Source organism: Methylocaldum sp. RMAD-M (genome assembly GCF_017832375.1).
GTDB lineage: Bacteria > Pseudomonadota > Gammaproteobacteria > Methylococcales > Methylococcaceae > Methylocaldum.
In genome coordinates this window covers 1-57127 of the sequence record NZ_JAFIBZ010000005.1, presented here as the reverse complement: position 1 = coordinate 57127, position 57127 = coordinate 1, and the positions used below count along the sequence as shown (strand labels likewise).

At 58.3% G+C, this 57127-nt stretch carries 56 protein-coding genes, 1 tRNA gene and 3 pseudogenes (1 of these 60 cut by a window edge); 33 read left to right on the top strand and 27 right to left on the bottom strand.

Annotated elements, in window-relative coordinates:
- The 8 genes from sufB to lysS all read left to right on the top strand — a co-directional run.
- Positions 1 to 317 carry the end of a Fe-S cluster assembly protein SufB gene (gene sufB / locus JOD69_RS06870; RefSeq protein WP_086134254.1) on the top strand. Its footprint begins 1129 nt before the window's first position, so 317 of the gene's 1446 nt are visible here — the last part of the coding sequence; its start codon lies off the left edge, out of view; it ends in the stop codon at positions 315 to 317.
- Between the two features lie 47 nt (positions 318 to 364).
- On the top strand, positions 365 to 1123 hold the full coding sequence (sufC, locus tag JOD69_RS06865) for a Fe-S cluster assembly ATPase SufC (RefSeq protein ID WP_077730334.1): 759 nt from the start codon (positions 365 to 367) through the stop codon (positions 1121 to 1123).
- Between the two features lies 1 nt (position 1124).
- Positions 1125 to 2444, top strand: coding sequence for a Fe-S cluster assembly protein SufD (gene sufD, locus JOD69_RS06860; protein ID WP_086134253.1), 1320 nt, complete (start codon positions 1125 to 1127; stop codon positions 2442 to 2444).
- A 68-nt stretch (positions 2445 to 2512) separates the two neighbouring features.
- Positions 2513 to 3754: a cysteine desulfurase gene (locus JOD69_RS06855; RefSeq protein WP_086134270.1), complete on the top strand. Its 1242-nt coding sequence runs from the start codon at positions 2513 to 2515 to the stop codon at positions 3752 to 3754.
- Positions 3754 to 4209 carry a Fe-S cluster assembly sulfur transfer protein SufU gene (gene sufU, locus JOD69_RS06850; protein ID WP_077730332.1) on the top strand — a complete coding sequence of 152 codons (456 nt, stop codon included), beginning with the start codon at positions 3754 to 3756 and terminating at the stop codon, positions 4207 to 4209. The genes JOD69_RS06855 and sufU overlap by 1 nt, the downstream gene beginning before the upstream one ends.
- Before the next feature lie 15 nt (positions 4210 to 4224).
- Positions 4225 to 4545 (top strand): non-heme iron oxygenase ferredoxin subunit, encoded by a 321-nt coding sequence (locus JOD69_RS06845; protein WP_077730331.1) that lies wholly within the window; start codon positions 4225 to 4227, stop codon positions 4543 to 4545.
- Between the two features lie 94 nt (positions 4546 to 4639).
- A protein-coding gene (gene prfB / locus JOD69_RS06840; protein WP_133719003.1) for a peptide chain release factor 2 occupies positions 4640 to 5738 on the top strand; the annotation gives its coding sequence in 2 pieces (ribosomal slippage) (positions 4640 to 4714 and positions 4716 to 5738; 1098 coding nt in all).
- 101 nt (positions 5739 to 5839) lie between these two features.
- Positions 5840 to 7330: a lysine--tRNA ligase gene (gene lysS / locus JOD69_RS06835; RefSeq protein ID WP_077730329.1), complete on the top strand. Its 1491-nt coding sequence runs from the start codon at positions 5840 to 5842 to the stop codon at positions 7328 to 7330.
- A gap of 74 nt (positions 7331 to 7404) precedes the next feature.
- On the opposite strand, the gene JOD69_RS06830 is transcribed toward lysS, so the two are convergent.
- The 4 genes from JOD69_RS06830 to JOD69_RS06815 all read right to left on the bottom strand — a co-directional run bounded on the left by JOD69_RS06830 (position 7405) and on the right by JOD69_RS06815 (position 15079).
- The gene (locus JOD69_RS06830; protein WP_077730328.1) at positions 7405 to 8277 is read right to left on the bottom strand and encodes a substrate-binding domain-containing protein; all 873 of its coding nucleotides are present in this window, start codon (positions 8275 to 8277) and stop codon (positions 7405 to 7407) included.
- A 138-nt stretch (positions 8278 to 8415) separates the two neighbouring features.
- On the bottom strand, positions 8416 to 10281 hold the full coding sequence (locus JOD69_RS06825; protein WP_086134251.1) for a methanol/ethanol family PQQ-dependent dehydrogenase: 1866 nt from the start codon (positions 10279 to 10281) through the stop codon (positions 8416 to 8418).
- A 295-nt stretch (positions 10282 to 10576) separates the two neighbouring features.
- Positions 10577 to 13354 carry a formate dehydrogenase subunit alpha gene (gene fdhF, locus JOD69_RS06820; RefSeq protein ID WP_086134250.1) on the bottom strand — a complete coding sequence of 926 codons (2778 nt, stop codon included), beginning with the start codon at positions 13352 to 13354 and terminating at the stop codon, positions 10577 to 10579.
- Positions 13355 to 13381: 27 nt separating this feature from the next.
- On the bottom strand, positions 13382 to 15079 hold the full coding sequence (locus JOD69_RS06815) for an NAD(P)H-dependent oxidoreductase subunit E (protein ID WP_086134269.1): 1698 nt from the start codon (positions 15077 to 15079) through the stop codon (positions 13382 to 13384).
- Positions 15080 to 15281: 202 nt separating this feature from the next.
- On the opposite strand from JOD69_RS06815, the gene JOD69_RS06810 reads away from it, so the two are divergent.
- From JOD69_RS06810 to JOD69_RS06800, 3 genes are read left to right on the top strand one after another with little or no spacing between them, the layout of a single operon-like run.
- A complete protein-coding gene (locus JOD69_RS06810) occupies positions 15282 to 16187 on the top strand; it encodes a LysR substrate-binding domain-containing protein (RefSeq protein ID WP_077730325.1) in 906 nt (301 codons plus the stop codon).
- Positions 16187 to 17116: a quinoprotein relay system zinc metallohydrolase 2 gene (locus JOD69_RS06805; protein WP_086134248.1), complete on the top strand. Its 930-nt coding sequence runs from the start codon at positions 16187 to 16189 to the stop codon at positions 17114 to 17116. The genes JOD69_RS06810 and JOD69_RS06805 overlap by 1 nt, the downstream gene beginning before the upstream one ends.
- Positions 17117 to 17147: 31 nt before the next feature.
- A complete protein-coding gene (locus JOD69_RS06800; RefSeq protein ID WP_086134247.1) occupies positions 17148 to 17966 on the top strand; it encodes a quinoprotein dehydrogenase-associated SoxYZ-like carrier in 819 nt (272 codons plus the stop codon).
- Positions 17967 to 18029: 63 nt separating this feature from the next.
- Here the strand turns inward: JOD69_RS06800 and glgX are convergent, their stop codons facing one another.
- Entirely contained in the window at positions 18030 to 20126 is a 2097-nt protein-coding gene (glgX, locus tag JOD69_RS06795; protein WP_280858750.1) for a glycogen debranching protein GlgX, read from the bottom strand.
- A 356-nt stretch (positions 20127 to 20482) separates the two neighbouring features.
- On the opposite strand from glgX, the gene JOD69_RS06790 reads away from it, so the two are divergent.
- The 7 genes from JOD69_RS06790 (at position 20483) to tadA (ending at position 29309) form a co-directional block, all read left to right on the top strand.
- A complete protein-coding gene (locus tag JOD69_RS06790) occupies positions 20483 to 20713 on the top strand; it encodes a hypothetical protein (RefSeq protein WP_139841078.1) in 231 nt (76 codons plus the stop codon).
- 294 nt (positions 20714 to 21007) lie between these two features.
- Positions 21008 to 21787, top strand: a complete 780-nt coding sequence (gene amoC, locus JOD69_RS06785) for a bacterial ammonia monooxygenase, subunit AmoC (protein ID WP_210023817.1) — start codon at positions 21008 to 21010, stop codon at positions 21785 to 21787.
- Positions 21788 to 22496: 709 nt separating this feature from the next.
- A complete protein-coding gene (locus JOD69_RS06780) occupies positions 22497 to 24644 on the top strand; it encodes a YgiQ family radical SAM protein (protein WP_086134246.1) in 2148 nt (715 codons plus the stop codon).
- A 121-nt stretch (positions 24645 to 24765) separates the two neighbouring features.
- Positions 24766 to 25677: a hypothetical protein gene (locus tag JOD69_RS06775; protein ID WP_139841077.1), complete on the top strand. Its 912-nt coding sequence runs from the start codon at positions 24766 to 24768 to the stop codon at positions 25675 to 25677.
- 107 nt (positions 25678 to 25784) lie between these two features.
- Positions 25785 to 27248 carry an IMP dehydrogenase gene (guaB, locus tag JOD69_RS06770; RefSeq protein ID WP_086134245.1) on the top strand — a complete coding sequence of 488 codons (1464 nt, stop codon included), beginning with the start codon at positions 25785 to 25787 and terminating at the stop codon, positions 27246 to 27248.
- A 20-nt stretch (positions 27249 to 27268) separates the two neighbouring features.
- Positions 27269 to 28846, top strand: coding sequence for a glutamine-hydrolyzing GMP synthase (gene guaA, locus JOD69_RS06765; protein WP_086134244.1), 1578 nt, complete (start codon positions 27269 to 27271; stop codon positions 28844 to 28846).
- Positions 28847 to 28856: 10 nt separating this feature from the next.
- Positions 28857 to 29309, top strand: coding sequence for a tRNA adenosine(34) deaminase TadA (gene tadA / locus JOD69_RS06760; RefSeq protein WP_086134243.1), 453 nt, complete (start codon positions 28857 to 28859; stop codon positions 29307 to 29309).
- Here the strand turns inward: tadA and mltF are convergent.
- Positions 29306 to 30835: a membrane-bound lytic murein transglycosylase MltF gene (gene mltF / locus JOD69_RS06755; protein ID WP_240502514.1), complete on the bottom strand. Its 1530-nt coding sequence runs from the start codon at positions 30833 to 30835 to the stop codon at positions 29306 to 29308. The genes tadA and mltF overlap by 4 nt on opposite strands.
- A 73-nt stretch (positions 30836 to 30908) precedes the next feature.
- On the opposite strand from mltF, the gene JOD69_RS06750 reads away from it, so the two are divergent.
- Positions 30909 to 31001 (top strand) — tRNA-Ser (locus JOD69_RS06750).
- A gap of 67 nt (positions 31002 to 31068) precedes the next feature.
- Here the strand turns inward: JOD69_RS06750 and JOD69_RS06745 are convergent.
- Both JOD69_RS06745 and JOD69_RS24995 read right to left on the bottom strand, forming a co-directional pair.
- The gene (locus JOD69_RS06745) at positions 31069 to 31335 is read right to left on the bottom strand and encodes an AlpA family phage regulatory protein (RefSeq protein ID WP_139841076.1); all 267 of its coding nucleotides are present in this window, start codon (positions 31333 to 31335) and stop codon (positions 31069 to 31071) included.
- Positions 31336 to 31747: 412 nt separating this feature from the next.
- Entirely contained in the window at positions 31748 to 31876 is a 129-nt protein-coding gene (locus tag JOD69_RS24995) for a hypothetical protein (protein ID WP_276205391.1), read from the bottom strand.
- A 153-nt stretch (positions 31877 to 32029) separates the two neighbouring features.
- On the opposite strand from JOD69_RS24995, the gene JOD69_RS06740 reads away from it, so the two are divergent.
- A complete protein-coding gene (locus JOD69_RS06740; protein WP_077730313.1) occupies positions 32030 to 32320 on the top strand; it encodes a nucleotidyltransferase family protein in 291 nt (96 codons plus the stop codon).
- Positions 32317 to 32697 (top strand): DUF86 domain-containing protein, encoded by a 381-nt coding sequence (locus JOD69_RS06735; protein WP_086134241.1) that lies wholly within the window; start codon positions 32317 to 32319, stop codon positions 32695 to 32697. The genes JOD69_RS06740 and JOD69_RS06735 overlap by 4 nt, the downstream gene beginning before the upstream one ends.
- 160 nt (positions 32698 to 32857) lie before the next feature.
- On the opposite strand, the gene JOD69_RS06730 is transcribed toward JOD69_RS06735, so the two are convergent.
- The 3 genes from JOD69_RS06730 to JOD69_RS24560 all read right to left on the bottom strand — a co-directional run bounded on the left by JOD69_RS06730 (position 32858) and on the right by JOD69_RS24560 (position 34149).
- The gene (locus tag JOD69_RS06730) at positions 32858 to 33367 is read right to left on the bottom strand and encodes a GNAT family N-acetyltransferase (RefSeq protein WP_168183824.1); all 510 of its coding nucleotides are present in this window, start codon (positions 33365 to 33367) and stop codon (positions 32858 to 32860) included.
- The gene (locus tag JOD69_RS06725) at positions 33354 to 33647 is read right to left on the bottom strand and encodes a DUF1778 domain-containing protein (RefSeq protein ID WP_168183823.1); all 294 of its coding nucleotides are present in this window, start codon (positions 33645 to 33647) and stop codon (positions 33354 to 33356) included. Before JOD69_RS06725 ends, JOD69_RS06730 begins: the two co-directional genes overlap by 14 nt.
- A gap of 103 nt (positions 33648 to 33750) precedes the next feature.
- Positions 33751 to 34149, bottom strand: coding sequence for a hypothetical protein (locus JOD69_RS24560; protein WP_240506962.1), 399 nt, complete (start codon positions 34147 to 34149; stop codon positions 33751 to 33753).
- 466 nt (positions 34150 to 34615) lie between these two features.
- Here JOD69_RS24560 and JOD69_RS06715 point away from each other — a divergent pair, with 466 nt between their 5' ends.
- From JOD69_RS06715 to JOD69_RS06695, 5 genes and pseudogenes are all read left to right on the top strand, one after another.
- Positions 34616 to 35398: a PH domain-containing protein gene (locus tag JOD69_RS06715; protein ID WP_168183821.1), complete on the top strand. Its 783-nt coding sequence runs from the start codon at positions 34616 to 34618 to the stop codon at positions 35396 to 35398.
- Entirely contained in the window at positions 35398 to 35619 is a 222-nt protein-coding gene (locus tag JOD69_RS06710; RefSeq protein WP_086134237.1) for a hypothetical protein, read from the top strand. The genes JOD69_RS06715 and JOD69_RS06710 overlap by 1 nt, the downstream gene beginning before the upstream one ends.
- 296 nt (positions 35620 to 35915) lie before the next feature.
- Positions 35916 to 36803: a DUF3262 family protein gene (locus JOD69_RS25200; protein ID WP_086134236.1), complete on the top strand. Its 888-nt coding sequence runs from the start codon at positions 35916 to 35918 to the stop codon at positions 36801 to 36803.
- Between the two features lie 65 nt (positions 36804 to 36868).
- A pseudogene (locus JOD69_RS24550) lies at positions 36869 to 37266 on the top strand (DUF3577 domain-containing protein); the annotation flags it as partial.
- Between the two features lie 172 nt (positions 37267 to 37438).
- Positions 37439 to 38152, top strand: coding sequence for a DUF3275 family protein (locus JOD69_RS06695; RefSeq protein ID WP_168183820.1), 714 nt, complete (start codon positions 37439 to 37441; stop codon positions 38150 to 38152).
- An 8-nt stretch (positions 38153 to 38160) separates the two neighbouring features.
- Here JOD69_RS06695 and JOD69_RS06690 read toward each other — a convergent pair whose 3' ends face one another.
- The 9 genes and pseudogenes from JOD69_RS06690 to JOD69_RS24545 form a co-directional block, all read right to left on the bottom strand.
- A complete protein-coding gene (locus JOD69_RS06690) occupies positions 38161 to 39741 on the bottom strand; it encodes a hypothetical protein (RefSeq protein WP_168175547.1) in 1581 nt (526 codons plus the stop codon).
- 344 nt (positions 39742 to 40085) lie between these two features.
- A pseudogene (locus JOD69_RS06685) lies at positions 40086 to 40354 on the bottom strand (integrase core domain-containing protein); the annotation flags it as partial.
- Between the two features lie 21 nt (positions 40355 to 40375).
- Positions 40376 to 40948, bottom strand: coding sequence for a transposase (locus tag JOD69_RS06680; RefSeq protein WP_240506959.1), 573 nt, complete (start codon positions 40946 to 40948; stop codon positions 40376 to 40378).
- A 66-nt stretch (positions 40949 to 41014) separates the two neighbouring features.
- Entirely contained in the window at positions 41015 to 41608 is a 594-nt protein-coding gene (locus tag JOD69_RS06675) for a GNAT family N-acetyltransferase (RefSeq protein ID WP_086134234.1), read from the bottom strand.
- Positions 41609 to 41645: 37 nt separating this feature from the next.
- Entirely contained in the window at positions 41646 to 42308 is a 663-nt protein-coding gene (locus JOD69_RS06670; RefSeq protein WP_086134233.1) for a DJ-1/PfpI family protein, read from the bottom strand.
- Positions 42309 to 42499: 191 nt separating this feature from the next.
- Positions 42500 to 43387: a DMT family transporter gene (locus JOD69_RS06665; RefSeq protein ID WP_086134232.1), complete on the bottom strand. Its 888-nt coding sequence runs from the start codon at positions 43385 to 43387 to the stop codon at positions 42500 to 42502.
- Positions 43388 to 43471: 84 nt separating this feature from the next.
- On the bottom strand, positions 43472 to 44119 hold the full coding sequence (locus tag JOD69_RS06660; protein ID WP_086134231.1) for an HAD-IA family hydrolase: 648 nt from the start codon (positions 44117 to 44119) through the stop codon (positions 43472 to 43474).
- Positions 44120 to 44130: 11 nt separating this feature from the next.
- On the bottom strand, positions 44131 to 44643 hold the full coding sequence (locus JOD69_RS06655; RefSeq protein ID WP_086134230.1) for a GNAT family N-acetyltransferase: 513 nt from the start codon (positions 44641 to 44643) through the stop codon (positions 44131 to 44133).
- Between the two features lie 178 nt (positions 44644 to 44821).
- Positions 44822 to 44974: pseudogene (locus JOD69_RS24545) on the bottom strand (IS3 family transposase); the annotation flags it as partial.
- Here JOD69_RS24545 and JOD69_RS06650 point away from each other — a divergent pair.
- Positions 44915 to 45136: a hypothetical protein gene (locus JOD69_RS06650; protein ID WP_086134229.1), complete on the top strand. Its 222-nt coding sequence runs from the start codon at positions 44915 to 44917 to the stop codon at positions 45134 to 45136. The pseudogene JOD69_RS24545 and the gene JOD69_RS06650 overlap by 60 nt on opposite strands.
- Before the next feature lie 187 nt (positions 45137 to 45323).
- Here JOD69_RS06650 and JOD69_RS24990 read toward each other — a convergent pair whose 3' ends face one another.
- Positions 45324 to 45449 carry a hypothetical protein gene (locus tag JOD69_RS24990; protein ID WP_280858736.1) on the bottom strand — a complete coding sequence of 42 codons (126 nt, stop codon included), beginning with the start codon at positions 45447 to 45449 and terminating at the stop codon, positions 45324 to 45326.
- A 282-nt stretch (positions 45450 to 45731) separates the two neighbouring features.
- On the opposite strand from JOD69_RS24990, the gene JOD69_RS06645 reads away from it, so the two are divergent.
- The gene (locus JOD69_RS06645; protein WP_077732643.1) at positions 45732 to 45980 is read left to right on the top strand and encodes a DUF1778 domain-containing protein; all 249 of its coding nucleotides are present in this window, start codon (positions 45732 to 45734) and stop codon (positions 45978 to 45980) included.
- 4 nt (positions 45981 to 45984) lie between these two features.
- Complete coding sequence (locus JOD69_RS06640) at positions 45985 to 46293, top strand: type II toxin-antitoxin system RelE/ParE family toxin (protein WP_077732642.1); 309 nt, start codon at positions 45985 to 45987, stop codon at positions 46291 to 46293.
- A gap of 875 nt (positions 46294 to 47168) precedes the next feature.
- Here JOD69_RS06640 and JOD69_RS06635 read toward each other — a convergent pair.
- The 5 genes from JOD69_RS06635 to JOD69_RS06615 form a co-directional block, all read right to left on the bottom strand.
- Positions 47169 to 48572, bottom strand: coding sequence for an efflux transporter outer membrane subunit (locus JOD69_RS06635; protein ID WP_086134228.1), 1404 nt, complete (start codon positions 48570 to 48572; stop codon positions 47169 to 47171).
- A 105-nt stretch (positions 48573 to 48677) separates the two neighbouring features.
- Positions 48678 to 49799, bottom strand: coding sequence for an ABC transporter permease (locus tag JOD69_RS06630; RefSeq protein ID WP_077732640.1), 1122 nt, complete (start codon positions 49797 to 49799; stop codon positions 48678 to 48680).
- 7 nt (positions 49800 to 49806) lie between these two features.
- Positions 49807 to 50949 (bottom strand): ABC transporter permease, encoded by a 1143-nt coding sequence (locus JOD69_RS06625; RefSeq protein WP_245245495.1) that lies wholly within the window; start codon positions 50947 to 50949, stop codon positions 49807 to 49809.
- Positions 50946 to 52571: an ATP-binding cassette domain-containing protein gene (locus tag JOD69_RS06620; RefSeq protein WP_086134227.1), complete on the bottom strand. Its 1626-nt coding sequence runs from the start codon at positions 52569 to 52571 to the stop codon at positions 50946 to 50948. Before JOD69_RS06620 ends, JOD69_RS06625 begins: the two co-directional genes overlap by 4 nt.
- Entirely contained in the window at positions 52568 to 53587 is a 1020-nt protein-coding gene (locus tag JOD69_RS06615; protein WP_086134265.1) for an efflux RND transporter periplasmic adaptor subunit, read from the bottom strand. The genes JOD69_RS06620 and JOD69_RS06615 overlap by 4 nt, the downstream gene beginning before the upstream one ends.
- A 96-nt stretch (positions 53588 to 53683) precedes the next feature.
- Between JOD69_RS06615 and JOD69_RS06610 the strand changes: the two genes are divergently transcribed.
- Positions 53684 to 54424, top strand: a complete 741-nt coding sequence (locus JOD69_RS06610) for a CerR family C-terminal domain-containing protein (protein WP_077732637.1) — start codon at positions 53684 to 53686, stop codon at positions 54422 to 54424.
- 50 nt (positions 54425 to 54474) lie between these two features.
- On the opposite strand, the gene JOD69_RS06605 is transcribed toward JOD69_RS06610, so the two are convergent.
- A complete protein-coding gene (locus JOD69_RS06605; RefSeq protein WP_205780894.1) occupies positions 54475 to 54942 on the bottom strand; it encodes an isochorismatase family protein in 468 nt (155 codons plus the stop codon).
- A 644-nt stretch (positions 54943 to 55586) separates the two neighbouring features.
- Between JOD69_RS06605 and JOD69_RS06600 the strand changes: the two genes are divergently transcribed.
- From JOD69_RS06600 to JOD69_RS06595, 3 genes are all read left to right on the top strand, one after another.
- Positions 55587 to 55961: an RHS repeat domain-containing protein gene (locus tag JOD69_RS06600; RefSeq protein ID WP_168183819.1), complete on the top strand. Its 375-nt coding sequence runs from the start codon at positions 55587 to 55589 to the stop codon at positions 55959 to 55961.
- Position 55962: 1 nt separating this feature from the next.
- Positions 55963 to 56253 (top strand): hypothetical protein, encoded by a 291-nt coding sequence (locus tag JOD69_RS24540; protein ID WP_086134225.1) that lies wholly within the window; start codon positions 55963 to 55965, stop codon positions 56251 to 56253.
- The coding region (locus JOD69_RS06595) for a transglutaminase domain-containing protein (RefSeq protein ID WP_348529948.1) at positions 56177 to 57127 on the top strand (951 nt) is incomplete at its 3' end. The genes JOD69_RS24540 and JOD69_RS06595, both read left to right, overlap by 77 nt.

Genomic DNA, 57127 nt, shown 5'->3' with positions numbered 1-57127 from the left:
AGATTCTGAAAAGCGCCGAGAATGCGCGCAATTACACCCAGTGCGACTCGCTGCTGATCGGCGATCGTTGCGGCGCGCATACCTTCCCCTACATCGAGGTCAAGCAACCCACGGCTCAGGTGGAACACGAAGCCAGCACCTCCAAGATCAGCGAGGACCAGCTGTTCTTCTGCATGCAGCGTGGCCTGTCCGCCGAGGACGCGGTATCGATGATCGTGAACGGCTTCTGCAAGCAAGTGTTCAAGGAGCTGCCCATGGAATTCGCCGTGGAAGCCCAGGCGCTCTTGGGAATCAGTTTGGAAGGCAGCGTAGGCTAGTATCCCGGTCGATCCATCCAACAGAATAAACCTCAGGTAAGTCAGTTATGCTCAAAATCGAGAATCTCCACGTCCGGGTCGACGACAAACCCATCCTCAAAGGCATCAGCCTGGACATCAGGCCCGGCGAGGTCCATGCCATCATGGGACCGAACGGCTCCGGCAAGAGCACGCTGTCCCACGTGCTGGCCGGTCGCGCGGGTTATGAAGTCACCGATGGAACCGTGAGCTATCTCGGTCGGAATCTTCTGGAGATGAAACCCGAGGAGCGCGCCCGTGAAGGCGTTTTTCTCGCCTTTCAATACCCGGTGGAAATCGCCGGCGTCAGCAATATTTATCTCTTGAAGGCCGCCCTGAACGCCATCCGCAAACATCGGGGCCTGAGCGAAGTCGACGCCATGGACTTCCTGAAACTGGTCAAGGAGAAGATCAAGGCAGTAAATCTGGACGAGCAGTTCCTATACCGCGGCGTCAACGAAGGCTTCTCCGGCGGCGAAAAGAAGCGCAACGAAATCCTCCAGATGGCGGTGCTCGAACCGAGCCTGTGCATTCTCGACGAAACCGACTCCGGGCTCGACATCGACGCGCTCAAGCTGGTGGCGGACGGCGTGAATGCCCTGCGTTCGGCGGATCGCTCCTTCATCCTGGTCACCCATTACCAGCGCCTGCTGAACTACATCAAGCCGGATCAGGTTCACGTGCTCGCCCACGGCCGGATCATGAAATCGGGCGATGCCAGCCTGGCGCTGGAACTGGAAAAGAAAGGCTACGGCTGGGTCGATCAACTGACGTCTGCGGGTGCCTGATATGAGCGCGGCTCAGCACTACGTCGAACACTATCGCGAATTGGCATCGAAGCTGCCGGGCGAGCATCTGCCGTGGCTGCGCCGGCTGCGGGAAGAGGCCCAAAGCCGCTTCTCCGCCAGCGGCTTTCCCTCGCCGCGCGAGGAAGAGTGGAAATACACCAATGTCGCCACCCTGGAGAAGAAGCTGTTCGTGCCGACTGTGGGCGCGCCCGCAGGCGCGACGGATACGAACGCTCTGGCGCGGCTCCGTCTGGAAGGTGCGTGGTTGCTGGTCTTCGTCGACGGCGTTTATTCCGCCGAACATTCCGTGACTGCCAACCTTCCCGAGGGCGTAATCGCGACATCTCTGGCCAACGCGCTGGAACAGTATCCCGATCTGATCGAGGGCTTACTCAACCAAGTGGTTCCGGAAGTAGCTCACGGCTTTATCGCCTTCACCACCGCGTATTTCAGAGACGGCGCATTCGTGCACATCCCGGCCGGCAAGGTTCTGGACAGACCCTTGCAGGTGATCCATTTCTCGACACGCCCGGACGGACTGTCTGTGACCCGCAATCTCGTCGCGCTGGAGCAGAATGCCGAAGCCAGCCTCGTTGAAACGTATGCGGGTATCGGAGACTCAAGCTATCTCACGGCCTCGGTCACCGAAATCTCGGTGGGCGAGAATGCGGGATTCGACCATTACAAGCTTCAGAGCGAGACCGCCAAGAGCTATCACTTCGGCGGCATTTACGCGCGAGAGGCGCGCTCGGCCAGACTCCGCCAGCATCATCTTGCTTTCGGGGGCCTTTTGGCTCGTACCGAGATTCACGCTCAATTGGGCCATGCGGCGGGGTGCGAACTGGACGGACTGTTCCTCGCGACCGGACGGCGGCATCTGGACACCCAGACCCTGATCCATCACCGGGCACCCTGCGGCACCAGCCGCGAAACCTACCGCGGCATCGCCGGGGATCGCGCGCGGGGCGTCTTTTCCGGGCGCATCGTCGTTCACCCGGAAGCCCAGAAAACCGACGCCGAAATGAGCAACCGCAACCTGCTCTTGTCGGAAGACGCCGAGATCGACAGCAAGCCGCAGCTGGAAATTCACGCGGACGACGTGAAATGCGCTCACGGCGTGACGGTAGGGCAACTCGATCCGGAGGCCATTTTTTACCTCGAATCGCGCGGCGTGGATGAACCGACGGCGCGCAATATGCTTACCTTCGCCTTTGCCAATGAAATGGTCGAAAAGATACGGTTAAGCAGTCTCAAAAGACTGGTTCAAAGCGAACTGTTGTCTTTTCTGCCGCAATCCGACATCCGAAAGGATTGGCTATGAACAAGGTTTCCGCTTCCCAAGCCGCTATGACGCAGAACGCAGCACATTCCGCTCCAAGCGCGGCCAGCCTGAAAACTCGGCCGAACTCGGTCGGTTATAACGTCGCGAAACTTCGCGAGGACTTTCCGATTCTCCGCCAAACGGTGAACGGTAAACCGCTGGTCTATCTAGATAACGCCGCCACCACGCAAAAGCCCACAGCAGTTATCGATTGCATCCGCCGGGTTTACGAGAACGACTACTCCAATGTTCACCGCGGCGTGCATACCCTGAGCCAGCGCTCGACCGATCTCTTCGAAGGTGCGCGCGAGAAGCTACAGCAGTTTCTCAATGCCAAGCACAGCCACGAAATCGTGTTCGTGCGGGGCACCACCGAAGCCATCAATCTGGTTGCCCAAAGTTTCGGCCGCAGCACCTTGAAAGAAGGCGACGAAATCCTCATCACCGCCATGGAGCATCACTCCAACATCGTCCCCTGGCAGATGCTGTGCGAACAAACCGGCGCAAAGCTGAAGGTCGCTCCGATCGACCGAACCGGCGAACTTCTGCTGGACGAGTTCGAGCAACTCCTGTCGCCGCGCACCCGGCTGGTCTCGGTCTGCCACATGTCCAATGCGCTGGGAACGATCAACCCGGTCAAAGCCATCATCGAATTGGCCCATAGTCGAGAGATTCCGGTGCTTCTCGACGGCGCGCAGGCGGCGCCTCACATGGTGGTGGACGTCCAGGACCTGGACTGCGATTTCTACGCCCTGTCCGGGCACAAGCTGTACGGTCCGACCGGCATCGGCATTCTCTACGGCAAGGAAAAATGGCTCGAGGCCATGCCGCCTTACCAAGGCGGCGGCGACATGATCCGCCGCGTCACTTTCGAGAGAACCGAGTACAACGCCCTGCCCTTCAAATTCGAAGCGGGCACGCCGAACATCGTGGACGCGATTGCCCTGGGCACGGCGGTGGAATATCTCGAGACCATAGGCATGGATGCCATCGCCGAGTACGAGAACCAGTTGTTGCAGTACGCCACGGAACGAGCCCTCGAAATTCCGCAATTGACTATCGTCGGCACCGCAGAACGGAAAGGCGCCATCCTGTCGTTTACGCTGGAGCGCATACACCCCCACGACATCGGCACGATTCTGGATCACCTCGGCATCGCCATCCGGGCAGGACACCATTGCGCCATGCCGGTGATGGACTTCTTCGGCGTGCCCGCGACCGCCCGCGCCTCCTTCGGGCTCTACAATACCTTCGAGGAAATCGATATCCTGGTGGACGGTATTCGCAAAGTCATCGAGGTGTTCGGCTAATGCTGGATCAGATCAGGGATCTCTATCAGGAAGTCGTATTCGACCATAACCGCAACCCGCGCAATTTCCGGGTGATGGAAGACGCCAACCGCAAGATCGAGGGGTTCAACCCCTTGTGCGGCGACAAGATCACGCTTTACGTCAAAGTCAACGCCGGCGTAATCGAGGACGTGAGCTTCCAAGGCTCGGGCTGCGCCATTTCGACGGCCTCGGCCTCGCTCATGACCGAAATCGTCAAAGGCCACACCGAGGACGAGGCCCAGCACTTGTTCGATCTGTTCCATCGCATCACCACCGGCAAGAACGACGACGCCGTGAACCTGGAAGAAATCGGCAAACTGGCGGTCCTGTCGGGCGTACGCGCCTACCCGGCCCGGGTGAAATGCGCCACCCTGGCCTGGCATTCGTTGCAAGCGGCTCTCAAGAACGAAGCCGACACCGTCAGTACCGAATAAAGAGAGAGTCGTTTCATGTCCGACTGGATCGATGTCGCCCGTGAAGGCAGTCTTCAAAACGGCGAGCATGTCGTCGTGGATGTCGACGGAACCGACGTCGCCGTATTCATGATCGACGGCGAGTATTATGCCGTCGAGGATGTCTGTACCCACGATGGCGCCGAGATCGCGAGCGGCCGGCTGGAAGGCTGCGAAATCGTCTGCCCTCGCCATGGCGCCCGCTTCTGCCTAAAGACCGGCAAAGTCCTCAAGCCCCCGGCCTATGAGGACCTCCCGTGCTTTCCGGTCCGCATCGCAAACGGCATGATTCAGGTGCGCGACGAGCGCTGGGACTGATGCCGAGTTGAGCCGCACGCTTCCGCTCGTTTTTCTTCTCGCTCATCTGTAGTACTATCGCGGTTTTTTCGCCGGATACTGAAAACCATTCACCATGCGCGAACTCAATCCCCTCTACAACCAAATCAAAGACTTGAAGAGCCGCCAGGCAGCTCTTAGGGGGTACCTTTGACTTCGATACCAAACGGGAGCGGCTGGACGAAGTTTTAAAGGAACTGGAAGACCCAAAGATCTGGGACGACCCCGAAAGGGCCCAAAATCTGGGACGCGAGCGCACGCAGCTCGAGTCGGTCGTCAACAACCTGGTCAGCATCGAGCAGGGCGTGAACGACGCCGAGGAACTCCTCGAACTGGCGGTGGAAGAAGACGACGAAGCAACCGTGGACACCGTGGCTGCCGATCTCGAACGCTTCGAAAAGCTGGTAGCCGATCTCGAGTTCCGGCGCATGTTCGCCGGCGAAATGGACCCGAACAATGCCTTCCTCGACATTCAGGCGGGGTCCGGCGGCACCGAGGCCCAGGACTGGGCGGAAATGCTGGAACGCATGTATCTTCGCTGGGGCGAACGCCGCGGCTTCAAGACCGAACTGATCGAAGAGTCGCCCGGTGACGTTGCCGGCATCAAGAGCGCTACCATCCGCTTCGAGGGCGAATATGCCTACGGCTGGCTGCGAACCGAAACCGGCGTGCACCGTCTGGTCCGAAAATCACCGTTCGACTCCGGCAATCGTCGGCATACCTCGTTCTCCTCGGTATTCGTTTCGCCCGAAGTGGACGACACGATCGATATCGAAATCAATCCGGCCGATCTCCGCACCGACGTATACCGGGCCAGCGGCGCCGGCGGACAGCACGTCAACCGAACCGAATCCGCCGTGCGCATCACGCACGTTCCCAGCGGCATCGTGGTACAGTGCCAGACCGAACGGTCCCAGCACGCCAACCGCGACCGGTGCATGAAACAGCTTCGGGCGAAGCTCTACGAGATGGAGATGCTGAAGCGCAACGCGGAAAAGCAAAAACTGGAAGATTCCAAGTCCGACATCGGCTGGGGCAGCCAGATTCGCTCGTACGTACTGGACCAATCAAGGATCAAGGATTTGCGCACCGGGGTCGAAACCGGCAACCCGCAAGCCGTGCTGGACGGCGATCTGGACATGTTCATCGAAGCCAGCTTGAAAAGCGGCCTGTGAGGCTTAAAGGCGGTCGGAGTATGCCCGGCCCGCCGCAAACAGCCTGGTTTACTCCGCTCAAGCGGAGCTTTCCCTGAAACATTTTCGTAACAAGAAACGGTATGACCGAACAACTCGACGAAAACAAACTCATCGCTCAGAGGCGGGAAAAACTGACTGAATTGCGTCGGAGCGGCATTGCCTTCCCCAACGATTTCCGGCGCAACACACTGGTACAGGCACTTCATGACCAATACGGGGACGAGGATGGCGCCACCCTCGAAACGCGCAACATCCGGGTGAAAGCCGCCGGGCGACTCATGGGTAAGCGACTGATGGGCAAGGCGAGCTTTGCCCATATTCAGGACATGTCCGGCCGCATTCAGATTTTCCTGCAGAAGGATGCCCTGCCGGAAGGCGAATATGAAGCCTTCAAGCACTGGGACATCGGCGATATCATCGGCGTCGAGGGAACGGCGTTTCGAACCAAGACCGGCGAGCTGTCCATACGAGCCACGGGCATTCGCCTTCTTACCAAATCACTGCGCCCCTTGCCGGAGAAATTTCACGGCCTAACGGACGAAGAAACCCGCCACCGGCAGCGCTATGTCGACCTCGTCATGAATGAGGATTCGCGGCGAGTGTTCAAGATGCGCAGCACCATCGTTCAGTTTATTCGGCAGTTTCTGCTCGAGCGGGACTTCCTCGAAGTGGAAACCCCGATGATGCAAGTGATTCCGGGAGGAGCTCGGGCCAAGCCGTTCATCACCCATCACAACGCGCTCGATATGGATTTGTATCTTCGTATCGCGCCGGAGCTTTACCTGAAGCGCCTCGTCGTCGGCGGGTTCGAAAAGGTTTTCGAGATCAACCGCAGCTTCCGCAACGAAGGATTGTCCACCAAGCACAATCCGGAGTTCACGATGCTGGAGTTCTATCAGGCCTATGCAGACTACCGGGACTTGATGGACTTGTCCGAGGAAATGCTGCGCGGCCTAGCCGTTAAGCTCTTCGGAAGCGCCACCGTCGTACACGAGAGTCAAAGTTACGATTTGGCGCAGCCGTTCGAACGGCTGACCGTACTCGAATCGATTCTTCGCTACAATCCGGACCTGACGGCTGAGGATCTCGCCGATCGCGATCGGGCGGCCCAAGTTGCGGAGCGCCTGGGTTATCTCGTCACCCCGGGCGATGGTCTAGGCAAACTCCAGACCGAGATTTTCGAGAAAACCGTAGAGCATCGACTGATGGGTCCGGTATTCATCACGGAATATCCCACCGAAACATCGCCCCTGGCCCGCCGCAACGATCAGAATGCATTCGTGACCGATCGATTCGAGCTGTTCATCGGAGGACGGGAAATCGCCAATGGCTTCTCGGAGCTGAACGACCCGGAAGATCAAGCGGAGCGGTTCAAAAAACAGGTTGCAGACAAGGATGCCGGGGACGAAGAAGCGATGCACTACGATGCGGACTATATCCGCGCTTTGGAATACGGGCTGCCGCCGACCGCGGGCGAGGGCATCGGCATAGACCGGTTAGTAATGTTCTTCACCGATTCGCCCTCGATCCGCGACGTCATTCTCTTCCCGCACATGCGGCGAGAAAGCTGAAAAACCCCGGTTTACCGGAACCGTCATAACGAGGCAGGGGCAAGGCTTCACCGCCCTGCCCCTCCCGCCATATCTTATTTTTTTCTTTTATTTGCCGCTTCGATCAGGTTTCCATTCTGATCGACCAAGGGCACGCGATACTCGTGTAGTAACGCTTCGATCTTCTTCGCGTTTCGTTCGATCAAAGAGTTCAACTCCTCTTTCCGCTCCTTGTCGGGAAAGCGGACGGCCATCGAGATAGGGAAGTCGAATTTGACCGACTCTTCCGACTTCATGGGTATCATCCCGAAAGCCCCGGGTTTCCCTTGAGTGACGAGGTAACCGGCGATCGGCCCCCAAACGATGACCATATCGATTTTCCCTTCAGAGAAATCCTTCGCAAGAATCTGAGCGGTATTGACCGACGCATCTCCCGACATGCTTTGATAAGGTATCCCTTGATCGGCGAGTTGATGATTGAATAGCCAGGTTGTGCCTGGCGCTCCATCGAACATGGCGATGCGCAGCTTGCTCTTCCGTTCGTCCGGAAGACGTTCAAGATCTTCGGGCGATTTGATGTCGTCCCAGCCGCGATTTTTCCGGTAAACCAAGGCATACGTCGAACGGTAATAAGGCTTGGTGGTCGCGGCGAGCTCATATCCGGTAGGCACGCCCATCACCACGTCGCACTTGTATTCGTCGGAGTCCGGCAATTGCGCTTTTAAAGTATTCCGAATGAAGCCGATCCGCTGCGGGAACCAGGTGTATTCGACTTTTTTTCCCAACTCCTTAGCGAACAGCTCGGCAATTTTGTTCTCGAAACCATGACCGTTCTTATCTGAGAAAGGTGGATTGTTCGGGTCTGCGCAAACCTTGAAAGCATCTTTATCCGCTTGAGCCACGGAAAAAGGCATCAACAATGACGCCAAAAGCACCACTGCCCGACGGGTATCGCACCTAACGGTCATGAAGGACTCCTTTATAGCTTGAACAAACGTCTTTAAGACCAAGAGTAAACGTAAAAATTCGGCATTCAAAACCACTACAAAAAGAACGCCCCGGCTGACGAATCAGCCAGGGCGTACTATACAACTAACGCTTTAGATTTATTTGTTAGGCAGAGCGAATACGGTGAATACACCGCCCAGTTTGGTGTAGTTACTGAGGCTACGGTATGCGCCTACAGCACCCAACCCTTCGCTTTCGCCTTCGAGGCCAGCGGCCATACCGATACCGGCCCAGCCACCGAGACCCGACATAACGCCAACATACTGCTTGCCTTTGTAGCTCCAGGTGTTGACGTTGCCGATGATGCCCGACGGGGTCTTGAACTTGTAAAGTTCTTGGCCGGTCTTGGCGTCAACCGCTTTCAAGTAGCCTTCCAAGGTGCCGTAGAACACGACATCGCCAGCGGTTGCAACCGCGCCACTCCATACGGAGAACGGTTCGTCCTTAGCCCAAACGATCTTGCCGGTCGTCGGATCCCAGGCGGTGAATACGCCGAGGTTATGCGAACCGTTCTTCTCGCCGGTCTTGGCGTCAACACCGGCCGGGAACATGGTGAGAGTCGCGCCGACGTACGGCTGACCTGCCGTGTACTCGACTTCGAAAGGCTCGTAGTTCATGCACACGTGGTTGCCCGGAATATAGACCAAATTGGTCCGGGGCGAGAACGCGATCGGCTGCTGGTCCTTGCTACCCAGAGCGGCCGGGCAGATCCCTGTGGTGTTGTGGTCGGGACCGCCCTTGTGCGTGCTGTATTGGTCGACCACCTGCGGACGGCCGGTCTTCATGTCGACGTGGCTGGCCCAGTTGACGGCCTTGTCGAATTTCTCGGCAACCAGAAGCTCGCCGGTTTCACGGTCGAGCGTATAGCCGAAACCGTTACGATCGAAGTGGACGATCAACTTGTCGTGCTCCTTGCCGTTCTTGTCGGTCATTTTCAGATCGATCAAGGGCGTCTCATTGATGCCGTCATAGTCCCATTCGTCGTGCGGGGTCATCTGATAAACCCACTTGGCCACGCCGGTATCCGCATCGCGAGCCCAGAGGGTCATCGACCATTTGTTGTCGCCGGGACGCTGACTCGGATTCCAGGTACCGGGGTTGCCGGAGCCGTAGTAGACCAGATTGAGTTTCGGATCGTAGCTGTACCAGCCCCAGGTGGTGCCACCGCCGAGCTTCCACTGATCGCCTTCCCAGGTTTTCACGCTGGAGTCCTTGCCGACCGGCGCCATTTTGCCGTCGGTCCAGGTCATGGTCTTTTCCGGATCGACCTTGATGTCGGAATCCGGACCCATGCTGTAGGCTTTCCAAGCCAAGGTGCCGTCTTTGATGTTGTAAGCCGCGAGGAAACCGCGCACACCAAACTCGCCGCCGGCGATACCGGTGATGACCTTATCCTTTACCACCAGCGGAGCGTTGGTGCTGGTCATGCCGAGCTTGGGTTCGCCGTTCTTGGTCTTCCACACCACTTTGCCGGTCTTGGCGTCCAAGGCAACCAGCGTAGCGTCACCCTGAGCCAGGAAGATCTTGCCGTCGCCGTACGCGAGACCACGGTTTACCACGTCGCAGCACATGACCGAGATAACCTGGTTGGGATCGACGTCCTTATCGGGTGAGTAAGAGTACTCCCAGATTACGGACTGAGTGCCTTGATCCAGCGCATAAACCTTGTGCGGGTAAGGCGTCTGAATATAGATCACATCATTGATGACGAGAGGGCCACCTTCGTGACCACGCAGCATGCCGGTCGAGAAAGTCCAGACAGGCTGAAGATCCTTTACGTTCTTATTATTGATCTGGTCCAGCGCGCTGTAGCGCATGCCATAGTAATCCCCGCCCCAACTCGCGAAGTTCTTGGGGTCCTTCGTGAGGGCTTCGACTTCGGTATTGGCTTGGGAAATCCCCGTGGCTGCCAGCAACGATGCGACCGACGTTGCGACCAGCCAACTTTTCACGGGTTTTTTCATCTCTTTTCCTCCTCGTATTCTGTATACACAGAGTACGTTTTGTTAACGATAAGTTACCCTAAAAACAATAGGACGGATTTTATGTTGCGTAAGGAAACATTCCCTAAGGTACTCGTGGAAATTCCCCGACAAGCCCGTCTGCGTGCGTAAGTTGAAGTATTTCGGATTAAAAGTCAATAATGCAAGAACTGCTGCGAAGCCCGGCACAGCACGGTTAGACGGGTTTTTTGGGCAACACGCAAGAAAGCCCTGACGACAAATCCGCCGTCAGGGCTGCCCTAGATCAATCTATCGATTAACTGATCCGTTCGGACAACTTGCCGCCGGGTGTAACTTTGACGGCGCAGAACTTGAATTCAGGTATTTTACCGTAGGGATCCAACGCCTCGTTGGTGATCAGATTGGCCGAGGCTTCGTTGTAACAGAAGGCCATGAATAAGCTTCCCGGCTGCAACCCAGTATCGACCCTCGCATAGGCGGAGATCTTGCCGCGCCTCGATTCGATGGTAATCAATTCGCCCGGCTTGCCGCCCAAGGCTTCCAAGTCGAGCGGATGAATCGAGACAACCGGATCGGGCTCGATCGCATCCAGAACGCTCGCATGCCGGGTCATACTGCCGGTATGCCAGTGCTCGAGCTGCCGGCCGGTAATGAAGACAAACGGATAGTCATTGTCGGGCAGTTCGTTCGCGCGGCTGAATACCGCAGGAACGAACAATCCCTTGCCGCCCTTGCGCGGAAACTCATCCACAAAAATGACCGGTTCACCGGGATCACCCTCTTGCTCGCACGGGTAGATGACGGAGTCGTCCCGCTCCAGCCGGTCCCAGGTAATACCGGCGATGCTGCCCATCGCCTGGCGCATTTCGTTGAACACATCCTTAGGGCCGGAGTAATTCCAGTCCAACCCCATACGCCGCGCGATTTCCTGAATGATCCACCAGTCCTGTCGAGCGTCGCCCGGCGGGTCGATGGCTTGCCGTCCCAACTGAACACGGCGATCCGTATTGGTAAAGGTCCCGGTCTTTTCTGGGAAAGCCGAGGCCGGCAGAATCACGTCGGCGAAGCCGGCCGTTTCGGTCAGGAAGATGTCCTGCACCACGCAGTGCTCCAGCATCGCCAAGGCTTCGCGGGCGTGGTTCTGATTGGGATCGGACATGGCCGGGTTTTCACCCTCGATATAGAGACCGTTCAGCTTGCCATCATGGATGGCATGGATGATTTCGACCACGGTAAGGCCTGGCTTGGGGTCGAGTTGAGTACTCCACAGCTTTTCGAACTTTGCGCGGACTTCGGCATCGCCGACCGGCTGATAATCCGGATAGACCATGGGGATAAGCCCCACATCGGACGCACCCTGCACGTTGTTTTGTCCGCGCAGCGGATGCAAACCGGTGCCCGGACGGCCGATCTGGCCGGTCATCAGAGCGAGAGAGATCAAGCAACGGGCATTGTCGGTACCGTGGACGTGCTGGGACACCCCCATTCCCCAGAGGATCATCGCCGCCTTGGACTTGGCATAAAGACGAGCCACCTCCTTGATGGTTTCCGCTGGGATGCCGCACACGGGAGCCATCAGGTCAGGATTGTAGTCCTTCAGGTGCTCTCTCAGCTGTTCGAAGCCTTCGGTGTGCTTTCGGATGTATTCCTCGTTGTATAGGCCTTCCGCAACGATGGTATGCATGATCGCGTTGAGCAAGGCCACGTCGGTATCCGGACGGAACTGCAGCGAATAGGTCGCGAAGCGACAAATTTCCGTGCGGATCGGATCCATCACGATGAGCTTGGTGCCGTTCCGCACCGCATTCTTGAACCACGTGGCCGCAACCGGGTGATTGACCGTGGGATTGGACCCGATGAGGACGATGACCTCGGCCTTCGCGACATCTTCCACCGGATTCGATACCGCGCCGGAACCGATGCACTCCAGCAAAGCCGCAACCGACGAGGCATGACACAAGCGGGTGCAATGATCGACGTTATTGGTGCCGAAGCCGGTACGCACCAGTTTCTGGAACAAATAAGCCTCTTCGTTGCTGCCTTTGGCCGAGCCAAAGCCGGCCAAAGCTTGGGGGCCCTTCTCGTCACGAATCTTGCGGAGTCCGGAAGCGGCGAAATCCAGTGCTTCCTCCCAGGTCGCCTCACGGAAGACCTGCTCGATGTCCTTAGGATCGAGCAGTTCCGTGGTCTTCGCCACGCCTTCCTTGCGGATCAGAGGCTTGGTCAGGCGCAAGGGATTGTGGACGTAATCGAAACCGAACCGACCCTTGACGCAGAGACGGCTGTGATTGGTATCGCCGTCGCGTCCATCGACGTAAAGGATCTTGTTGTCCTTGACGTTGAAGGTCAGAAGACACCCGACGCCGCAGTAAGGGCAGGTGGAATCGATCTTCTTGTCGGGTTCGACCAGGCCGACATTCTTGGACGGCATCAAGGCACCGGTCGGGCACGCCTGCACGCATTCACCGCAGGCCACGCAGGTACTCTCGCCCATCGGGTCGTCCTGATCGAAAACGATCTTGGAGTGATGCCCGCGGAACGCGTAGCCGATCACGTCATTCATCTGCTCTTCGCGGCAGGCCCGCACGCAACGCGTGCACTGGATGCAGGCGTCCAGATTCACGGCGATGGCGGGGTGCGAAAAATCGGGAGCCGGCTGCCCTCGACCGGGGAATCGAGGGTTCCCGACCTCCAGCTTGTCTGCCCAGAAATCCAGCTCGGAATGAGGGTTATAAGGCGATTTGCCTTGCTCCGGCATATCGGAGAGCAGAAGCTCCAGCACCAGCTTTTGAGAAGTGCGAGCCCTCTCGCTCGTGCTCGATACATCCATCCCTTCCTGCGGATAACGGCAACAGGACGGCGCCAGGACACGTTCGCCCTTGATCTCCACCACGCAGGCGCGACAATTGCCGTCCGGCCGGTAGCCGTCTTTGTAACACAGATGCGGGATCTCCTTACCCTGCCGCTTGGCCGCCTGAAGGATAGTTTCGCCTTCGAAAGCCTGAATGTCTTCGCCGTCGAGCTTGAATCCGACGGTCTTCGCTGTCTTTAAATCTTTGGGATTGGCAACCATATCTCGTTCCTACGGATTTCAGCTCGCTTACTTTTCAAGCTCTTGGGGGAAATACTTGAACACGCACTGCAAGGGATTTGCCGCCGCCTGACCAAGGCCGCAGATGGATGCATCGGTCATCACCTTGGAGATGTCGTCCAGCAAGGGCTTGTCCCATTGGTCCTTTTGCATGAGCCTGACCGCCTTGCCGGTACCGACCCGGCAAGGCGTGCATTGACCGCACGATTCTTCCTCGAAAAACTTCATGGCGTTGATCGCCATCGCCTTGGCGCTGTCCTGGTTGGACAGGATGACGACGGCAGCGGAGCCGATAAAACAGCCGTACTGATTCAAGGTGTCGAAATCCAGCGGAATATCGCCCATGGATGCCGGCAGAATTCCGCCGGAAGCGCCGCCGGGGAAGTAGCCGTAGAACTCGTGTCCCGGCAGCATGCCGCCGCAGTATTCGTCGATCAGCTCGCGCACGGTGATACCGGCGGGGGCCAGATGAACCCCCGGTTTCTGCACGCGCCCGCTGACCGAGAACGAACGCAATCCTTTACGGCCGTGCCGCCCGAACGAAGAGAACCACTCGGGTCCCTTCTCCAGAATGTCGCGCACCCAGAACACCGTCTCCATGTTGTGCTCCAGCGTGGGACGGCCGAACAAACCGACTTCGGCAACGAAGGGAGGGCGGAGCCGCGGCATGCCGCGCTTGCCCTCGATGGATTCGATCATTGCCGACTCCTCGCCACAGATGTAGGCGCCGGCCCCCCGCCGTAGATGAATCGGCGGAATCAGGTGTGTTGCGGAAGGCGGATTGCTCTGCAGCTTGGCCAGTTCTTCGGTAAGAATCTTGCGGCAGGCGGCATACTCGTCGCGAAGATAGATATAGATCTCGCTGATGTCGACCGCCCACGCGGCGATCAGCATACCTTCGAGAAAACGGTGAGGATCGCTTTCCAGGTAATGGCGATCCTTGAAAGTGCCCGGCTCGCCCTCGTCGATGTTCACTGCCATGAGCCTCGGCCCCGGATAGCTACTGACGATCCGCCACTTGCGTCCCGCCGGAAAACCGGCGCCGCCAAGACCGCGCAAACCGGAATGCTCCATGGCATTAATCGCCCACTCGCGGTTGCGCTTGCCTTCGATGCATGCCTTCAGGGTTTGGTATCCGCCCTGAGCGATATACTGGGAATAATCGATGTAAGCCGGGACCTCGGCTTCGACCGCCCTGCTGACAACCGCCTGCTGTACTGTTTCTTCGTTGGCATTATCGATCGGATTTTGCCCCACCACGGCAACCGGCGCATGCTGGCAACGTCCGACGCATGGTGCCGGAATCACGCGGACCCCTTCTCCCAGCCCTTTTTGAAGTGCTTCCAGCAACGGCTTGGCGCCGGCCATTTCACAGGAAACCGACTCGCAAACGCGCACCGTCAAGGGCGGAGGAGGCGTCTCGTTCTCTTTGACCACATCGAAATGATGGTAGAAGGTAGCGACCTCATACACCTCGACTGGAGAAAGCTTCATCTCATGGGCCAAGGCAACGACATGTTTTGCGGAAATATACTTGTAGGCATCCTGAATCTTATGCAGATGCTCGATCAGCAAATCCCGGCGACGCGGCGCTTCGCCGAGCAAGGCACGAATCTCCTCCAAGGCCTTGAGGTCGATCGGGCGCCCCTTGGGCGCCATCCTCTTATTTTTCTTGACTTTCTTAAAAGCAACCGGAGCTGTGGTCATACGGTGCATACCTTTAATATAGTACTTCGGAAACAGCCGTTCTCGGGCCCAGCGCCCTCAACATCGGCAGAAACAACGCGTTCTAGCGGGTAGTCGAATCGGTGTACGCGACTGTAGCGGATGGGTCCATCAAATTCAAATCGATATTCATGAATTTTCCATTACTTTTCATGATGTTACGCATATTTATGCAGAATCATGTATGAACTTGCAGTCTCTCCTGACCTTTGCGATCGTGGCAAAGCTGAAAAGCATCACTCGAGCCGCTGAACAGCTGAACCTAGGCCAACCGGCCGTCTCCGGGCAGCTGAAGTTACTTCAGGATGCCGTCGGAGAACCGCTGTACGAGCGAGTCGGCCATCAAATCGTTTTGACACCGGCAGGCCAAGGTCTACTCGAATACGCCGAACGCATGGAACGCGACTATCGCGAGGCGAAGGACTACATCCGCCGCTTACAGCAGGTCAACGTCGGAACCTTGCGCATCGGCTCGACGATGACCATCGCCAGCTATTACCTACCCGAATACGTCGTGAGACTCCAAACCGACTACCCCGGCGTGCATGTGTATATCAATACCGGCAATACCCAAGAAATCGTGCAAAATCTTCCGGAGTTGGATTTGGCTTTCATCGAAGGCCCGGTCGCGACCGAGCAGTTATCCGCGCCATTCCGCATGCTGCCGTGGAAAGAGGACGAAATCGTGCTGATCGTCCCCCAGAATCATGAAATCGCGGAAATTTATCCGGAGGCCGTTCCTCTCGATGTTTTTACCCGCTACCAAATCATCTGGCGCGAACCGGGATCGGGTGCGAGGCAAGTCGTCGAAACCGCGTTGGCCGAAGCGCATATTACGGCGCCGGTCAATATCGAGGTGATGGGCGTCGCGGGCGTGAAAGAGTCTGTCCGGGCCGGACTCGGTATCGGTTTTGCATCCATTCAGGCCATGCGCCATGAAAATAACAGCTTGGTATCACGGCGGATCAACCCGCCCGATGGCCTCCGCTGGCAGTTGAACATCATCGCGCCCGAAGCGAAAATGCGGTCGCGGGCCAGCCGCGCTTTGCTCGATCTATTGATCGCCAACGAAAAAGACACAAGACCTTAATGAAAGTTCCAGTTATTGCGCTTATCCTATCGCTCACCGCGCTAAACGCCCCTGCCCAGACCGACATCCCCAAACTCTCGCTTCAGCAGGTCGCGCCGGGCATTTACGTTCACCAGGGCGTCCACGAACTGCCGGATAGCCACAACGGCGGCGAGATCGCCAATATCGGCTTCATAGTCGGCCAGCGTTGCGTGGCGGTGATTGATACCGGGGGCAGCCCGGAGCAAGGCCATGCCTTGAGAAGCGCCATCGAATCCATCACCACGATTCCGATCTGCTACGTCATCAACACCCACGTCCATCCGGATCACATCTACGGCAATATCGCATTCAAACAGCCCGGCGTCAGTTTCATCGGCCATCACAAGCTTGCCGAAGCCATGGCCATGCGCGCGCCCTTTTATCAAGAAAAGGCCGAGCGCGATCTCGGCTTCAGTTTAAAGATCGAGAACTTCGTGCCGCCCGATCATTCGGTTCGGGACACGCTCGTGCTAGAGCTCGGCGCCAGAACGCTGCTTTTGAGGGCACACAAGACATCCCACACCGACAACGATCTCAGCATTTACGATGCTCAAACCAAGACCCTTTGGCTTGCCGATCTCCTGTTCATGGGGCATTTACCCGTGGTTGACGGAAGCCTCAATGGCTGGCTCGCGACGATCGAGCAACTCAAAACGATCGATGCCAAGCTGGCGATACCGGGACACGGCCCGGTTTCGGCCGATTGGCCTGAGGCGCTGGAGCCCGAGGAGCGCTACCTCAGGACTTTGCAGTCCGAGATCAGAGCGTTCATCAAAGATGGCAAAACCATGGAGGATGCCATGGAGAACGTCGGTTTATCGGCCCGCGATGACTGGCAACTGTTCGACGAGTTCCATAAGAGGAATATTTCCACTGCATTCGCCGAACTGGAGTGGGAAGACGACTAAATCCCCGAACACTTACCCGGAGAGTAACTCAATGAAACAATTGATAGCGTTAAACAAAGGCCTATGGTTAGCCTTGGCCTACTTACTAGCAGTAACCGGCTCCGCGTTCGCCGCCGGCGAGGAAGAAGCGGCCTGGAACGGCGGACTCAGACAAAAATTTTTCGGCGACCGCGCAATCGAAGAGGGCAACCAAATCATCGAATTGACCGCCCCTTATCGCGCAGAAGATCCGGCCTTGGTACCGATCCAGATCAACAGCAAGATTCCGCAGACCAAGGATCGATACATCAAGACCGTGACCTTGATCATCGACAACAACCCGGTTCCATTCTCCGCCAACTTCCACTTCACACCGGACAGCGGAAAAGCCGACCTGGCCATGCGGGTACGCGTCAACGCCTACACCCATATTCGCGCCATCGCCGAGACCAATGACGGCAAGCTCCATATGAACAAAGTGTTCGTCAAAGCGAGCGGCGGCTGCTCGGCCCCCATAGGCACCGATCTTGAGGCAGCCATGGCACGCATGGGCAAGATGAAGTTCAAGCTGGACAATGAAAAAGCAGCCTTGCAACAGCCGAATTTGGCTCAACTGCTCATCAGTCATCCGAACATCACCGGCCTGCAGATGGATCAATTGACCCGGATGATCAAGCCGGCTCACTTCGTGGAAGAACTAAAAGTCAGCTTCAACGACAAACCGGTTCTCACGGCACAGACCGATATCGCCATCAGCGCCGACCCGAATTTCCGCTTCTATTTCGTGCCGGAAACGGCCGGAGAGTTGAAAGCCGAAATTCGAGACAATAAAGGAAATCAGTTTTCGGCCACTCAAACGGTAACGCCGTGAATGTTTCGTACATGTCTTAGAAACGCAAGACGGCCGGGACAGCCGGCCGTTTTCATTTTCAGACTAGCGATTACGCTCCGCAAGCAACACGATCATACTGCGCTCCTCGATCCGAATGGATGAGTTTCCGCCGAACGGGATGCCGTCGCCCGGCCGGCAAATATCGAAAGGCGGCGCGGCACTGGTATCGATCACCCTAAGCCAAGCCGAATCGTGCGGCAGATCCGGCAGTACGAAGTTTGTCGCATAGGTCAGCGGATTGAAGAGCAGACAAAGGTCTTGCCCTCCTTCTTTTTCCGCATAAATCCGACATCCCACCGCGCTCTCCGAATGCCAGTCGGGAACCTGCCCGGACGGATTGAACCAGCTCACGTCTTCTGGCCTATAGAACCTTTCCGACGACAGAACCGGGTGACGCGCGCGAAAGGCAATCATATTCCGCACGAATTCGAAGAATTCTTGATTCCGCGCCAGCAACCTCCAGTCGTACCAGGAAATCTCGTTGTCCTGGCAATAAGCGTTGTTGTTGCCTAGTTGAGTGCGACAGAACTCATCTCCGCCCAAAATCATCGGCACCCCGCGGGAAACGAAAAGCGTGGCGATGAAGTTCTTCATCTGCCTGAGCCGAATTCGATTGATGATCGGATCGTCGGTCGGACCTTCCACGCCGTAGTTGGCGCTGTGATTATCGTTCGAACCGTCCCGATTCTCTTCGCCATTGGCCAGATTGTGTTTGTACTCGTAGCTCACCAGATCGTTCAGCGTAAACCCGTCGTGACAGGTCACGAAGTTGATGCTGTTAACCGTCGCCTTCCCGCTATGCTCGTAAAGATCGGCGCTGCCGCATAATCGGCTGGCAAAAGCTCCGGCCGTGCCGAGATCGCCGCGCCAGTAGCGCCGCACGTCGTCACGATATTGGCCGTTCCACTCCGACCAGCGCTCTCCGGGAAAACGTCCGACCAAGTAGGCGCCGCCCGCATCCCAAGCCTCGGCGATCAGCTTTACGTCGCGCAGAATCGGGTCCTCGGCAATCTGCTCCAAGAGCGGCGCGTTGGCCACCAGATGGCCGTTGCGGTCTCGCCCCAAAATAGAGGCCAGATCGAAGCGGAAACCGTCCACGTGCATCTCCACGACCCAATACCGCAGACAGTCGAGAATGTAGTTGCGAACCACGGGATGGTTGCAGTTCATGGTATTGCCGCAACCGGAGAAATTCTTGTAGCGACTTTTATCGTCTTCCAGCAAGTAATAAATGCTGTTGTCCAGACCGCGGAAGTTGAGCGTCGGTCCGGTTTCATCGCCTTCCGCCGTGTGGTTGAACACAACATCGAGCAGCACCTCGATTCCGGCTTTGTGCAGGGCTTTGACCATCGTCTTGAATTCGTCGACCTGACAGCCGGGATACAGACGACTGCCATACCCCTCGAAAGGCGCGAAAAAAGCGATAGTGTTGTAGCCCCAGTAATTGCGGAGCCTCTCTCGGGTCAGAGGATTAACCGCGGTAACCTCATTAGGATTGAACTCCTGCAAAGGCATTAGCTCAACGGCCGTGATCCCGATCCGTTTGAAGTACGAAATTTTTTCGATAAGACCAAGATAACTGCCCGGCGACCTGACGCCGGACGATGGGTGCACCGTCAAACCGCGTACATGCGTTTCGTAAATCACCAGGCTAGACCATGGATGATAAAGTGGTCGATCGTCCTCCCAGTCAAAGCCGTTGCCGGTAACAAGATTTTTGGCGGCCACCGGGTTTTCTCGCTCGGAATCAGCGAGCGCAGTTGGTTTGGCATGAGGAGAAAAACCGGCAAAATTCCACTGTAGCGGCGTGGCAAGCGCCGTCGCGTATGGATCCAGCAGCATTTTCGTCGAATCGAAACGATGTCCTTGTTCAGGTGCAAAAGGCCCATCGACGCGAAAGGCGTAAACTAGATTCCTTCCTGCCCCCAGGACACAGATATGCCACATGTCGCCGGTCTTATGATGTTGCGAATCGAGCTCGATGACTTGAAACGGCTTGCTGGCATGCACATCTTCGAACAAAAGCAACCAAACGCGGGTCGCATGCCGACTAAACAGGGAGAAATTCACCCCGCCTTTGTGCAAATGAACTCCATGCGGAATAGGAGATCCCGCCGAATAGGAATAACGGGGCTTCATAGAGGGAATAACTGTGGTCGCATGATTGACGGATTTCATAAAACACGGATCGACGGTCTTGCGGTGGACTTGCATCAGTACCAATAGCTGCGCCGGTACTACCGCCTCGCCGATCAAGCGCCTCCCTTCTCATGGCTGGCTTATGAATGAGCCACAAACAATCCGCTTTACATTAGGCCGATCTTATCATCCTGATCACGGAACGAAAAACCCGCCCACTTCCGCATAATGGACAAACCGAATACGCAAAGTACACGAGTCGAGCCCGTCGCCACGCTGGCAGATCACCTCTTTTAGCTTGTTTTTCAAACGGTACTTGGATTTACGAACTTGCGGAAGATGGCGACGGCACCGTATTGACCATCACTGAACGAGAAAACATCCATAGCCCGCTGGCTCGATTCTTCGAACGCTTCGTGATCAGCTACTACGGTGTCATGGACGTCTATCTGATTGCCGCTGGTGATAAAGCTGGGCGACCCAGCCAGACCCCGCAACATCTCAGCGTAAAAATCGACGATCCGAGCCTGTCAGCCCGATCCGATCGGCACCAAATCCTGCCATCAACTTCGTCGAAAAATAATTGACACATCCTAGTTGACATCACTTATAAGCCGAGCATACAGTATTGACTCGATACCATTGGCTGCGGTTGGGCGTTCCGACAAACCTGCCGTACGCCGAAAAGTATCGGGATAGGCCCTGTATTTAGGGTTTCGAAGGGCTTCTCCGTATTTTCAACGCAGAAGCCGCACAGTTAAAAATTTCTTCCTACGGATCGGAATTTTTTTGTGCAGCTTTACTCTAAATCGGGGTCAGAGATGTCACGTACGTACTCTGGCATTCATTGGCAATTAACAACAAGCAATGGAGGTAAAACTATGGCTGCTACAACAGCAGGTGGCGTGGAAGCAAAAGAGCAACCCTTACTTAACGTAAAGTGGCTGACTTTTGCGTTCATGCTGTACACGGTCTTTTATTTTTGGGTTCGGTGGTATGAAGGGGTCTACGGCTGGTCCGCCGGTCTGGATTCGTTCGCACCGGAATTCGAGACGTACTGGATGAACTTCCTGTACACCGAAATCGTACTGGAAGTGGTCACCGCCTCGGTTCTGTGGGGCTACCTGTGGAAGACCCGTGACCGCAACCTGGCGGCACTGGCGCCGCGGGAAGAACTGCGCCGGAACATGACGCACCTGATTTGGCTGTTTGCGTATGCATGGGCCATTTACTGGGGTGCGAGCTACTTCACCGAGCAGGACGGCACCTGGCACCAGACGATTGTTCGCGACACCGACTTCACGCCGTCGCACATCATCGAGTTCTACCTGAGCTATCCGATCTACATCATCACGGGTGGTGGCGCGTTCCTGTATGCGCATACCCGCCTGCCGCACTTTTCGACGTCGAAAGGCTTGTCGCTGGCGTACCTGATTCTGTGGACCGGTCCGTTCATGATTCTGCCGAACGTTGGCTTGAACGAATGGGGTCACACCTTCTGGTTTATGGAAGAGTTGTTCGTAGCGCCCTTGCACTACGGCTTCGTGATCTTCGGCTGGCTGGCATTGGCCATCATGGGCGTGTTGCTGCAGGTGTTTGCGAGCATCTCGAACCTGATCGGCAAAGACCTCTGCCCGGATATACCACCGGCACAACGCTAACGGCGTCTTAGCTTAGTTTTCTAAGCACTGTTTGCGTCTACAGCCACTGCCTGGAGCCACGCTCTCAGGCAGTGGCTTTTTAATGCGTGAAGGAAATAAGCATTGATTACGTATTCTTAACAATTTATTTGCTTATATTAAATTCGCTTGCTAGGATTTTCTTGAGCACGCATTCAGTAGGCGTTTTGCGGATCTCTACTTTACCGCCACTCTACCGATCGATGCCGCATGGTACACTGCCCCCGCTTGCTGGATGCCATCTATCTATGAGCAAATTGCAAAATACATCTAAGCGTCTTCTTCGAGTCGTCGTCGGTGGACGTTGGGGTGTGTTTGCTTGGAGCCTATCCGGAGCAAGCGCGCTAGCCGTTGTTCTTTGGGGGCTCAAAGCCGTCGCTATTCCTTTATTGATGCTTAAAACGGCATCATGGGGCATCTGGGGACTGGGCGTTATCCGCGAATCCAAGGCACGCGCGCCATTAAGACCTTAGCCTCTCCCTTAGAAACCATTCGATTTTCGTTACAGGCTTCGCCCATCTTTCGTTCTTGGATTTTTGTGAACGAAAAGCCGGCCGATCGGCTTTTTAGCGCCTAAGGCGGGATTTTCGCGTTAGAATCCCCAGTTAAATTCTCAGGTACTGTACGGGGAGTCGTGCTCTCGATTCTCTCCTGTTCGATTCCTTTCATTTGTCTTCTTCGCTAGTTCGCGATGAACATTACTCCCGATCTTTTTTCTTACCGAAAATACTGGGCCAAGCGCTTCGGAACAGCACCGCAACTCCCCATGAGCCGCGGCGACATGGACGCCTTGGGCTGGGACTCGTGCGACATCATTATTGTAACGGGCGATGCTTACGTGGATCACCCAAGCTTCGGCATGGCGATCATCGGCCGGCTGCTGGAGGCTCAGGGCTTTCGAGTCGGCATTATCGCGCAGCCGGATTGGACATCCGCCGACGATTTTCGAGAACTCGGCAAGCCCAACCTGTTTTTCGGCGTCACCGGCGGCAACATGGATTCCATGGTCAATCGCTACACGTCGGACCGCCGCGTCCGTTCGAACGACGCTTACACACCCGACGGAGCCCCCGACAGACGCCCGGACCGTTGTGTCACTGTCTATTCGCAGCGGTGCCGAGAAGCCTTCAAGGATGTGCCGATCGTTCTGGGCGGGATCGAGGCGAGCCTCCGCCGGATCGCCCATTACGATTATTGGTCCGACACAGTGCGCCGCTCGGTTTTGCTCGATGCCAAGGGGGATCTTCTCGTATACGGCAATGGCGAACGCCAGGTGGTGGAGATCGCCCACAGGCTTGCAGCGGGAGAATCCATCGACCAATTGACCGATATTCGCGGAACCGTGTTCATCCGCAAACAGACACCCGCAGGATGGACCGAACTCGACTCCACATCCGTGGATGCGCCTGGAAATCAGGCTCCCAAACTGAATCCTTATCACGGGGAATCACCCGGATGTACGAAGGAAACTTCCGGCAGTAAGTCCGAAGCGCTGATCCGCCTGACCAAACGCCGAACTTCCGGCGATCGATTGGTCATCCGCCTGCCGGCATATGAAGCGGTCAAAGCCGATCCCGTCCTCTATGCTCATGCCTCGCGCGTTTTGCACCAGGAGACCAATCCCGGTAACGCTCGGGCGCTCGTGCAGCGACACGGGGACCGCGACGTCTGGATCAACCCGCCGCCCATTCCGCTCGGCACCAAGGAGATGGACGGCGTCTACGGCCTGCCCTATTCGCGCCTTCCCCACAAGTCTTACGGAACCGGCAAGATTCCCGCGTTCGAGATGATCCAGCATTCGGTGACCATCATGCGCGGCTGTTTCGGCGGCTGCACCTTCTGCTCGATCACGGAACACGAAGGGCGCATTATTCAAAGCCGTTCGGAAGACTCGATCATCCGGGAAATAGAGACCATTCGCGATACCTCGCCGGCCTTTACCGGAGTCATCTCCGATATTGGCGGACCGACCGCGAACATGTACCGGCTCGCCTGCAAGGACAAAGCGATCGAAGCTGCCTGCCGCCGGCCGTCCTGCGTATACCCCGGCATCTGTAAAAACCTGAATACCGACCACACGGCGCTAATCCGGCTTTACCGCCGCGCCCGCACACTGCCGGGCATCAAGAAGATCTTGATTGCCTCGGGATTGCGATATGACCTCGCCGTGACTTCGCCTGAATATGTCAAAGAACTCGCAGCCCATCATGTCGGCGGTTATTTGAAGATCGCGCCGGAGCACACCGAACCGGGCCCCTTGTCCAAGATGCTGAAACCGGGCATCGGCACTTACGACCGGTTCAAGGCTTTGTTCGACAAATACTCGAAGGAGGCCGGAAAGGAGCAATACTTGATCCCCTACTTCATCGCCGCCCATCCGGGTACCACCGACGAAGACATGCTGAATCTCGCACTTTGGCTCAAGCGCAATGGATTTCGGGCCGATCAGGTTCAGGCCTTCCTCCCCTCCCCCATGGCCACCGCAACCGCCATGTATCATTCCGGAAAGAACCCGCTGCACCGCGTCACACGCACCAGCGAAACGGTGTTTGTTCCCAAGAATCTTAAGCAAAGGCGCCTGCACAAGGCTTTCCTCCGATACCACGACCCCAACAACTGGCCGATGCTCCGGGAAGCCCTGAAACGCATGGGACGCGCAGACCTGATCGGAAACGGCAAGCATCATCTGGTACCGACATGGCAGCCCGAAGGCATCGGAAATCAACATGAAGGCACTCGAATCGCCCGCAAGGCGCTGCCGTTCCGAACCCAGCACACCGGCCTGCCGACGACCAAGACAAAGACACCGCGCAAATCGAGACGGATGAGCAAATCTTAACGAATCACCGATACAACTGGACTTTTACTTTATGGAAAAACAACCCCGTTTTTCCTTAAGATTCGAACTACTTGACCTGCCCGAGAAAACTCAAAAATCAAAAACCACCTTGGAGGAAGAGATGCCGGACCTCAATTTGCTGGCCGCGACGCGGACCATTGAAAAATCAATGCCGTTCGTCCTTTATCGACTGCTGGCATGCTTAGCGATAGCGTTTGCCTATGTCTTTATGACGGCGGCCGGTGCCGGTACCGCTATCGGTCTGGGTTCCTTGAGCCAGAATCCAACCGCATTCGCTTCGGCCGGGGCCGTCGCCGGATTCATCGGATGCGCGTTTTTAATGTATAAGCTTCGCGCAACCTTTCTTTATCACATCAAGGCGGGAAATCTGGCTTTGTTGGCCGAGCAGTCCAAGGGACAATCCATTCCGGAAGGCAAAGCCCAGATCGATTATGCGAAACAGCTCGTAGCACGGCGCTTTCCCAGCGCTTCCGGATTGATGGAACTGGATCTCTCCGTTAAGGAAACCCTGCAAAAACTTCCGGAAACCTATTTAGGTCCCGCTCTAGACAAGATGAACAATCCGAGACTCTCCCAAGCGTTAACCTGGATCGCGGGTCGGATTTTTTCCGCCAACGATCTAGCGATTTTGGCTTGGCTTTTCTTCACGAATACGGCCGATCCTTGGCGCTCGGCTCGAAATGCGCTGGCGGCTCACATTCAGCACTTTTCGGCACTGTTCAAGAACCGTCTTTACTTGAGCCTTTTTGAGCTCTTGGGCTTTGCAGTCGCTTTTGCGGTACTTTTGATCCCGATCAAGAACATCGCCGGCGCGCTGCCCGTATCCGTCGGCCTGTGGCAATACGTGTTTACCGCCGCGTTCGCCTGGACTCTGAAAGCCGCATTTTTTGAGCCCATAGCACAGGCTGCCATGGCACAGACCGTTTTCGCGTTGATTGGACAGGGAATCGATCCCGATTCGGAAATGGAGCTCAACCGAAGAGCCCCTGTGTTTTCGCAACACTCACATTAGAACCACACCGCGAGGTATTCGAGCTCCATCTTCAAACCTAGACCTGATATTGCAACATATAGATATCTACAATAGAATCTGTAAATTTTAGTTGGCGGGAGCAAACCATGCATGTCGTTCAAGAAGCGCTCACATTCGACGATGTCCTCCTTATTCCTGCTCACTCGGCCGTACTGCCGCGCGACGTCAGCTTAAAAACCCAACTTACCCGCAATATCAGCCTCAATATTCCTCTGCTATCCGCGGCCATGGACACGGTAACCGAATCCCGCCTGGCCATTACCATGGCCCAAGAGGGCGGAATCGGCATCATCCATAAGAACATGACGGTCGACCGTCAAGCCTATGAGGTTCAAAGCGTCAAGAAGTACGAAAGCGGGGTAATCAAAGAGCCGATCACGGTTTCTCCGAATACCACTATTCGCGAAGTCATGGAATTGACCCGCTCGAGAAGAATTTCCGGCGTGCCCGTTGTGGACGGTGAAAATCTCGTGGGCATCGTCACCAGCCGCGACCTGCGGTTCGAAACCCGCTACGACGAGCCGGTCACCAAGGCCATGACGCCAAAGGAAAAGCTGGTCACGGTGCAGGAAGGCGCCAGCAAGGAGGAAGCCATCCACCTCCTCCATAAACACCGGATCGAAAAAGTGCTGGTCGTTAACAACGACTTTCAGCTTCGGGGACTGATTACTGTCAAAGATATCCAAAAGGCCAAAGACTATCCGCAGGCGTGTAAAGACGAGCAGGAGCGCCTTCGTGTTGGCGCCGCCGTCGGCACCGGTCCCGGCACCGAAGAGCGAGTAGCCGCGCTGGTCGAAGCCGGCGTCGACGTCATAGTAGTCGACACGGCTCACGGACACTCCCAAGGCGTTTTGGACCGCGTGCGCTGGGTCAAGCAGAACTTCAAGCAAGTGCAGGTGATCGGCGGAAACATCGCCACCGGCGAAGCGGCAAGAGATTTGGTCAAGGCGGGAGCGGATGCGGTGAAAGTAGGCATCGGCCCCGGTTCCATCTGCACCACCCGCATCGTGGCCGGCGTAGGCATCCCGCAGGTAACGGCCGTGGCCAATGTCGCGGAAGCGCTCAAGGGATCCGGGATTCCTCTCATTGCTGACGGCGGTATCCGTTATTCCGGCGACGTCGCCAAGGCATTGGCCGCGGGCGCCTACTCGATCATGATCGGTGGACTGTTCGCCGGCACCGAAGAAGCCCCCGGCGAAGTGGAGCTGTACCAGGGGCGGTCATATAAATCCTATCGAGGAATGGGCTCGTTAGGCGCCATGGCCCAGCAGCAGGGTTCGAGCGATCGCTACTTCCAGGAAAGCACCGATGCCGAAAAGCTCGTCCCCGAGGGCATCGAAGGCCGTGTCCCCTATAAAGGCAGCCTGATCGCCATCATTCACCAACTGATCGGGGGCGTACGTTCGGCCATGGGCTACACGGGTTGCGACACCATCGAAGCCATGCGCAACAATGCCCGCTTCGTTCGAGTCACTACCGCCGGGGTTCGGGAAAGCCACGTACACGACGTGACGATTACCAAGGAAGCACCCAATTACTGGCTCGATTAGAAAGGCAAACGTACCTGTCCATGGCATTAAATATCCATTCCCAAAAAGTTTTAATTCTCGATTTCGGATCGCAATACACACAATTGATCGCACGCCGCATCCGGGAGATCGGCGTGTATTGCGAGATTCATCCGTACGATTGCAGCGAGCAATTCATTCGCGAGTATCAGCCTCAGGGCATCGTTCTCTCGGGAGGGCCGGAAACCGTCACACTGGCGGACACTCCCCGCGCCCCCGCCATCGTGTTCGATCTGGGCGTGCCGGTACTCGGCATCTGCTACGGCATGCAAACAATGGCCGAGCAGCTGGGCGGCCGAGTGGAAGCCTGCACCCACCGCGAGTTCGGTTATGCGCAGATTCGCGCCCACGGCCACTCCCGCCTGTTATACGACATCGAAGACCACACGACGCCGGAAGGTTACGGTCTGCTCGATGTTTGGATGAGCCATGGCGATCAGGTAACGGCATTACCGTCCGGCTTCAAACTTATCGCCTCTACCGAAAGCGCCCCCATTGCGGGCATGGCCGACGACGCGCGCGGCTACTACGGCCTCCAGTTTCATCCGGAAGTGACCCATACCCGACAGGGGAAGCGCATCCTTGAACGTTTTCTGCTGGATATTTGCGGCTGCGAAGCCCTATGGACGCCGCGCAATATCATCGAGGACAGTTTGCAGACCATTCGCGCCAAAGTAGGGAGCGACCGGGTGGTTCTCGGGCTTTCCGGCGGCGTGGACTCCTCGGTTGTCGCGGCGCTCCTGCACAAAGCCATCGGCGATCACCTCACCTGCGTATTCGTCGATACCGGGCTCCTGCGCCTCGACGAAGGCGATCAAGTCATGACGACCTTCGCGCAGCATATGGGCGTCCACGTCATTCGAGTCAATGCCGAGGACAGATTCCTGCACGCGCTCGAAGGCGTCGACGACCCGGAACAAAAGCGAAAAATCATCGGAAGACTGTTTGTCGAAATCTTCGACGAAGAGGCAGGCAAAATCACCGATGCCCGCTGGCTGGCGCAAGGCACGATTTATCCGGACGTGATCGAATCCGCCGGCTCCAAGACCGGCAAAGCCCACGTCATCAAGTCCCATCACAACGTGGGCGGCTTGCCGGAAAACATGAACCTCAAGTTGATCGAACCGCTGCGGGAATTGTTCAAGGACGAGGTCCGACAGATCGGACTGGAGCTCGGCCTACCTTATGAAATGGTATATCGCCACCCGTTTCCCGGCCCCGGCCTGGGTGTGCGCATTCTGGGCGAAGTCAAAAAGGACTATGCCGATTTGCTGCGCCGCGCCGACGCCATCTTTATCGAAGAGCTTCGCCGGCACGAACTTTACGACAAGGTCAGCCAGGCCTTCGCGGTATTTCTGCCGGTTAAGTCGGTAGGCGTCATGGGCGACGGACGCCGCTACGATTTCGTCGTCGCGCTGCGCGCCGTTGAAACGATAGACTTTATGACCGCCCGCTGGGCGCATCTGCCTTACGACTTTCTCGATCTCGTCTCTCGCCGGATCATCAACGAAGTACCCGGTATATCAAGGGTAACCTACGACATCTCGGGCAAACCGCCGGCCACCATTGAGTGGGAATGATCCCCTGTCCATGGCTCCCAGCGACGAAGACTGGATGCGCCATGCCCTGGCGCTTGCCGAACAGGCCGGCGACATGGGCGAAGTGCCGGTGGGCGCAGTGCTGGTCAAGGACAATGCATTGGTCGCCGAAGGCCGGAACTGCCCGATCGGCACGAACGATCCTACCGCTCACGCCGAGATCATGGCGCTTCGGGCGGCCGGCGCGAATCTCCGCAACTATCGGCTGGTCGATACCGTTCTTTATGTGACGCTGGAGCCTTGCGTGATGTGCATGGGCGCCATCATTCACGCCCGGGTGAAACGGATTGTGTTCGGCGCCCCGGATCCCACGCGAGGCGCCGTTTGCAGCGCGTTGCAGCTAGCCGATACCGAGTTCCTCAATCATAAGGTCGCATATCAGGGCGGCGTCTTGAAGGAGGAGTGCGGCACCCTCCTCAAGCGCTTTTTTCAGGAACGACGCTAAACGCCCTCGGCCCGGGACTTTTCCGGTCCCATCGCCATCTTGCCGGTTGCATTTTCCTCGGTGAGCCAAACCAGCAGATCGTAGTACCGGCGTATGCTGTTCACATAATGAACGGCCACGGCGCCACGCGCTTTACCGTACTTGGTTTTGCGATACCAATTCGGTTTCCCGAGCAGAGGCAACACTTTCTTGATTTCGATCCATTTGTCGGGATCGCCACCGCGCCGCGCAACCAGATTCCGGGCATCCTCGATGTGGCCATAACCCAGGTTATAGGCCGCCAAGGCAAACCAGGTACGATCCGGGTCTTCGATCTGCGACGGAATGTTAGCCAAAGTCTGCCGAAGATAAGACGCGCCGCCCAAAATGCTTTGGACCGGATTAAATCGATCAGTTACTTTCAGCTCCTTGGCGGTGACGCCGGTCAACATCATCATGCCGCGCACACCTTCGGCGGAGACGGCCGTGCTGCGCCATTTCGATTCCTGATAAGCAATGGCCGCCAAAAGGCGCCAATCGATGTCATAACGTCTGCCCGCCTGCACGAACCATCGCTTGAATTTGGGCAGACGGGTCAAATAATCGCGACGTAGAGAACTGTCCAAAGCCACGTCGAATGCTTCCGCGTGGCCGTAATAACGATCGATCAACTGATCCAGTGTCTTGTTTTCCTTGATCTCCCGAAAAAACCGAACGGTCTCGTCATATAGGCTGGAATCTTCGGACATGGGCAAAGCCCAGGCTAGCTCCCGGGTTTTGCCGATATCGAAGGCGACTTGCAGCTTCGGATAATAGCGCCGCATGATCAGTGCTTGATCCGAATTGGCGACGGTGTAATCGACCAACCCTTCACTGACGAGAAACAGAAGTTCGTGAACGTCCTGATCGAAATTGATTTGCCAATTAAGGTCTCGATAGTTGCGCTTCAGCGCTTTGAGAGTGTTGACATGGCTGGTACCCGCCGAAACCTCCAACACGCCTCCGGCCAAATCGGCGATGCTGTTCGGGCGCGGACGACCGTCACTGTACAAGACTTGTTCGGTAAGAACGCGGTAAGGCGGTGCAAAGCGTAGTTTCTTTTTCCTTACCACATCGATAAGCAGCCCTGCTGCCGCTATATCCGCGCCTCCGTCATCAAGAGTCTGGATTGCCTGCTTAGCCGAATCCGACACTATAAATTTCACTTTGACATCGAGGCGCCTGGCGAATAGCTCGGCCAAGTCATGCTCCAGACCAACCGCTCCATTGACACTTTCATAGTAAGTGGAAGGCCCGTACCGGGTTACGACCCGCAGTTCACCGGATTGCTTGATCCGTTCCAACTGGGTTAAAGGCCGGGATGTTTCTTGAGTACACCCCGAGAAAGAAGCCGTGAAGAAGAGATAAGCGAGGAAACGGAAAACGTTGGATTGCTTTAATGCTGATTTTTTTTGTCGCCCCCTTATGAATTTGTTTTTATCGTCTACATTTTTCGCATGATCTAAACTTCGGCCCAAGGTGTCTTTCAGGTTTAGGCCGAAGGGCATGACTTCAGACAAATTCATGTCCCCCACCATTTAGTTCTCAACAAGAGTGTCGTATCATATCAGCCTTTTCCGGGGAGAGGTACCGAAGCGGTCATAACGGCGCCGACTCGAAATCGGATGGTCGGGGAAACCCGGCACGAGGGTTCGAATCCCTCCCTCTCCGCCAAATCAATAAGTTACGACTAGTTTCGTAGCCCACCGCAGTTCTCATCCCATCGCCGTAGTGCATGACGTTACACGCCTTGGGAGGCTCTCGAAGCTATCCATGCCTCCACTTCCGCCCGGTTCAGGCGCACGCAACGAGGCCCCAAACGGATCATTCTGGGGAATCGACACCCTAAATAGCCTCGAATCGCTTGCGGTACGTCTTCCTTGGACTTCTTTCCTTGTGCAATTTGCTGATCATAATCGCCGGCCTGAATCATTCTGTAGACCGTTGCGCGACTCACGGAGATGATCTTTGCGGCATCTGTAATGGTTACCAATGCTTTTTCGCTCATTACGGTCCTCTCAAATTCGTCCAAACGATAATGGAAGTCAGACTTGATTGAACGCAGTTTCCTGATTTATGAAATTCAGCCTGCCTACATTGCACAACGCTTCAAAAACAGTGGCGACGGGAAAGGTTGTCAAATTTGCGATCAACTTGCGCTTTCTTTAATGCAGCATACCGGGACTCCTAAGGGGATGGGCATACATTCGAATCGTATCCGGGGCGCCAATTGAATTATTAATCAGGCCCGTAAATACCCTCCTGGTATTTCGGGCCGCCGCCCAGGTCGGTTACACGCCCGGCCTGGGCTCACGCGGCTTGTCGCCGCGCCGGGGCATCCCTGCCCCGGATTAACCCGGCCTATAAATATAGGCCGGGTTAATAACCCCTCGCGTCCACACTTAATTCGATGTGCCGGTTCACAGTTTGGCGATGGCTGCCGTGGGTAACCACAAGGTGAGCGGGGCATCGGGGAATCGTTCGAATTCGAAACGCTCATAATAGCGCCTGGCGTGCTCGTGCTTGGCATCGACCACAACGCCGACCATGCCGATTTCCTCCGAGAGACGGAGACACCGGGACAGCGCGTCGGCCAATAGCAGTTCGCCCGAGTCCCGCTTTGCTGTTCTCGAAAATCGTTCTTGAAATGCTATTATCGGTTTCTTACCGTCTCAACGAGTTGAGATAAGGAAAGGTGTCACATGCGACCATCCGTTGCGCTCAACCTCAAACGAAGCGCCATCCGCGAAGCGGCGAGCCGCTTCCGCGCGGCGAACCCGCGCGTCTTCGGCTCGGTACTGCACGGCACCGACCGGGACGGCAGCGACCTCGATCTGTTGGTGGATGCATTACCCGGCGCGACGTTGTTCGATCTGGGCGGTTTGCAGGACGAGCTGGAAGCGCTGCTCGGCGTCCATGTTGATCTCTTGACCCCGGCCGACCTGCCGCCGAAGGTCCGGGCCAAGGTGCTCGCGGAAGCCCAGCCGGTATGAGCGAGAGCCGCCTGCCCGACTACCTCGACCACATGCGGCAGGCCGCGACGGATGCGTGCAGCTTCGTCGAAGGCTTGAGTAAAGATGACTTTCTGGCGGACAAGCGCACCCAGCAGGCCGTCATCATGAGCCTCATCATCATCGGTGAAGCCGCTACGAAGGTAATGGACGGCTACGCCGAGTTTGCGAACACGCACGCCGAGGTGCCTTGGCGCAGCATGCGCGGCATGCGTAACCGCATCGCCCACGGCTACTTCGACATCAACCTCGACATGGTGTGGGACACGGTGCAAACGGCGCTGCCGGGGCTGCTGAAGCAACTATCCGCCGTGCGCCAGGATGCCGACGACGAAAACCGCTATGGGATCGAACCATGACGGACACCATGAACACATCCAGTATCGAGGCGTTGGCCAGCGCCTGGGCGCGGATCGCCAATGAGCACGGATGAGATCATGGCCCTAACCCGCGGCGAAGATTGACAGGGTATAGGTCGATACTAACCCCTCGCGTCCACACTTAATTCGATGTGCCGGTTCACAGTTTGGCGATGGCTGCCGTGGGTAACCACAAGGTGAGCGGGGCATCGGGGAATCGTTCGAATTCGAAACGCTCATAATAGCGCCTGGCGTGCTCATGCTTGGCATCGACCACAACGCCGACCATGCCGATTTCCTCCGAGAGACGGAGACACCGGGACAGCGCGTCGGCCAATAGCAGTTCGCCCAAGCCCCGATTTTGATAGCGATGGTCGACCGCCAACCGGGCCAAACGAGCTACTGGCAATGGGTAATTCGGAAAGCGGGATTGATACCGGGACGGCAACTGATCCCTGCGAATGGCCGACATGGCCAGACTGTAATAACCGAGAATCGCAGCACCGTTGACGGCGACGTAGGTTCGGCTGACCTTGGTTTCGGCATGTTGACGCGCAAAGCGTTTGAGATAGCCGTCCAGTTCCGGGTCGCCGCAGGTAAAGCTTCGCCGATCATGATGGACGTGAAGCGCCTCGATCGCTTCCGGTAGAAAACCGTCACGAGGATTCACGTTCGGATTGCCATTCACGATGCCGTTGCATGGCGGCCGACAATTTCGGGCGGGGCTTGTCGGTATGGTCCAGAGCCGTAAAGAAAGCCTCCCAGTCACGCGGCGACAGCGTCATCAATTCCGCCTCGCTGAGAACTTGTTTGGCGCGCTCCTGCGCGGCGCCCAGTAGAAAGGCACTCACGGAAACGCCGGCCGTGGCTGCGGCGCGAACGATCAGTTCCTTGATTTCGGGCGAGGTCCTGAGGTCAATGCGCTCGTAGGGTGTGGTCGCAGTAGGCATGGCGGTCTCAATCATTGATACGGAAATTATACGGATCGAGTTTATATGACCTCGGAACTTCCAACAAGGTTCCGTACAGATGCCGTATTGGCACATTTCGCTTTCAACCTCCTTCACGACCGCCTTGATACATTGAAACCGGCTCAAGAAGCGGAAACCGGTCACCGGCGAATGATCGGTTTTGGGTGGTCATCGGGCGAAAAATCGGGCATCTATGGCTCATTGCAAACAGCGGCATTCCCCAGGAGTCCAGGGCATGAGCAATCAGTTTTCGGGCGTCGGCAACCTCGGTCAGGCGCCCGTGCTTCGCACCGTCCAAGTCGATGGCGAGGATCGGTCGGTGGCGGATCTGCGCGTCTACTTCGATCGCAGCGTGCCGCAAGACGATGGTTCCTTCGAGGATGAGGGCGGATTCTGGCTCAGCGTCAGCGTGTGGGGAGCCCGTGCGGAATCGGCGGTCAAAGTGCTCCGCAAAGGCGCCCGGATTCAGGTCGATGGCCACGATTGTGTCGCCATTTTTTGCAAAACCTTTTGGGACTTCCGAGTCACCAAAAGGAGCAAAAACTTGGCGACAAGTTATTGCCTGCGGCGCCCCGGACGCCCTGCGTTCGACCGGTCCCGACCCGACAAGGGGTCGGAACCTGGCTCCACAATGGCTCGACGCCCGGTCGCGATGCCTTGTGGATGGCCTACGACCGTTGCTAACGCAACGACCTTCGGCCATCCACCCGGCGCTCGGGCTTCCGGGGACTACTCGACTCGCTCGCATTCGCATCGCTCCATGTCTCGCAGCGGCTGCGGGAGGAATCCTGGGAGGACGCGGAGGGCACCGAGCATCGCGCATTACGGCTGACGGCCAGTCGCATCGCCATCGATCCGGTGTGCATCGAATCCGTCACGTATCGGCCGCGTGCCGGTGCGCCCGTAGAGACGCCCGGCGATTTCGGCGAAGAGTAACGGGAACCCCGATGCGGATCGGCGACGTCATCTACAACCTCGACGGCCTGCCGTTCCGTTCGTTCGGCCTCGCGACCCGCATGCGCGAATTGCTGTCGGACGAATCGGGGAGGCGCTATGCGGTGGAAAGTTGTCCCGACGGCGGTTTCATCCTTCGGTGCGAACCGGAGTTTCAGCGTGCCGAAGCCGTTTCGGCACGCCGATCAAACGAACCGACGGCGCAAGCCGCGCGTCCTGGCGGGTTGTTGCAGCGAACCGAGAGGCACTCGATGAAGATGGATTCGGAAAAAAGAGCCGCACGAGTATTCCGACCCGCCGTGTTGCGAGCGAATGCCGCTTGGCTGCCGGTATTGGGCATCGGCGTGCTGCTGGCATTTATTCCGCACCGCCTGCTGAGTTCCCTCCTGGGCTTATTGCCGGTCGATCCTTCGGCGCTGAACACCGGGCTGACCTGGACGCTCAACGGCTTGACACTCATGGGTGGTTTGCTGTCCGGTGCCCTGCTCTTCTGGCTGTGGACCGAATGGCTGTCGGCCGCCTATGTGGTTTCCGAGACCGGGGTCGAAGCCCGCGAAGGTCTGGTTGCCCGCGATACCGTGGGCTTGCGGTTTCAGGACATCCGCTCGATCACCCTCAGCCAATCCTGGTTCGAGCGTCTGGTGAACATCGGCACATTGGAATTGGCTTCGGCGGGCACCGACGGCAGACCCGTGCGGTTCGTCGATATCGCGTGGCCGGGACGCGTGAAGGCCTTGATCCAAAATCGCATGAACCGCGTTGAAGGAGATGATTGATGAGGCTCTGGCGAATCGAATGGCTGTTTGCATTGATTTCCCTGTCCAACGCGGCGGCGGCCAATGAGTCTGTGGATGAGCGCGTGAACCTGCTGCCGACCGAGCAGGAATTGGCCCAGCGCGACGCCTGTCCAGGGGGCGGCGTTTTGCGCTACGCCGGGAATCCGCCGTATGCCGGTTTGCCCTGGCACCTGATCGAGTCGGTCCCCGCGATCGGCTGACAACACGCCGCGCTCAGCCGGAACGAGGCCCCGTGGATCCGAAAGCTCAGCGGTCCCGCGCGTCCGGTACGCATTTTCGAACACGACGGGGTAAACGTTGTCCTGTTCGATCTGTGCAGGCCGCACCGCTGCGACGCCGAATCCCTGTACGGCGTCATTGTCTTGCCGTCCCTGGATTACGGGCTGGTTTTGAATGAACAGGGCCGCTCGCGTCGGTTGGGATCGCATACGCCGGTCACCGATGCGGCTCTGGCCTGCGCGAAATCGATCGATGAGCGTCGCCGGGAGCCCGTGACGTGGGCGTAAAACGCCATCCTTATCCGAAAGCCTGGCGCACGGCGTTGGTCACATTAGCGGTTATGTCAGGCATCGTTTTGGCGGCAGGGAACTATGCCGATTATCTGGGCCACCTGGCGAGGGTGGAGTCCGGAGACAACCCCGGTGCCCGCAATGATTACGGGTATTTGGGTCTCTACCAGATGGGCGAGCAGGCCTTGGCAGAAGCCGGCTATTACCGGCCCGACGGCACCGCGAAGAACGACTGGCGGGGAAGCTGGACCGGGAAGGACGGCGTCCGGAATACGGCCGATTTCCTGAGCCGCCCTTCGGTGCAGACTCAGGCGGTGACCGCCTACAGTGCCGCCCAGTGGTCGCAGATCAAGAACCTGGATCTCGACGGCTATCTGGGACAAACGGTCGGCGGCGTCCTGATCACACCGTCGGGCCTGCTCGCCGGCGCTCACCTGGTCGGCGTCGGCGGGCTGCGCCGCTTCCTGAGTTCGGGCGGAACCGGCTCGGTCCGGGATGGCAACGGAACATCGATCGCCACGTATCTTTCGGCTTTGGGCGGGTTCGATGTCTCGGCAGTCATGGGTGTGTCCGGTGCCCCCTCCGCCGGCTCGGCCACACCCGCACCGGGGGCCACGATCGGGATAACCTCGTCACCCCACCCACCGCTTTCGCCCTCGGCGGCATTCGCCACCGGCGCCGGCATCGGCCTCGGAGCGGTAAAGGCCTTGGTGCTACAGACGCTGGCCGTGGGGCTGTTGCTGTGGACCGCCTGGGTGAGTCTGATGCAATACATCGGCTGGCGCCGCGAGCGGCTGTCGCTGATGCAGGTCCAGACTCATATCGTCAAGGCGACGGTATTGACGATGCTCGTATTGTTCGTGACCTTGGCTTAGACGAGTTCCAACCGTGGCGACTGCGGCTTAGTCGCACCCTTCACCATCGCGGGCCTGCTCGAACGATGGTCGTTCCTTCGGGAGCGCCGCAGGCATCTTCAACCTTCTCCGGGGGAACCCATACCCCGGTCGGGTCGGGATTTCTCCGGTTCATTCATGCCTATAGGAGGAACACCATGAATCCACCTGACGAGAAATACTTCGACCTTCATATCACCGGCGTCGGCTATCTGAACCGCGTGCGTGAGGCCCCGATCAGACGCGGCCAGCCGTTTCTGGCGGTCGAGGTATCCGCTCTGCACGGCGCGGCGGATGCCGTCGAATATACCCGCTTCGATTGCCGGGTGAACGGCCAGGATGCACAAGCGGTTGTCCGCCAATTGATGCCGGCCATCCAGGCGCGCCAGGCTGTGCTGGTCGGTTTCAGGCTGGGCAGACCGGCGTCAGCCTGAAGGCCCGGCTGCTCTATATCGCCTGGGCCAAGGTCGACGGTCAGCCGGTCTATCAGGCGCCCGCCAGGAGCCAAGCGTCCGCTCACTCCGAGCCGACGGCAGCGTAAGCCGTTTTCATCCACCCGACGGGGGCAACCCGTCGCGGGGCTGCCTCCGTTTTTCATTCAACCGGAGGCTATCCCCGTGATCAAACTCAGCGGAACCCTGTACATTCGCGCCATCCATGGCCGTAACGGCACCTTTTCCGTCGGACGGCTGGTGACCGAGATCGGCGAATTCGCCGTCAAGGATACCTTGCTGGACCAGTACGACGAGGGCCGCTACGAAGGTGAGTTCGGCGTCTCCCGGATCTATCCGACCAATTATCTGGCCGGCGGACGGCTGGTCGTCGAGGTCCGCGCCACGCTGGCAACCATGGCCCTGGCGGCCATCGACGAATTGCCGGCCGAGCAGCAATCGCCCCTGCCGGAGCCCGATCCCATCGATCTGGAACCGCGGGCCGAAGCCACCGCGACGAGCTTTCGCGTGCCGGTGGAAGAAACATGTGCATCGGGCGCGAGCGGTGATGAAACCTTGGACAGCCCGGATTCGCCGCCTGATCAGGAGGCGGACGAACGGCTGTTCGGCGTTCTTTGGCCGCTGGGCGCGACGGTGAAACTCGATACCACGGTCGACGTGCCCGGTTTCGGCAACAGAAGGACGGGGCAGGACCACAGACTACTTCCCAAAAAGCCAGCGTCGGGGCGTCGGGTTGATGCCGTTGTTAGGCGCAGTCGTGGCTGTGGCTATGTACTCCGCCCAAGAACTCTGGAAAAGTCGCCCCTGGAGCCGCATGGACACTTGCGTTGCAGGAACAAGCTGTTGAGTGAGGGCAAATCCCTAGCTCGCTCTGGGTAGCATGGCTTTCATGGCCCTGTCGCTTTCTGGCTGGCCGCCCCTGTTCCGGCCGTGGGCGGCTTAGCGCCGGGGCACAAAATCGTCTGTGGTCCGCGCAGCGTGGTGGGATCGAGCAGCAGGTCGACGGAGGCGTCGAGCCCCGCGACGACCTCCGGCGTGGGTTGAATCCGCTTCAGCTCCGCATCGACCGCCTTCGTGCTCGACGGCACCTTGAGTCCCGCGACGGCCTTCGGGTCCCCGACCGCGGCGAGCAGGGCCGACAGCTTCTTCGCCAGTGGCGGGATCTTCGGATCCGCCTTGCCGTAGTGCCGCACAATCTGGTCGAACAGCGATTTCTGTTGATACATGCCGAACGCGCTGGCGAAGAACTCGTCCGCGTTGTCCCAAGGATGTCCGCCGCCGCCAGCCCACAGGGTGTCGGCGACCATCACCAGCCCCGCCGGATGGGTCGTGGTCTTGCCGTCGTCCTTCAGCGGAGGCAGGTGCTTCGCATCGAACGGTGCGCTGGGGAGCGAAACCGGCGCGGTGTTCTGCAGCTCGAGGAAGAGCTCGGCCACTCCCTTGGCCAGCAGGTCGGGCGCGCCCTTGGGGACGCGGTCGCCAAGGTGGAAGGCGAAGATCCCGTGCGAGCCCTCGTGGGCAATGGTTCCCTCCCAGGAATCCTCCTGCTTGATCACCAGCACGCCCTGGCCTCCGAACACGCGGAATGCGCTGTTCGCGCCCTTCGAGATGGCGATCACGCTGGTCCTCAGCGAGTAGGTGCTGTCCGTGATCTTGCCGTTGAGCACGGCGGCCTGCTTTGCGGCGGCTCGCATCCGCTTGACCAGCGTCGGGATCGGCGCCGGATCGTGCTTGCCGCAGTGGTAGGTCTGCGATTCCGGCGCCTTCGTGATCCCGAGGTCCTTGTAGCTCAGGAAGATGCGCGCGGCGACCCCTCCCTCCGTCACTTCGCCGATGATGGCGTCGTTGCCGATCCAGACCCTGTCCCACGGCGTATACTTCTGCGGCGGGAAGGCCAGCAGCGCGGGCGCGGGTGGCAACGCAACGGGAAGCAGCGCCGCGCCCGTCTCCGCTTGGGTCGCGAGCCGCTCGGCCCGCAGGCGCGCCTCCGGTGCATCGCTGACGGGCGCGATGCGCTGATGCAGCCGGTGGAAGGCTTCGTGACGCAGCATCCGGAGTTGCTCCCGCGGCGGCATGAACAGACCGGCGGGACCGAGGTTTATTTCGCCGTTCCTTGTCCATGCGGGTGTCGCGGCGGGCAAGGTGGTGGGTATGCGCGCGCTGATGCGGAGGGGTGGGTGGTCCAGTTCCCCGGGAGCAGTGCCGATGCCGGAATGCACCCGCAGCCTTGAAAAGCCGTAGCCGAAGCGCTGGATACCTGGTGGCGCGCCGATAACGACGGAGTGCGCTGCCGTTGCCATCACCCGATCGGCAATCCGGTCCGCTTCCTGGTCGTATACGTCTTCTGGAGTCTTAACCGTCAGTTTTGTCTGTGTCTTCATGGGCACTTTAGCGTATACGGGTATCCGGCTGAAATCGTGACCGAAGCGGGCAATTTTGGTAGTAGTCGAGTCTCCTTCGACATTCACCGTATTTGCTTCTAACCGCCGCTGTACGGCTTGATTCCCGATCGCGCGCTGCAGAAGGAGGATATGATGCTCATGATGATGCGGCCCAAGTATTGTCTTCCGAGGCCGGGCAAGGCTTGAGGATGCCGGCTTTTGAGCTTGATTCTGTTTTTGTGCAAAGGCTCGCATACTTCACCTTCTCTTCAGTTGCAGCCTGCAGTCTAACGAAGCTGTGGAAAAACCTGCTTTTTGTTGCCTTATGAGCCCGGCTTCGATTTTTTGAAATGATGGGCTCGAACTGGAAATCAGCGGTGGCCCCGGTTTTCTGGACAGAATTTTCCCGATCCTAAGTGGGCTTCTGCGGTTTAGGCTGCCTGTTGAATGGGCAGCGGATCGAAGTACACGCTATCGGGGGTCTTGCCGTCAAGCGATGAATGGGTCGACGTTCGTTGTAGAACTTGAAATACCGCTGCAAGCCTTCTCGTGCCTGGGAAACCGTGTCGTAAGCATGCAAGTGGACCTCCTCATATTTCACGCTTTTCCACAGCCGTTCGACGAACACGTTGTCGACCCAGCGGCCTTTGCCACCCATGCTGATCCGAATGCCGTGGTCTTGGATGAGATCGACGAACTCCGCATTCCCGAGCGATGGCTTTCATCGCATAATCGCCGGTAAGATAGGCCAGCGCCATGCCGGTGCGCGGATCGTCGGCCTATTCCGTTCGATAATGCGCCAAGGGCTTCGCCATCGGCCGCCGTTGCATGCGGGGGATTTCATCCAGCGGCTGATCCGGCGCAAGGCTGGATTGCATGCGCTCGATGAATTCAGGGCTACCCAGATAAATCTGGCCTTGCAGATGATCCCAAATGCTCGGCAAGCCAACGCCAGCAGATAACTGTCCTTCTCCACCAGAATCGCCTGGTATCGCCCCTGAAAAACATGCCCGACGCGCCCGTGCGTTCGGTTTACCATTTGCGTATAAACCCCGTTGAGCTGGCGCATGCCTCGGGCGAGATTGCCCTCCGGCGTTTCAATCACCAGATGATAGTGATTGGACATCAGGCAATAAGCCTGACAAACCCCGTTGAACCGCGCGCAAACCTGCCCCAGCAACGCCAGCCAAGCCTCGCGGTCGATATCGGAAAAATAAATGTCCTCGCGCCTATCGCCACGGGACGTGATGTGATGGAGGCCGCCGGATAACTCGATGCGGAGAGGTCTTGCCATGGGGGGAGATGACAGGGTGTGGGCGTGTGTGGAAGACCTGACCCCGGTGGTGCCCGAAAGCGGTAGTTAGGCTCTTTTGCCTTTCTCTTCAATTTCTTGCCTGCTGGCGGCCTTCCTGAAGCACGCAGCGTGAAGCCTGTACAGTACATGGGGCCTGAGCATGCTGTCATCATGCATGTCCGGATGCTCGAATTCGCGGCTATACTGCATGCCAAGACGCTCCATGACCCGGCGAGACCGCCGATTGCCCACGGTGGTGAAGGCAACAACCTCGGGCAGGCCGAGCCTCAGGAATGCTATCTGCAGCGCACCATGGGCGGCCTCGGATGCGTACCCTCGGCCCCAGTGGGTTACTGAAAGCCGCCAACCAACTTCTACACACGGCGAGAATGGCAATGCCGGGGCTGGCACATGCAGTCCGACGAAGCCGATAAAAGGTTCACCGCCTTTAACCTCGACAGCCCAGAATCCCCAGCCACGCAGTTCAATGAGCGAGCGGATCTTATCCGCCATCTCGTCACTCTCCCGACGCTCCAAAGGTTTGGGAAAGAACTTCATCACTTGCGGATCGGCATTGATGGCGGCAAAAGGTTCAAGATCACTTTCCCGCCACTGCCGCAAACGAAGCCGCTTAGTCTCGAATTCGATCAGTTCCGCCATGACAGGGGCCAAACCTTCTTGGTGCCTAACGCCAAGCTCAGCCGCGGAAGGCTGCGTCGCGCCCTGACGCCGGCTGGAGCATTGTGTTATGCGATTCGCTTACCTTCGCAGCCTCAATGGATGACTTAATGAGCTCCTCAAAAATGCGGGCCTGCCCTGCCGGAACGAGCTGCCTATGTATCTCGCGCCGCTTGGATTCATCACACAAACGTTCAGCCAACCACCCGGTCAGATATAGCGCCGATAAGCACCCGCCCGCCGTAGCAATATTGCCTTCCACTACCAGCGCTTTGTCTTGAACATCGACACCCATAGCCACAAGACCCGGCTTAGCATCTGGATGCGTTGTCGCTTTGATACCTTTCAATAAACCAAGTCGGGATAAAATGAACGAACCTGCGCAGACCGAGCCGATGAGTTGTTTTTGTGGATTCAATTTGAAGGAAGACATGAATTCTTCATCTTCCAATGCGGCTGGCACACCCTTATAACCACTAACAAACAAAACCACGTCAGAGGCATTTGCCTCTGATACATGGCCATCGGTTTTTACCGTCATACCCAGCGTAGACGTGTGGGTGCTTTTTGTTCCAAGAACTCTTACCTTCCAGTCTGTTCTTGTCCGTCCCAGGATGTCTCTCATTAAGAAAAAATCGATATCCGTAAACTCATCAAAGATGACAATCGAAATTTGATACACAATTCATCCCTCCTCCTGATGATGAATTTCCAATTAATTCCTGTAGCACTGTAGATCAATCACTTGCGCTGATCTGTGCTTGCTGAAAATCGCCTTTTAATTACCGAAGCAATAATGCCAACGTAAGCCGCAAGGCCCGAACGGCGTAGCCATAGAGGGCTTGTCGGCTTGACGCACTCGTTAGAGCAAAATCAGGCTCGTGGTTGCGGAATGGGCTCTAGCGGCTTAATTTTCTTCCGCTCCCGATCCAGGTTGATAAAGTTGCCTGCCAGTATCAAGCCCGCGCCCAAAACCAAATACTCATCTACACGCTCACCGTAAAGCGCGTAGCCAACCAGCGCTATGAGTGGTAAGCGCAGGAAATCTAAGGGCACCACTACCGAGGCATCCGCCAGGGAAAGTGCCCGCACCATGCAGTAGTGCGCACTGAGCCCGGTAATGCCGACCACGATGAGCCAAGGCCAATGTGCTGCTGCAGGGGTAACCCAAGTAAACACCGCTGGCACCAAACCTAGAGGCAACTGAATCAACATCATGTAAAAGAGAATGCACAGCGGTGTATCTCGCCCCGCCAGCTTCTTGGTCAGCGTATGAGACAGTCCATACGCAAAGGCGCCGGCCAGCATTACAAGCGCCGCCGGATGAACGACCGACCAGCCGGGACGAAGGATAACCAAAACACCGGCGATGCCTAGAACAACCGCCAGCCCCCGACTCGGGGAGATACGCTCACCCAGCAGTAGTGCCGCGAATACCACCGTCCAGAGCGGCACGGTGAACTCAATGGCAAACACCGCCGCCAGCGGAACAAACGCAATGGCATAGAACCAACCGAACTGCCCACAAAAGTGAACGAAGTTCCGCCCGAGATGTATTCTAACGTTCCGAAACGAGACCTGCGTCCAACCGACTCTAGTGAGTATGGCCGAGATAACAGCCAAGCCGATGAGGCTGCGGATGGCAAGAAGTTGGAACGTGCCAAAGTTCGCGGAAAGTTCGCGTACCGCAACGGCCATCGCGGAAAATGAGAGTAAAGCGCCAACCATCCAGGTGGCAGCAACAACTACTGGGTGGCGCATAGGCGTAACTCCTCCTTTCCGGCTGTAAACCGAAGTTTAGCGGGCACGCCGGCGCCAGCCGCTGTGTTCCGCTCGAACCCCAGGTTAGACGCCCTGGGATGCAGCATCGATGAGCCTAGGAAGGTCAGCCATACGGCCAACGACTGCATGAGACTGTCCGAACATTTCGCTGTATTGTGACCCAGGCAAGTAGTGGATCGCCGTCATTCCAGCGGCTGCCGCAGCTTGTAGGCCGACAGGGCTGTCTTCGACGACGATGCACTGATTGGGAGAGTATCCCATTGACCGTGCTGCGTGGAGAAACAGCCCCGGATCCGGTTTCCACGAACCCACCTCATAGGAACTGAACACATGGTCGCCGAAGTATTTCGAAAGGCCGCTTGAAAGCAGGGCTTCGGCGATTTTGGTCGGAGGGCCGCTGGATGCAACGCACTTGGGATAGCTGAGCGTCTCAAGCATCTCGATAGTGCCGGGTGTAGGGCGCAGGTCGGTCCGGAAAAGCTCGCTGACTCGAGCGCGATAGGTCGCCTCGAAATTCGGAGGTAGCGGTCGACCGATGCGAGCCCCAAGATCAGCGAGTATCAGCGCCAGTTTCGTCCCCCGGTATCGTTCGACCATTGACTCGAGGGTTTCACCGATCTCAGGCAGCAGATCCAAGAACGCTTGATTACACAGGCCCTCGCTATCCACCAGCGTGCCGTCAAGGTCAAAAATGATGCAAAGGCGAGACATCTTTCTGGCGCCTATCGCCCCGCTTCAGCCGCCGACGTCGGCTGCAAGCGGTTGTTGGGCGAGATATCCTTGATCATAGGGATGCAGTCTAGTGATATACCTCGTGGAGAGACATAGGTAGCAATCTCATCTCCTTTAAAACCGCATGCTCGATAAAACGCCGCGGCGTTTAACGTCGACTCCAAATTTAGCGTCTCCAACCCATGGCTTAAGGCGATCTCCTCAAGGAATGTGACAATCCCCCTTCCTATGCCCTTTCTCATGTGGTTTGGATGGACAAATACGGCGTCAATTTTTCCGGTATCGATATTGATCATGCCCGTGCCAACCACTTGGTGGTGATACTTCGCCACGTAGAAATGTTTCTCGATGTGATCTATGAAATCCTCCGTTAACATACCACCAGTCCACACTTTTAGGGCATCGCCGGAATAGTGGCCAGCACATTGATTGAGGACGGCAGTATTCCTTATCTCCCAGGCCGCCCGAGCATCCTCCCGTTTTGCCTTCTCGATGCTTAACATCGGTCTCTCCTTTATGCCCACCAAACAATTAAACGGTTTTTGTTTATCATCCGTTACGGTGTACCACACGTCCCCTGCCTGACAAAGTATCCTTTATTTTCTTGATCTATCCTTCTGTCTATCTTCCTATTCGGCAATATAGGTTGACCTGGTCAAGTAGCAGCGGACACCCCACTCAACAACCACCTTTCCGAATCATGCTGCCGGTCATGCCATACGCCTGTAGCAGGCCCCGAAACACCCGGCTGGCATATTGCACGCCCGGTTGGGAATGATGCAGCAGTTGGCCGCGCGGCGGTTGCCGGCGCCACAGCGCCATCCGAAGCGCGTCAGCGGGCACGGCGAGCAACGCAGTGCCCGCGAGCGATTGGCCATCCTCGTGGGGGTCAGTCTCTTAGCCGACGATGTGGGAGGGGCTGCGGCCACAGTGATGACCACCTGCCTCAAAGATCCGGTCACCCACGCGCGAGCGCAGACTATAGAACAGGGGTAAACCATGGCGAAAAAGCCAGGCCTGAACAGGGCGAACGTTGTCCCGTTTCGGTCGGGAACGGCGCGCCGCGCACCGGCGCCGCTGAAGGGTCCACGCCTGGTCTGGCCCACGCGCACCGATGCGATCGCGGCGGTCGCGCCCATCGCTCGGGCGGGGCGGATGACGTGAACCGGCGCTCGCGCGGTCGCTAGAGTCCTCTCTGCCGTATCACGCCGTCATGCTCGTGTAGGTCGGCATCCTCCGGGTGATCGAGTTCTTCGGCGCGATGATCTTTGTCACGGTAATCTTGATGCTCGGCTGGCTGTTGATTCAAATGGTCCGCGATTACCTGGCCGGCGCTTAAGGCCTGCGGTCTCTCATCGCTCGCGATCGGGAAACTTGTCGCATGCTAAATTCAGTGCTGGCGTGGAGGCGTATTGGGTCTCGATGTGTGCCGGCAAGCGGCTTAAGAGGCCCTCGATAGGCACCTGGCGCGGATCCGCCGGAAAACGGGCGGCGGATTGCTCAGGAATAATCTAAACAACAAATGTTCATTTGTGCTAATGTTGTTTATCACGCTAAGCTAGACAGTGCCTTAATCCAGCAGGAGGACATGATGCGTTTATCGATTGAAGTGACCCCGGAACAACATCAACGACTCAAGGCTGTGGCGGCTTTGCGCGGTCAGAGCATCAAGGATTATGTTCTGGAGCGCGTGTTACCGGATATCGCGGCAGCGGATGAAGACGAAGCGCTTCGCCAGTTGGAAGCCTTCCTGGAACCACGGATCAAGGCTGCGAAAGACGCCGCCGTCCACAAATCGGTCGAACAGATCTTCGAGGAAATCCATCGGGAAGCGCGGTAAGGGAATGCTCCCTTATGAATTAACCGCCCCCGCTGAGGAAGACCTCAGGGAGATTGCCCGTTACACGCTAGAGCAATGGCGTCAAAGACAAGCCCTACGCTATGCCGGGCTGCTGGACAAGCATCTTCGGGAGATCGCCGCCCGGACCGTGCCTTCGCGCAGCTTTTCCGAGCGGTATCCCCAGGTCAGGGTGAGCCGCTGTGAACACCACTATATTTTTTATATCCATCCGGAAGAAAAACCACCGCGCATTATTGCCGTCCTGCATGAGCGGATGGAGACGCTGACCCGGCTTAAAAGCCGGCTGGGATGATCGTCCCTTAACTGAAATCGCGCGGATTGCAGTCCCAGCGCTTTATGGGGCCGGTGCAGAAAACGGAAAAACCTGTACGCCAAGGGTCAATGCCGTTAAGTTAAGCCGTCATTCCAATCGCAAACGGTCGTTCTGGGAGCGCCAGAACGCCCCTTCCGGCAGGGATTGCTCACCCCATCCCTGGGGTTCGTCCTACGGACCGTGCTCCGCACGTCCAAATTTGCTCCTGGCAAATTTGTGCCGGACAAATCGGCAGGGCGAGGCGCAATGCGGCGAGCGGGCAGGCCAGGGAAGGACTGCCCAGGACTCGCGAGCGAAGCGGGACGGCGTAGCGTGGCGAGGCCGATTTGCACGCGAAGCGCCCGTAGGGTGCCGCACAGGGACTGTGCGGCATGAATCCAGTGCACAAGGACGTGAGAGGCCTCTGCCATCCATAGCGTCTGGACCCCGGCATTCCAATCGCAAACGGTGTCTTCGGGAAGGGCGTGGCCGGCGCTCCCGGCCAGGCCGTTTGCGATTGGAAGGGTCGCGACTAAAGCGACCGTTTGCGATTGGAAGGGTCATCCCAGCGCTCCTGGGATGACCGTTTGCGATTGGAGCACCGAAGCCACCCTTCCCTGCCGGGGTGACGTCATTCGTCTTAACTTAACGGCATTGACGCCAAGGGTACGGGGTGTCAGGTTGAAGCTTAGAGCACACGTCGGGCATATCAGAAAAGGCTTAAATCGACTCTACTCTGACGCATCTAAGCCGGCTGGTCTGACGCCAGGTTGAGGTTAAGCTCAGCCGGACATGCCGAGCTGATAAAGAACCACCGGCCAGCAAAATGCGTTACCCTACCCCTCTCGAGCCAGGCGCGCCGATGACTCACAAACTCATGATTTCTTGCCGTCGGCAGCAACCAGCGGCGGCGTGGCGTTAGCCCCGCCTCCCAGAGATTTGTACAGAGAAATCAGATTAACGGCAGTGAGGGCTCGTGAATTAGCGAGTTCACTTTCCACCGCATACAGGGCGCGTTGTGCAACCAGCACGTCCAGCAGGGAAATGACGCCGGCTTCGAAGCGCAGTTGGGATAAACGCACCGCCTCTTGCTGGTCCTCCACCGCGCGTGCCAGCGTTTGACGTCGGATCTCTTCCTTGAGATAGCGGGTCAGCGCGGTTTCGGTTTCCTTGAGCGCCTCCAGCACACCCTTTTCGTAAGCAAAATAGGCTTCCCGTTGTTTGGCCTCGGCCAGCTTGATTCCTGCCTTGATGCGGCCAAAGTTGAGCAAGGGCTGCACAAGGTTGGCGGCGTTGCCATGGGAAAACGCCGCGGACTTGAACAAACTTTCGATATCGGTATTTCGCAATCCCAGAAACGCCGACAGCGAGATTTTCGGAAACAGCTCCGCGATAGCCGCCCCCTGCATCGCCGTAGCGGCCGCCAACTGGCGCTCGGCGGCGCGCAGGTCAGGCCGATGGCGGATGGTATCGGCGGGCGAAGCGAGCATGGCTTGCCCCGGTGCTTCGGGAAAGGGACCGGGCGCATCCAGCTCGGCGGCCAGCGCACCGGGCTGCTGGCCCGCCAGCGCTTCCAATTGACGCAGGGCAGCGGTCTTGCCGGCTTCCAGGGTGGGAATCTGCGCCTCGGTGGTCTCCGCTTGGGCTTTGGCGCGCACCACATCATGGCGGGTTCCGATGCCCTCTTGCAGCAGCCTTTCGGTCTGCGCCAGGGTCTGCCGCATACTGTCCAGGTTCGATCGGGTGATGGCCAGCAGGGCCTGAGCGTTGCGGTAGTCGATGTAACTACGCGCCAGCTCGGAGCTTAACGTCACCAGGGATTGAGCGTATTGGTCACCGGCCGCTTCCAGCTCCGCCGAGGCCGCCTCGAGGCGCCTTTGCTGGCGTCCGAACAGATCGATTTCCCACAAGGCATCGAAGCCGATCTCGAACAGGTTGTAGCGTATGCCCGGCCTCAGGCCGGGCATCGGATTATCTTGGCGCTGCACGCCCCCCGTCACATCGACCGACAGAAACAGTTCTGCGCGGGTGCTGCTCCGTTCGGCTCGGGCCTGTTCGATTCGGGCCAGTGCGATTTTCACGTCGAGATTGCGCGCCAAAGCTCGATCCATGAGGCGATCCAGTTCGTAATCGCCGAAGGCTCGCCACCATGCCTTCAAATTTTCCGGTTTGGCCCATAGCAGATCGGCGCCGATCTTCTCATCTGCGTGCCATCGATCCGGAACGGCCGGAACAGGCGCCCGATAATCTGGACCTACCGTGCATGCCGCCAGGCTCATTGCGAATAGTGACAGTGAAAATTGGAGCTTGGTGTTCAATGTCGTTGTGTATCTGTTGTGCGTTTTTTCATCCAGACCATCGCCTGCCGTTCTACTGTGTCCGCACTAAGCCAGCTTGTTGCGGAACATCCAGGCGGCGATGGGCAGCGTCACGGCCGCAATCATCAGAAGTGCCAGCATTTCGGGCAGCAGCTGGACGATGCCGGCACCCTCCAGATAGATCTGGCGCGTCATGCTGATGGCATAACGGAGCGGGTTCACGGCGGTAAGGTATTGGAGTGCGTCCGGCATGGTCATCACCGGCGTGGTCAAGCCGGACAGCAGCATGAACGGCATCATCACCACGAGCGTACCGATCATGGCCTGCTGCATGTTTCGGGCGATGGAGGAGAGGAACAAGCCGATCCCGACCGATGCCGCCAGGAACTCGGCAAGGCTCAGGTAAAGCACGAAGTAGGAGCCCGCAAAGGGAATTTGGAACCATAGCTGGGCGACCAGCAGGATCGAGGTGGCCTGAATCAGCCCGACGATCATCGACGGCAATGCCTTGCCGACCATGATCTCGTAGGGACGGAAAGGCGTCACCAGCAATTGCTCGAAAGTGCCTGCCTCCCGTTCGCGAGCCACCGACATGGCGGTCAGGCTCATCGTCATCATCATGGTGATCGTCCCGATCAACGAGGGAATCATGATCCACTGTGTCTCAAGGTTGGGGTTATACCACGCCCGGGGCGTCACCTTGATGCCGGGCGGCGGCGTAACGCCGTTCTCCTGGCGCCACCTCTGCACGAAGTTCGCGGCCAGGGTGCTCACATACCCTTGCGCGGTTCCGGCGGTGTTGGTGTTGCGCCCGTCGGCGATCGCCTGGACCTTGGCGGTACCATCCGCCATCAATTGGCGCTCGAAGTCCCGGTCGATGATCACCGCGAGGACAGCGCGGCGATCCGTGATCGGGTCGGCAATGTCGGAAGCGTTTTGCAGCGTGGCGATACGATCGAAAGTGCCCGAACCATCGAGGGTGGCGATGAAGGCCCGCGACGCCGCACTGTGATCGCGATCGAGCAGCACATAGGGGACATGGTTCAGATCGTAACTGGCGGCGTAGCCAAAAATCAGGCACTGCAAAATGGGCGGCACGAACACCGTGACCCGGCTCTTGCGATCTTTCAGGATCGCCAGAAGCTCCTTGCGGATGAGGGCGAGGATGCGAAATAAGGAGTCGGTCATGGCAACCTCAGTCGATGCGCTTGCGGGTCGCCTTGGCGGCCATGGCCATGAGCAGTGCGGCCATGCCGGCGAGGACGAGCGCGTTGGGCAGGATGATGGGCCACACGTCCCCGGCCAGAAACAGGGTCTGCAGCGAGCTGACGAAATAGCGGGCAGGAAAGATGCTGGTCACGATCTGGGCGCCCCAGGGCATGCTGCGGATGTCGAAGATGAAGCCCGACAGCAGGGTCGCTGGCAGGAAGGTCACCAGAAAGGTGATCTGGCTGGCGAGAAATTGGCTCTTGGTCGCCGACGAAATCACCAGTCCCATACCGAGCGCCACCAGCAGGTAGAGCGAGGAGACCAGCACCAGCAGCCAAAGCGACCCACGCAAGGGGACGGCGAACAAAAACTGGCTGCCGGCAACCGCAAGGACGAGCCCGAACATGCCCATGACGAAATAGGGCACGGTTTTGCTCAGCAGGATTTCGACGGGACGAACGGGGGTCGCGAACAGCGCCTCGAAGGTGCCGCGCTCCCATTCCCGGGCGATGACCAGGGAGGTCAGCAAGGCTCCGATCAAGGTCATGATCAGGACGATCAGGCCCGGAACCAGGAACCAGGAACTCTCGTTGGCCTCGTTGAACCACAGCCGGCCCTCGATGGCGATAGCAGAGCCGCCTGCAGCGGCGCGGCCTTCGGCGATCTCGCGAGCCAGCCAGGTCGCTACCGCGCCCCTTGCGTAACTGATCGCGATGCGGGCGGTGTTGGCGTCCGTCGCGTTGACCGCCACCAACAGATCGGCTTCGCCGCGCGCCACATCCCGTGCGAAATGGGGCGGAAAGCGAACGACGGCGCTGACTTGATGCTCGGTCATCAGCCTCGCCGCCTCGGCCATGGTATTGACCGGGTGTACCCGGAAATAGCTCGAAAGGCTCAGCGCCGCGCTGACGGCGGAGGTCTCTTCGGAAGCGTGCTCGACGACGACTGCGACGGGGAGATGCTTGAGATCGAAGGAAAGCCCGTAGCCGAACAGGATCAACATCACGATCGGCAGGACGACGCCGATGGCGATGGCGCTGGGGTCCCGGAGGATCTGCCAGGTTTCCTTGCGGATCAATGCCCATACCCGCCGGGCACGGCTTCGCGCCATCAGCTCCTGGCCGGTCATTGCGCCGCCTTCCCTACGCTGTGCCGGGATTGCTCGACGATGGCAATAAAGGCATCCTCCATAGTGGGCAGCTGCCCACTTCGGGGCTCCCCCTGGGCGCGGATCGCCGCCGGCGAGCCTTCCGCCAGGGCGATGCCGCCATCCATGATGATCACACGGTCGCAATATTCGGCCTCTTCCATGAAGTGGGTCGTGACGACGACGGTCACCCCCTGTTCCGACAGGGCCGTGATCCGGCCCCAAAACTCGCGGCGAGCCAGAGGATCGGCACCGCTGGTCGCCTCATCCAGAAACAGGATTTCCGGTTCATGCAGCAGCGCCGTGGCCATCGCCAGCCGCTGTTTGTACCCCCCCGGCAGCTTTCCGCCCGGCAAGGCCGACATCGGGCCGAGATCGAACTGGTCTTTCGCCCAGGCGATGCGGTCGCGTTTTCTGGAACCGCGCAGACCATAGGCGCTCGCGAAGAAATCCAGGTTCTCATCCACGGAAAGGTCGCCGTAGAGCGAGAATTTCTGAGCGACGTAGCCCAGTTTCGCCCGTGCCTCGGCACGGGCGGTCCTCAAATCGGCCCCCGCTACCCGGAGGCGCCCGCCAGTGGCCGGGATCAGCCCGCATAGCATGCGGAAGGTGGTGCTCTTGCCCGCCCCGTTCGGCCCCAACAGTCCGTAGATTTCCCCGCGCCGTACCTGAAAGGACACATGGTTCACGGCGACGAAGTCGCCGAAGGTCCGAACCAGATCGAGAACTTCCACGGAAGGAACGCCGACCGCCTCGCTGGGAGGGCGGCCCAGCGTGATGGATGGGGAATGGATCTCGCCGACCGCGGCTCGGAACAGCGCCATGAAGCCGTCTTCGAAGCGCGGGGCTGCGGGTTCAAACTCGAGGCCGCCCTCTCCGCCATCATCTTGAGGGACGCGCGACGAGCGGGTAACGACCCGAACCTTCCCTGCCTCGGGTACGGCGTCCGCCACACCTGGATGCTTGAACAGGCGTGCCTGCAGAGAGCGGGCCGTGGAGCCCTCGGAGGAGGTGGCGAAAAACACGCGCCCTTCCGCCCGAGAGGTGATCTCCTCCGGTGTCCCTTCCGCGAGCACTTTGCCTTGATGCAGGACCACGGCATGGTCGCAGAACGCGGCCTCGTCGAGATAGGAAGTGCTGACGATGACCGTCAACGCCTCCTCACGCACCAGACGCCGCACGATTTCCCACAACTCTCGGCGGGACAACGGGTCGACGCCCACGGTCGGTTCGTCCAGCAACAACAGGTCGGGCGGACGGACCAAAGTGCAGGCGAGGCCCAGTTTCTGTTTCATGCCGCCGGAGAGCGCTCCCGCCAAGCGACCGGTGAACGGGCCGAGGGCGGTCATCTGCAGCAGGCGGGGATAGACCGCCATGCGCGCCGCTGGGCTGATGCCGTGCAGTTCGGCATACAGATCCAGATTTTGCTGGACGGTCAGATCTTCGTAGAGGCCGAACCGCTGGGGCATATAACCGATGCGGTCCTGTATGGCCTGCGGGTCGGACGAGGCGTCGATGGCCTTGACGGTCTCGCCCGTTTCACGCTGGAATGTCTTGTGAACCCCGCGAATTTCCACCGGATGCGTCAGGCCTTGCAGGCTCATTGCCGTGCCCGGTCGCGGGCAGGTCCGTCTGCATCCGGCGGAATCTTCACTGTTGCCGGCATGCCCAGGCGCAACACGTTCTGGGGATCTTCGACGAACACCCGGATTTCGTAAACCAGGCTGGCGCGCAGGTCTTCGGTCTGCACCGTTTTCGGCGTGAACTCCGCGACCGGCGAGATGAAGCCGACCCAACCCTCGAGCGGATGATCGGGAAGACTGTCGACCAGGATTTTCGCGCGGGATCCGGAATGCACACGCCCGAGCTCCGGCTCGGGAACGTACGCCCGCACCCATTTTGTCCCGATGGTGGCCAACGAGAACACCGGTTTCGTCGGGGACGCCATCTCTCCCGGCTCCATCAGCCGCGACTGGATCACGGCGTCGAAGGGCGCCCGCAACTCGGCGTCGGCCAATTGCCGGCGAATCAGTGCCAGCTGCGCCTCGTAGCCCTTGAGCTGGGCTTCGGCCTGGGCGATGTCTTCCAGGCGTGGTCCGATGACCGCGAGCCTGAGTGCCTTCTCAGTAACCTCCACCTTCGCGGCCGCCACATCGGCGGCCGACTTTGCCGCATCGAAATCCTGCTTGCTGATGGCCGCACTCGACACCAGATTTTTCCGCCGCCGGTAGAGAGCCTTGGCGTTGTCGGCGTCTGCCTTGGCGGATACCAGGTTCGCCCGAGCCTGTTCGATCTCCTCCGGCCTGCTGCCGTTTCGGAGGCGCTCCACGACCGCTTTCTGAGCATCTACCGCGGACTCGATCTGGATCGATTGGGGCACCAGCCGGCTGGTATCCATGCGGGCCAGCACCTGCCCTTTGCGGACCACATCGCCTTCTTCCGCTAGGATCTCGGTGATTCGCTCGGTTCCATTAAACGGTACGGAGGCTTGGCGAAAGTCGATGTTGCCGTACACGGTCAGCAAGCCCTCTGCGGAAGGGCGATGGATATGCCACCATCCGCCGCCTAGAGTTACCAGGATGAGAGCTGTCGGAATGATGATGCGAGCTTTCGTGTTCATGGCATAAGAATGGGTGCAGCCACCACTTTTGTCAAATTCGAATTTGAAATTTAAATTTACGTTCATAAGACATGCTTTTCCCGGTATGCTCTTTCCATGAAACAAGAGAAGCGAAATCGAAAATTGCCCGGTCACCGGGACGATGGCGTAGCCACAAGGTGGCAGATCCTCGAGGCTGCAGGCGAGGTATTTGCCGAAAAAGGGGTTGCCTACGCCACCGGCAAGGAAATCGCCGAACGAGCAGGAGTCAATTCGGCAGCGGTGAATTACTACTTCCGCGGCATAGATGGCCTTTACGCCGAAGTCCTAGTGGAGGCCCATCACCGGTTGATGGATTTGGAGTTCCTGAAGAAGATCTCCGAAGCCCCGGGGCGTCCGGAAGACAAGCTGAGCGTCTTCATCGACGGCATGCTACGGGCGGTTCTTGGTCCGATGTCTTCCAACTGGGCCCTGCGCGTGCTGGGTCGGGAAATACTCCACCCCTCCACCGCGTTTCCAATCCTCCTGGAGAGGGAACTCCTCCCCAAAATGCAAATCGCCACCGCGTTCATCAGCGAGATTCTAGGGGTACCTCCCGACCACCCTGCGGTCGCGCGCAGCAGACTCGCCATCATCGCGCCGTTCGCCCTGCTTCTGCTCGGGAGCTCCAAAATGCTGGAACACGCGGCACCACAAGAGGCTATCGCCAATCAACCGGACGCTGCCATTGAGCACTTCAAACGATTCTTCATGGGCGGGCTGGCCCAAATAGCCTCCGACCTTGCGCGTGAGAAGGCAGGAAACGGTGATGATGTAGCCAAGTCACCTCAGGGGGCGCCGGGACGTTCGGCGCACTGATCCAGGTCAACTACCAACATCCCCCGCTGAGTAAGCGTTGTTCGTCTCCCTCAGCCTTGTAGGGCCGGCATCACCACCTGCTGCACGATCGCGCTCCCTTCGGGGGTGCTCCAGTTGCCCGCAAGTTCCGCGATCACCTGGTTCGTGCTGGACAGCGTGACGCCGTTCTTCTCCATGCGGCGCAGAGCCATGTCGTCGCCGATCTGGCTCGGCGAACCGCCGGCATCGGCGATGACCTGAACCGCATAGCCCTCGCGTACCAGGCTCAATGCCGGGAAGACCGTGCACACATCGTTGTGACGCCGGCGATGATGAATTTCTTGCGTCCGGTCGCCTTGACGGCCGCCGCGAAGTTTTCGTCGTCCATCGCGTTGACGATGCCGACGCGCTTGATGCGGGCGGCGAATTCGGCCGGCAGAATCGACTCTAACTGTAGTGACCTGCAATGGAAAATCCGAGAACCTGCAATCCATCCGGCTGGCCTGCAATCCTTCGCCGCGGACCGGGATTATTTGCAAATATGATTGCCTCGACTGGCGGACACAATCATCAAAAGATGGGAGTGGTAACGGCCACGACCAGCCCGTGGGCCATCAGATACACAGGCTACTTCTAGGAAAGAGCGACGTATTCCCATGTGCGGAAGCCAAAACGCCTGGGAAAAATCAGTGAACTATGTCACAGCAATGGATGTGAATATTCACCATCCACTGACACAACCCTGTAACGCGGCGACTTTTAAGATCGCCTTTAGCGGTGAATTTGGCGCAATTGCGGGTGACGGACGCAACCGAACGGTGGGAACCGTACGAGCGCCGTCCGCCGCGGTTCAACGGACAAGGGGTATCGGCCGGAGGGGTCAACCCCGGTAACGATATCGCCGCCTTCGTCGACCGGCGATTCACACAAAACTTAAACGATGCGTTTTATGGGGGGTTGGGCCTAGTCGCCCTTGTTTTGCCATGGCGCCTCGAAATACCGGTTCAAAAACTTAAGGTAAGGCGTTATGGAACGAGACACGCGCGCAACGCGTCACTCCTCTTCAGGGCCTGAACGGCGATCTCACCGAATCGTCCTGGCCTTCAATCCCCAGTGCCGGTCCACGGATCGCCACCGGAACCTTCGGTTAGCGCTGTGCGCGGGTCTCCTGTCAGGGCTGGCCTTGCCGAGCGTTCGTGCCGTCGAAATCAACTATGGCTATGACGACCTCAACCGGCTCGTGAGCGCAACCCGGTCCGACGGCCCGGCGCTGGCCTTCCAGTACGACGAGGCCGGCAACTTTACCAGCCAGGGGGTCAGCAACAGCCCGGACACCGACGGCGATCTGATCGCCAACTTCGCCGACCCGGACGACGACGGCGACGGGATCACCAACCTGGCTGAATATCAGGGCAATACCGATCCCTTGCAAAACCAGCAAAACTCGGGCACCGCCCATGCGAGCGTGCCCGCGGTGCCGGCCGAGGGTTTGCTCCTGATGGCCGTGGCGCTGTGGCGCATCGCCGCTCGACTGAACCAGAAAAACCGGGGCCTTTGACATGAAGCCGGAAACAAGAAGAAGCGGGGTGGCCCCGATGGCCCTCTGGGTGCCGTTCGTGGCGTTCGTCACATTGGCTGGGCTGGTCTCGGCAGAGCCTTTCGCCGCGCCCGAGGGCTGGATCGACCAGCGCGCCAAGCTCGTCTCGCCGGAATCGGCCGAACGCGTGGTCGCCCAACGCGAACAGACCCTGGCGCAGGAGCGCGACCGGCAGGCTGAGCGGCAACACCTATTGGGCGCGACCGCCGCGCCCCGCGCGGCCGCGGAGATCACGCCAGGATTTCCGGCGTGACCTCCTGTATCGGCCCGCGCCCCGCGCGGCCGCGGAGATCACCGCGGCGGCGGAGGGCCTGGTATCGGCCGCCACCGAGTTCAGCCAGCTGGCGGCGGCCCTGGACAACGATCCGCGCCGCATTTACCAGTTCGTCCGCAATCATTTCGCCTACGTGCCGTATTACGGCGCGCTGAAAGGCCCCTACCTCACGCTGAAGGAACGCAGCGGCAACGATTTCGACCAGGCCGCCCTGCTGGTGGCGCTGCTCCGGGCCGCCGGGTTCACCGCCCAGTTCCAGTACGGCAGCATGACCATCCCGGTGTCGGCCGCCGATGGCCTGGACCTGGCCCATTGGCTGGGCACCGAGGCCAATGCCGGTGTGATCGGCACGATGATCGCCACCGGCGGCATTCCGGCCGTCAACCACGGGACCAGCTTCACGCTGGATCGGGTCTGGGTGGTGGCGACGATCAACGGCAACACGGTCGCCCTGGACCCGGCGTTCAAACCGAGCGACAAGCTGGCGGGCATCGATCTGGCGGCCGCCATGGGCTACGACCCGGCGGCGTTACTGAGCGCGGCCGGCGGCATCACCGGCAGCCATTCCATCCAGAGCCTCGATGCCGGCGCCCTCGACAACGCGCTGAATACGCTGACCACGCAACTGGCCGCGCAGCTCCAGCAAAACTACCCTAATGCGCGGGTCCGCGACATCGCCGGCGGTTTGGGCATCCTCCCGGACGACAGCGCCAGCCTGCCGGCTGCGCTGCCGTTTCCCGGCACCCCGACTCAAGCCGCCTGGACCGACATTCCCTCCGGCTACATCCACACCGTCCGCCTGCAACACGGCGGCCTCGATACGACGCTGAACATCCCCGAGATCGCCGGGAAA

Coding starts and splice junctions, on each gene's coding strand:
- JOD69_RS06665 (WP_086134232.1), bottom strand. CDS start 43,387: ATGCGCCACCCAGTAGTTGTTGCTGCCACCTGGATGGTTGGCGCTTTA.
- JOD69_RS06845 (WP_077730331.1), top strand. CDS start 4,225: ATGTCCGACTGGATCGATGTCGCCCGTGAAGGCAGTCTTCAAAACGGC.
- JOD69_RS06620 (WP_086134227.1), bottom strand. CDS start 52,571: ATGAGCCTGCAAGGCCTGACGCATCCGGTGGAAATTCGCGGGGTTCAC.
- JOD69_RS06810 (WP_077730325.1), top strand. CDS start 15,282: ATGAACTTGCAGTCTCTCCTGACCTTTGCGATCGTGGCAAAGCTGAAA.
- JOD69_RS06650 (WP_086134229.1), top strand. CDS start 44,915: ATGATGCAGCAGTTGGCCGCGCGGCGGTTGCCGGCGCCACAGCGCCAT.
- JOD69_RS06780 (WP_086134246.1), top strand. CDS start 22,497: ATGAACATTACTCCCGATCTTTTTTCTTACCGAAAATACTGGGCCAAG.
- sufD (WP_086134253.1), top strand. CDS start 1,125: ATGAGCGCGGCTCAGCACTACGTCGAACACTATCGCGAATTGGCATCG.
- guaB (WP_086134245.1), top strand. CDS start 25,785: ATGCATGTCGTTCAAGAAGCGCTCACATTCGACGATGTCCTCCTTATT.
- JOD69_RS06830 (WP_077730328.1), bottom strand. CDS start 8,277: ATGACCGTTAGGTGCGATACCCGTCGGGCAGTGGTGCTTTTGGCGTCA.
- JOD69_RS06655 (WP_086134230.1), bottom strand. CDS start 44,643: ATGTTAAGCATCGAGAAGGCAAAACGGGAGGATGCTCGGGCGGCCTGG.
- JOD69_RS06630 (WP_077732640.1), bottom strand. CDS start 49,799: ATGACCGACTCCTTATTTCGCATCCTCGCCCTCATCCGCAAGGAGCTT.
- amoC (WP_210023817.1), top strand. CDS start 21,008: ATGGCTGCTACAACAGCAGGTGGCGTGGAAGCAAAAGAGCAACCCTTA.
- JOD69_RS06710 (WP_086134237.1), top strand. CDS start 35,398: ATGAGGCTCTGGCGAATCGAATGGCTGTTTGCATTGATTTCCCTGTCC.
- JOD69_RS24540 (WP_086134225.1), top strand. CDS start 55,963: ATGAAGCCGGAAACAAGAAGAAGCGGGGTGGCCCCGATGGCCCTCTGG.
- JOD69_RS24995 (WP_276205391.1), bottom strand. CDS start 31,876: ATGGTCGGCGTTGTGGTCGATGCCAAGCACGAGCACGCCAGGCGCTAT.
- JOD69_RS06800 (WP_086134247.1), top strand. CDS start 17,148: ATGAAACAATTGATAGCGTTAAACAAAGGCCTATGGTTAGCCTTGGCC.
- JOD69_RS06745 (WP_139841076.1), bottom strand. CDS start 31,335: ATGAGCGAAAAAGCATTGGTAACCATTACAGATGCCGCAAAGATCATC.
- JOD69_RS06610 (WP_077732637.1), top strand. CDS start 53,684: ATGAAACAAGAGAAGCGAAATCGAAAATTGCCCGGTCACCGGGACGAT.
- JOD69_RS06815 (WP_086134269.1), bottom strand. CDS start 15,079: ATGACCACAGCTCCGGTTGCTTTTAAGAAAGTCAAGAAAAATAAGAGG.
- sufC (WP_077730334.1), top strand. CDS start 365: ATGCTCAAAATCGAGAATCTCCACGTCCGGGTCGACGACAAACCCATC.
- glgX (WP_280858750.1), bottom strand. CDS start 20,126: ATGAAGCCCCGTTATTCCTATTCGGCGGGATCTCCTATTCCGCATGGA.
- JOD69_RS06805 (WP_086134248.1), top strand. CDS start 16,187: ATGAAAGTTCCAGTTATTGCGCTTATCCTATCGCTCACCGCGCTAAAC.
- JOD69_RS06645 (WP_077732643.1), top strand. CDS start 45,732: ATGCGTTTATCGATTGAAGTGACCCCGGAACAACATCAACGACTCAAG.
- tadA (WP_086134243.1), top strand. CDS start 28,857: ATGGCTCCCAGCGACGAAGACTGGATGCGCCATGCCCTGGCGCTTGCC.
- JOD69_RS06625 (WP_245245495.1), bottom strand. CDS start 50,949: ATGACCGGCCAGGAGCTGATGGCGCGAAGCCGTGCCCGGCGGGTATGG.
- JOD69_RS06735 (WP_086134241.1), top strand. CDS start 32,317: ATGAGCGAGAGCCGCCTGCCCGACTACCTCGACCACATGCGGCAGGCC.
- JOD69_RS06640 (WP_077732642.1), top strand. CDS start 45,985: ATGCTCCCTTATGAATTAACCGCCCCCGCTGAGGAAGACCTCAGGGAG.
- JOD69_RS06675 (WP_086134234.1), bottom strand. CDS start 41,608: ATGGCGGAACTGATCGAATTCGAGACTAAGCGGCTTCGTTTGCGGCAG.
- guaA (WP_086134244.1), top strand. CDS start 27,269: ATGGCATTAAATATCCATTCCCAAAAAGTTTTAATTCTCGATTTCGGA.
- JOD69_RS06740 (WP_077730313.1), top strand. CDS start 32,030: ATGCGACCATCCGTTGCGCTCAACCTCAAACGAAGCGCCATCCGCGAA.
- JOD69_RS06825 (WP_086134251.1), bottom strand. CDS start 10,281: ATGAAAAAACCCGTGAAAAGTTGGCTGGTCGCAACGTCGGTCGCATCG.
- JOD69_RS06715 (WP_168183821.1), top strand. CDS start 34,616: ATGCGGATCGGCGACGTCATCTACAACCTCGACGGCCTGCCGTTCCGT.
- JOD69_RS06660 (WP_086134231.1), bottom strand. CDS start 44,119: ATGTCTCGCCTTTGCATCATTTTTGACCTTGACGGCACGCTGGTGGAT.
- lysS (WP_077730329.1), top strand. CDS start 5,840: ATGACCGAACAACTCGACGAAAACAAACTCATCGCTCAGAGGCGGGAA.
- fdhF (WP_086134250.1), bottom strand. CDS start 13,354: ATGGTTGCCAATCCCAAAGATTTAAAGACAGCGAAGACCGTCGGATTC.
- JOD69_RS06680 (WP_240506959.1), bottom strand. CDS start 40,948: ATGGCAAGACCTCTCCGCATCGAGTTATCCGGCGGCCTCCATCACATC.
- mltF (WP_240502514.1), bottom strand. CDS start 30,835: ATGCCCTTCGGCCTAAACCTGAAAGACACCTTGGGCCGAAGTTTAGAT.
- JOD69_RS06635 (WP_086134228.1), bottom strand. CDS start 48,572: ATGAGCCTGGCGGCATGCACGGTAGGTCCAGATTATCGGGCGCCTGTT.
- JOD69_RS06725 (WP_168183823.1), bottom strand. CDS start 33,647: ATGCCTACTGCGACCACACCCTACGAGCGCATTGACCTCAGGACCTCG.
- sufU (WP_077730332.1), top strand. CDS start 3,754: ATGCTGGATCAGATCAGGGATCTCTATCAGGAAGTCGTATTCGACCAT.
- JOD69_RS06775 (WP_139841077.1), top strand. CDS start 24,766: ATGCCGGACCTCAATTTGCTGGCCGCGACGCGGACCATTGAAAAATCA.
- JOD69_RS06615 (WP_086134265.1), bottom strand. CDS start 53,587: ATGAACACGAAAGCTCGCATCATCATTCCGACAGCTCTCATCCTGGTA.